General features: G+C 39.8%; 51 protein-coding genes, 1 pseudogene and 1 riboswitch. Of the genes and pseudogenes, 36 read left to right on the forward strand and 16 right to left on the reverse strand.

Features of this window, described 5'->3' with window-relative positions:
- Nucleotides 1-701 precede the first annotated feature (701 nt).
- Nucleotides 702-1,526 (reverse strand): DUF4352 domain-containing protein, encoded by an 825-nt coding sequence (locus AC0KTX_RS08365; RefSeq protein ID WP_474251765.1) that lies wholly within the window; start codon nt 1,524-1,526, stop codon nt 702-704.
- Between the two features lie 699 nt (nt 1,527-2,225).
- On the opposite strand from AC0KTX_RS08365, the gene AC0KTX_RS08370 reads away from it, so the two are divergent.
- Nucleotides 2,226-2,870: a ThuA domain-containing protein gene (locus AC0KTX_RS08370; RefSeq protein WP_474251766.1), complete on the forward strand. Its 645-nt coding sequence runs from the start codon at nt 2,226-2,228 to the stop codon at nt 2,868-2,870.
- 477 nt (nt 2,871-3,347) lie between these two features.
- Here the strand turns inward: AC0KTX_RS08370 and AC0KTX_RS08375 are convergent, their stop codons facing one another.
- The 4 genes from AC0KTX_RS08375 to AC0KTX_RS08390 form a co-directional block, all read right to left on the reverse strand.
- On the reverse strand, nt 3,348-3,794 hold the full coding sequence (locus tag AC0KTX_RS08375; RefSeq protein WP_474251767.1) for a universal stress protein: 447 nt from the start codon (nt 3,792-3,794) through the stop codon (nt 3,348-3,350).
- Between the two features lie 580 nt (nt 3,795-4,374).
- The gene (locus AC0KTX_RS08380; protein ID WP_474251768.1) at nt 4,375-5,502 is read right to left on the reverse strand and encodes a glycerate kinase; all 1,128 of its coding nucleotides are present in this window, start codon (nt 5,500-5,502) and stop codon (nt 4,375-4,377) included.
- Nucleotides 5,503-5,539: 37 nt separating this feature from the next.
- Complete coding sequence (locus AC0KTX_RS08385) at nt 5,540-5,944, reverse strand: SIS domain-containing protein (protein WP_474251769.1); 405 nt, start codon at nt 5,942-5,944, stop codon at nt 5,540-5,542.
- A gap of 62 nt (nt 5,945-6,006) precedes the next feature.
- The gene (locus tag AC0KTX_RS08390) at nt 6,007-6,306 is read right to left on the reverse strand and encodes a MurR/RpiR family transcriptional regulator (RefSeq protein WP_474251770.1); all 300 of its coding nucleotides are present in this window, start codon (nt 6,304-6,306) and stop codon (nt 6,007-6,009) included.
- Nucleotides 6,307-6,463: 157 nt separating this feature from the next.
- Here AC0KTX_RS08390 and AC0KTX_RS08395 point away from each other — a divergent pair, with 157 nt between their 5' ends.
- The 7 genes from AC0KTX_RS08395 to AC0KTX_RS08425 all read left to right on the forward strand — a co-directional run bounded on the left by AC0KTX_RS08395 (nt 6,464) and on the right by AC0KTX_RS08425 (nt 15,923).
- Nucleotides 6,464-7,264, forward strand: coding sequence for a family 4 glycosyl hydrolase (locus AC0KTX_RS08395; protein ID WP_474251771.1), 801 nt, complete (start codon nt 6,464-6,466; stop codon nt 7,262-7,264).
- Between the two features lie 161 nt (nt 7,265-7,425).
- Nucleotides 7,426-8,070 (forward strand): LytTR family DNA-binding domain-containing protein, encoded by a 645-nt coding sequence (locus tag AC0KTX_RS08400; RefSeq protein WP_474251772.1) that lies wholly within the window; start codon nt 7,426-7,428, stop codon nt 8,068-8,070.
- A gap of 133 nt (nt 8,071-8,203) precedes the next feature.
- On the forward strand, nt 8,204-9,718 hold the full coding sequence (locus AC0KTX_RS08405) for an acetyl-CoA hydrolase/transferase family protein (RefSeq protein ID WP_474251773.1): 1,515 nt from the start codon (nt 8,204-8,206) through the stop codon (nt 9,716-9,718).
- An 886-nt stretch (nt 9,719-10,604) separates the two neighbouring features.
- Nucleotides 10,605-11,981, forward strand: a complete 1,377-nt coding sequence (locus AC0KTX_RS08410; protein ID WP_474251774.1) for an alkaline phosphatase — start codon at nt 10,605-10,607, stop codon at nt 11,979-11,981.
- A gap of 81 nt (nt 11,982-12,062) precedes the next feature.
- On the forward strand, nt 12,063-12,704 hold the full coding sequence (locus tag AC0KTX_RS08415) for a hypothetical protein (RefSeq protein WP_474251775.1): 642 nt from the start codon (nt 12,063-12,065) through the stop codon (nt 12,702-12,704).
- Nucleotides 12,705-13,900: 1,196 nt separating this feature from the next.
- Entirely contained in the window at nt 13,901-15,292 is a 1,392-nt protein-coding gene (locus tag AC0KTX_RS08420) for a processed acidic surface protein (protein ID WP_474251776.1), read from the forward strand.
- Nucleotide 15,293: 1 nt separating this feature from the next.
- Nucleotides 15,294-15,923: a class D sortase gene (locus tag AC0KTX_RS08425; protein ID WP_474251777.1), complete on the forward strand. Its 630-nt coding sequence runs from the start codon at nt 15,294-15,296 to the stop codon at nt 15,921-15,923.
- A gap of 177 nt (nt 15,924-16,100) precedes the next feature.
- Here the strand turns inward: AC0KTX_RS08425 and AC0KTX_RS08430 are convergent, their stop codons facing one another.
- Both AC0KTX_RS08430 and AC0KTX_RS08435 read right to left on the reverse strand, forming a co-directional pair.
- Nucleotides 16,101-16,430, reverse strand: a complete 330-nt coding sequence (locus AC0KTX_RS08430; RefSeq protein ID WP_474251778.1) for a CHY zinc finger protein — start codon at nt 16,428-16,430, stop codon at nt 16,101-16,103.
- A gap of 138 nt (nt 16,431-16,568) precedes the next feature.
- Nucleotides 16,569-16,919: a hypothetical protein gene (locus tag AC0KTX_RS08435; RefSeq protein ID WP_474251779.1), complete on the reverse strand. Its 351-nt coding sequence runs from the start codon at nt 16,917-16,919 to the stop codon at nt 16,569-16,571.
- 150 nt (nt 16,920-17,069) lie between these two features.
- Nucleotides 17,070-17,157, reverse strand: a riboswitch (cyclic di-GMP riboswitch).
- 881 nt (nt 17,158-18,038) lie between these two features.
- Between AC0KTX_RS08435 and AC0KTX_RS08440 the strand changes: the two genes are divergently transcribed.
- Together AC0KTX_RS08440 and AC0KTX_RS08445 are read left to right on the forward strand one after the other, a co-directional pair.
- Nucleotides 18,039-18,398: a phage holin family protein gene (locus tag AC0KTX_RS08440; protein WP_474251780.1), complete on the forward strand. Its 360-nt coding sequence runs from the start codon at nt 18,039-18,041 to the stop codon at nt 18,396-18,398.
- A gap of 28 nt (nt 18,399-18,426) precedes the next feature.
- A complete protein-coding gene (locus tag AC0KTX_RS08445) occupies nt 18,427-19,266 on the forward strand; it encodes an MBL fold metallo-hydrolase (protein ID WP_474251781.1) in 840 nt (279 codons plus the stop codon).
- Between the two features lie 135 nt (nt 19,267-19,401).
- Here AC0KTX_RS08445 and AC0KTX_RS08450 read toward each other — a convergent pair whose 3' ends face one another.
- Nucleotides 19,402-20,838 (reverse strand): DHA2 family efflux MFS transporter permease subunit, encoded by a 1,437-nt coding sequence (locus AC0KTX_RS08450; RefSeq protein WP_474251831.1) that lies wholly within the window; start codon nt 20,836-20,838, stop codon nt 19,402-19,404.
- Nucleotides 20,839-21,007: 169 nt separating this feature from the next.
- Here AC0KTX_RS08450 and AC0KTX_RS08455 point away from each other — a divergent pair, with 169 nt between their 5' ends.
- From AC0KTX_RS08455 to AC0KTX_RS08465, 3 genes are all read left to right on the forward strand, one after another.
- Entirely contained in the window at nt 21,008-21,844 is an 837-nt protein-coding gene (locus AC0KTX_RS08455; RefSeq protein WP_474251782.1) for a TetR/AcrR family transcriptional regulator, read from the forward strand.
- Between the two features lie 135 nt (nt 21,845-21,979).
- Nucleotides 21,980-22,732 carry a threonine/serine exporter family protein gene (locus tag AC0KTX_RS08460; protein WP_474251783.1) on the forward strand — a complete coding sequence of 251 codons (753 nt, stop codon included), beginning with the start codon at nt 21,980-21,982 and terminating at the stop codon, nt 22,730-22,732.
- Between the two features lie 53 nt (nt 22,733-22,785).
- Nucleotides 22,786-23,229 (forward strand): threonine/serine exporter family protein, encoded by a 444-nt coding sequence (locus AC0KTX_RS08465; protein WP_474251784.1) that lies wholly within the window; start codon nt 22,786-22,788, stop codon nt 23,227-23,229.
- A gap of 304 nt (nt 23,230-23,533) precedes the next feature.
- Here the strand turns inward: AC0KTX_RS08465 and AC0KTX_RS08470 are convergent, their stop codons facing one another.
- Nucleotides 23,534-23,707, reverse strand: a complete 174-nt coding sequence (locus AC0KTX_RS08470; RefSeq protein ID WP_474251785.1) for a hypothetical protein — start codon at nt 23,705-23,707, stop codon at nt 23,534-23,536.
- A gap of 117 nt (nt 23,708-23,824) precedes the next feature.
- Between AC0KTX_RS08470 and AC0KTX_RS08475 the strand changes: the two genes are divergently transcribed.
- Nucleotides 23,825-24,223, forward strand: a complete 399-nt coding sequence (locus AC0KTX_RS08475) for a gamma-glutamylcyclotransferase family protein (RefSeq protein ID WP_474251786.1) — start codon at nt 23,825-23,827, stop codon at nt 24,221-24,223.
- A gap of 106 nt (nt 24,224-24,329) precedes the next feature.
- Here AC0KTX_RS08475 and AC0KTX_RS08480 read toward each other — a convergent pair whose 3' ends face one another.
- From AC0KTX_RS08480 to AC0KTX_RS08495, 4 genes are read right to left on the reverse strand one after another with little or no spacing between them, the layout of a single operon-like run.
- Nucleotides 24,330-25,487 (reverse strand): mannitol-1-phosphate 5-dehydrogenase, encoded by a 1,158-nt coding sequence (locus AC0KTX_RS08480; protein ID WP_474251787.1) that lies wholly within the window; start codon nt 25,485-25,487, stop codon nt 24,330-24,332.
- A 1-nt stretch (nt 25,488) separates the two neighbouring features.
- Nucleotides 25,489-25,923, reverse strand: a complete 435-nt coding sequence (locus AC0KTX_RS08485) for a PTS mannitol transporter subunit IIA (RefSeq protein ID WP_474251788.1) — start codon at nt 25,921-25,923, stop codon at nt 25,489-25,491.
- Between the two features lie 15 nt (nt 25,924-25,938).
- A complete protein-coding gene (locus AC0KTX_RS08490; RefSeq protein ID WP_474251789.1) occupies nt 25,939-28,011 on the reverse strand; it encodes a BglG family transcription antiterminator in 2,073 nt (690 codons plus the stop codon).
- Between the two features lie 45 nt (nt 28,012-28,056).
- Complete coding sequence (locus AC0KTX_RS08495) at nt 28,057-29,493, reverse strand: PTS mannitol transporter subunit IIBC (protein WP_474251790.1); 1,437 nt, start codon at nt 29,491-29,493, stop codon at nt 28,057-28,059.
- A gap of 378 nt (nt 29,494-29,871) precedes the next feature.
- On the opposite strand from AC0KTX_RS08495, the gene AC0KTX_RS08500 reads away from it, so the two are divergent.
- From AC0KTX_RS08500 to AC0KTX_RS08535, 8 genes and pseudogenes are all read left to right on the forward strand, one after another.
- A complete protein-coding gene (locus AC0KTX_RS08500) occupies nt 29,872-30,192 on the forward strand; it encodes a DUF3870 domain-containing protein (protein ID WP_474251791.1) in 321 nt (106 codons plus the stop codon).
- Nucleotides 30,193-30,385: 193 nt separating this feature from the next.
- Nucleotides 30,386-31,549 (forward strand): DUF819 family protein, encoded by a 1,164-nt coding sequence (locus AC0KTX_RS08505; RefSeq protein WP_474251792.1) that lies wholly within the window; start codon nt 30,386-30,388, stop codon nt 31,547-31,549.
- A 15-nt stretch (nt 31,550-31,564) separates the two neighbouring features.
- On the forward strand, nt 31,565-32,644 hold the full coding sequence (locus AC0KTX_RS08510) for a dipeptide epimerase (RefSeq protein WP_474251793.1): 1,080 nt from the start codon (nt 31,565-31,567) through the stop codon (nt 32,642-32,644).
- Nucleotides 32,645-32,657: 13 nt separating this feature from the next.
- Entirely contained in the window at nt 32,658-33,662 is a 1,005-nt protein-coding gene (locus AC0KTX_RS08515) for a C40 family peptidase (protein ID WP_474251794.1), read from the forward strand.
- Nucleotides 33,663-34,482: 820 nt separating this feature from the next.
- Entirely contained in the window at nt 34,483-34,632 is a 150-nt protein-coding gene (locus tag AC0KTX_RS08520; RefSeq protein WP_474251795.1) for a substrate-binding domain-containing protein, read from the forward strand.
- A 185-nt stretch (nt 34,633-34,817) separates the two neighbouring features.
- Nucleotides 34,818-35,381 carry a shikimate kinase gene (locus AC0KTX_RS08525; RefSeq protein ID WP_474251796.1) on the forward strand — a complete coding sequence of 188 codons (564 nt, stop codon included), beginning with the start codon at nt 34,818-34,820 and terminating at the stop codon, nt 35,379-35,381.
- Between the two features lie 67 nt (nt 35,382-35,448).
- Complete coding sequence (locus AC0KTX_RS08530) at nt 35,449-36,432, forward strand: HD-GYP domain-containing protein (RefSeq protein ID WP_474251797.1); 984 nt, start codon at nt 35,449-35,451, stop codon at nt 36,430-36,432.
- Between the two features lie 379 nt (nt 36,433-36,811).
- Nucleotides 36,812-37,517 (forward strand): annotated as a pseudogene (locus AC0KTX_RS08535) (DUF421 domain-containing protein).
- A gap of 271 nt (nt 37,518-37,788) precedes the next feature.
- Here AC0KTX_RS08535 and AC0KTX_RS08540 read toward each other — a convergent pair.
- Nucleotides 37,789-38,199, reverse strand: a complete 411-nt coding sequence (locus AC0KTX_RS08540; RefSeq protein WP_474251798.1) for a hypothetical protein — start codon at nt 38,197-38,199, stop codon at nt 37,789-37,791.
- 459 nt (nt 38,200-38,658) lie between these two features.
- Between AC0KTX_RS08540 and AC0KTX_RS08545 the strand changes: the two genes are divergently transcribed.
- The 4 genes from AC0KTX_RS08545 to AC0KTX_RS08560 are packed head-to-tail and all read left to right on the forward strand — an operon-like array spanning nt 38,659 to nt 42,418.
- Nucleotides 38,659-39,753 (forward strand): ABC transporter ATP-binding protein, encoded by a 1,095-nt coding sequence (locus AC0KTX_RS08545; protein ID WP_474251799.1) that lies wholly within the window; start codon nt 38,659-38,661, stop codon nt 39,751-39,753.
- Nucleotides 39,743-40,534: an ABC transporter permease gene (locus AC0KTX_RS08550; protein WP_474251800.1), complete on the forward strand. Its 792-nt coding sequence runs from the start codon at nt 39,743-39,745 to the stop codon at nt 40,532-40,534. The genes AC0KTX_RS08545 and AC0KTX_RS08550 overlap by 11 nt, the downstream gene beginning before the upstream one ends.
- Nucleotides 40,535-40,544: 10 nt before the next feature.
- A complete protein-coding gene (locus AC0KTX_RS08555; RefSeq protein ID WP_474251801.1) occupies nt 40,545-41,348 on the forward strand; it encodes an ABC transporter permease in 804 nt (267 codons plus the stop codon).
- Nucleotides 41,345-42,418, forward strand: coding sequence for an ABC transporter substrate-binding protein (locus tag AC0KTX_RS08560; RefSeq protein WP_474251802.1), 1,074 nt, complete (start codon nt 41,345-41,347; stop codon nt 42,416-42,418). The genes AC0KTX_RS08555 and AC0KTX_RS08560 overlap by 4 nt, the downstream gene beginning before the upstream one ends.
- An 83-nt stretch (nt 42,419-42,501) precedes the next feature.
- On the opposite strand, the gene AC0KTX_RS08565 is transcribed toward AC0KTX_RS08560, so the two are convergent.
- A complete protein-coding gene (locus tag AC0KTX_RS08565) occupies nt 42,502-43,470 on the reverse strand; it encodes a glycine-rich domain-containing protein (RefSeq protein WP_474251803.1) in 969 nt (322 codons plus the stop codon).
- 202 nt (nt 43,471-43,672) lie between these two features.
- Between AC0KTX_RS08565 and AC0KTX_RS08570 the strand changes: the two genes are divergently transcribed.
- The 6 genes from AC0KTX_RS08570 (at nt 43,673) to AC0KTX_RS08595 (ending at nt 53,045) form a co-directional block, all read left to right on the forward strand.
- Complete coding sequence (locus AC0KTX_RS08570; RefSeq protein ID WP_474251804.1) at nt 43,673-44,860, forward strand: MFS transporter; 1,188 nt, start codon at nt 43,673-43,675, stop codon at nt 44,858-44,860.
- Between the two features lie 889 nt (nt 44,861-45,749).
- Nucleotides 45,750-47,213, forward strand: a complete 1,464-nt coding sequence (gene katA, locus AC0KTX_RS08575; protein ID WP_474251805.1) for a catalase KatA — start codon at nt 45,750-45,752, stop codon at nt 47,211-47,213.
- A 171-nt stretch (nt 47,214-47,384) separates the two neighbouring features.
- Nucleotides 47,385-48,299 carry an AEC family transporter gene (locus AC0KTX_RS08580; protein ID WP_474251806.1) on the forward strand — a complete coding sequence of 305 codons (915 nt, stop codon included), beginning with the start codon at nt 47,385-47,387 and terminating at the stop codon, nt 48,297-48,299.
- Between the two features lie 244 nt (nt 48,300-48,543).
- The gene (locus AC0KTX_RS08585) at nt 48,544-50,283 is read left to right on the forward strand and encodes an ABC transporter ATP-binding protein (RefSeq protein ID WP_474251807.1); all 1,740 of its coding nucleotides are present in this window, start codon (nt 48,544-48,546) and stop codon (nt 50,281-50,283) included.
- On the forward strand, nt 50,261-52,090 hold the full coding sequence (locus AC0KTX_RS08590) for an ABC transporter ATP-binding protein (protein WP_474251808.1): 1,830 nt from the start codon (nt 50,261-50,263) through the stop codon (nt 52,088-52,090). Before AC0KTX_RS08585 ends, AC0KTX_RS08590 begins: the two co-directional genes overlap by 23 nt.
- 91 nt (nt 52,091-52,181) lie before the next feature.
- Nucleotides 52,182-53,045: a Cof-type HAD-IIB family hydrolase gene (locus AC0KTX_RS08595; protein ID WP_474251832.1), complete on the forward strand. Its 864-nt coding sequence runs from the start codon at nt 52,182-52,184 to the stop codon at nt 53,043-53,045.
- A gap of 19 nt (nt 53,046-53,064) precedes the next feature.
- On the opposite strand, the gene AC0KTX_RS08600 is transcribed toward AC0KTX_RS08595, so the two are convergent.
- Complete coding sequence (locus tag AC0KTX_RS08600; RefSeq protein ID WP_474251809.1) at nt 53,065-53,541, reverse strand: N-acetyltransferase; 477 nt, start codon at nt 53,539-53,541, stop codon at nt 53,065-53,067.
- A gap of 240 nt (nt 53,542-53,781) precedes the next feature.
- Between AC0KTX_RS08600 and AC0KTX_RS08605 the strand changes: the two genes are divergently transcribed.
- The 4 genes from AC0KTX_RS08605 to AC0KTX_RS08620 all read left to right on the forward strand — a co-directional run bounded on the left by AC0KTX_RS08605 (nt 53,782) and on the right by AC0KTX_RS08620 (nt 57,553).
- Entirely contained in the window at nt 53,782-54,735 is a 954-nt protein-coding gene (locus AC0KTX_RS08605; protein ID WP_474251810.1) for an ABC transporter permease, read from the forward strand.
- Nucleotides 54,725-55,675 (forward strand): iron chelate uptake ABC transporter family permease subunit, encoded by a 951-nt coding sequence (locus AC0KTX_RS08610; RefSeq protein ID WP_474251811.1) that lies wholly within the window; start codon nt 54,725-54,727, stop codon nt 55,673-55,675. Before AC0KTX_RS08605 ends, AC0KTX_RS08610 begins: the two co-directional genes overlap by 11 nt.
- The gene (locus AC0KTX_RS08615) at nt 55,669-56,427 is read left to right on the forward strand and encodes an iron ABC transporter ATP-binding protein (protein ID WP_474251812.1); all 759 of its coding nucleotides are present in this window, start codon (nt 55,669-55,671) and stop codon (nt 56,425-56,427) included. The genes AC0KTX_RS08610 and AC0KTX_RS08615 overlap by 7 nt, the downstream gene beginning before the upstream one ends.
- A gap of 172 nt (nt 56,428-56,599) precedes the next feature.
- Complete coding sequence (locus tag AC0KTX_RS08620; RefSeq protein WP_474251813.1) at nt 56,600-57,553, forward strand: siderophore ABC transporter substrate-binding protein; 954 nt, start codon at nt 56,600-56,602, stop codon at nt 57,551-57,553.
- The last annotated feature ends 118 nt before the right edge of the window (nt 57,554-57,671 follow it).

Raw genomic sequence — 57,671 nt, forward strand, 5'->3', positions numbered from 1 at the left:
CTCTTTGATGACTTGTAATTTAAACTCCTTGGAGTGTTTGGTTCGTGTCATGTTGTTTAGCCTCCTTGGTACATTAAGCAGTATATTATTTTTTACTCTTATTGTCCAAGTTCATTTAGGGGCTAAATAGCAATTGGGTAGAAAAATGCAACCTTTGTGTTCAAAAAGGGGAGAAATATGTATCAAAATTTAAAAAAAGATGGGTACAATCCCAGTTTATCAACCCACCAACTTTATTTTAACCAAAGGTGGGGAGAATTATTAGAGAACACTCATATACATTATAGAAAATTAATCAAACCGTCACTACGCTCGGTATTACGAGAAAATCTCTGTTAGTGTAATTGATTTTTTTATTAGAGATCGTGAACTGTAACACAAGTAAGCACATAGTTACTTGTGATGCGCCTATCGAAATTCCTCAGCGCCGTCCGCTTTGCGCATTTGGAAGATGACACAGAACGGGGCTTAAAAACCGGTTTCAAAATTTAGTTATGAAATTAAATAAAATAAAAGTTCATTCATGAGTGTTGTTTGTGTGTTATAATTTTCATTAGTATCCTTTAATTGCTATAAAAAATCGTCCTTTCCGAAATGTAGTGGTGGTTACTTTATTTTACAGGATAGGACGATTTTTTTGTGAAAAATTGAAAAAAAGAGGTTCCAAAAAGTCAGTTACCCTGACTTTTTGGACAGCCCCATCATTTTAAGGAAACTTCATACACAAAAGGCTCGAAGGTTATATCATAGTTGTCAGAGCTTCCTTCGAAGTGTAGTTTAAAAGAAGCAGCATCATTTTTTATTGGCGGGAATACAATGATGCCTTCTGTTGATGCACCAGGGAAAATGTCCGATTGTATTTCTGGGTAGTTGGCTTCATAGTTAAAGGTTTCTTCAAGTTGTTGGTTGTTTGCGATTAATTTTGCATCGTAGGAATAAAAATAAATTTTTTCCTTTGATTCGTTTGTTATTTTTACATAAACGCGCGTTTCTGAATCGGCCAACTCGACTTTTTGCACATTTAATTTAAAACCGTGTTGGTTTTGGACTTTATTCAAATTAATCGTTTTCTTGGAAGGTGCAAACGCAGTTTGATAGTCTGTTTTTTCAATTTTATCCGCCTTAATAAGTGGAGCTGTGACGGTTCCGCCAAAAGCGTTCTCCCCTTCAAAAGCATCTTCGATTGTTCCTGTTACATGAATGATGTCATCAGTTGCAACATCAAGATTCGGATTTTCTATTCCAACGATAACGTTTTGTTCGCTATTGTTATTTGCAAATGCTTGTATATAAGTTCCATCTTGATCTTTTTCAGGTTCAACGAAAATTTTCGCATAAAAATCCACTTTGGATCCTTTATATTTCTTTGGATCTGAAAATATTCGATCGAATTCTTCTTTCGTCAACACTTTTGCTTCCGGTTCCTTGGATTCGCCACTTCTCTCCGTTTTGCCGGCTTCTTCTCCACAAGCTGTCAGCAAGAAGACGAAAATTGATAAGAAAAGCAATAAAAAACTTTTTTTCATGATCAACAACCTCCCCAAAATTCATTTCTTCTTTATTGTATAAAAACAGGTGCACCAAAAATGGTACACCTAAGCGAGCCATATTTTGCAAAATGCCGTATCCTTTAAGATTCGTTGGGTGCGTGTAGTGCATTTAAAAATGATAACAACTATCAATAGAAAAATTTGAATATTTTATATTTTCTGTTGACGTTGCATCTTTTACAATAAAGTTAAAGCTATGAATGCACGTTCATGAACGAAGGGTTCAAAGCGAAAAAATAACGCGACTGATATCAATTTGTTCGGCTCGATTTGAGTGTTCAAACATCTTTTGCCTTTATTGTATTGCGGCTGCAATCTGGGACATTATGAAAGTTTCTTCAGAAGCGGGCGGTTTTCACAATGCTTATTGCGGGGATTATCCGTATGCCCTGTCGAAGTCAGGAATGAATATGTTTTCCGAACAATTAAGGAACTATTTGAAGAAAAAAGCATCATTGTGTATGGTGTCCATCCGGGATGGATCCGGACGGACATGGGAGGGACGGAAGCACCGTGGTCTCCTTGAAGTCGGCTATTAGAATTTTGAATATTGTGAAGGGGAACATCAAGGTGTTCTGCAGAACGGTGTTTATTGATTTTCTAGGAAAGCCGTTGCCGCTTTGAATATGGCTGGCAGTGTGAACTTTGCTTTAAATGGGGAAAGGGAGAGGGGACATGGAAAAAATATGGGCTGTTATCGGTGATTACTATCATCCTGCCGAATGGATCAGGCAGCCTTTGCAGAGGGCGATCGATGCGGCGGGAGAAATCGAGGTGTTGGAATGTTCGGAGAAAGAACTGCAGCATCTGTTGTCGCAGCGTCCGAAAGCGGTCATCTTATTCAAAGAAAACAGAATCAATCCGGCTGATTCCGCCATCGATCATTGGATGGACGAAGACCTGGAACAGACGATCAGCAACTATGTGCAAAGCGGGGGAGGATGGCTCGCCTGGCATTCGGGGCTCGCTTCTTATCCGGTAGAAGGAATGTATGTCAATATGTTAAAAGGGTATTTTCAGTATCATCCAGATCCGCATCGGCTTGTTCATTATCAGATCAATCCGAAGCCCGACTTGAGAATGGACTCGGTGTCGTTTGACATCGTAGATGAACATTATTTTGTTCATTGCGAGGAAACGGAAACAAACGTGTTTCTCCGCTCCCGATCCGCAGATGGTGATTCTGTTGCCGGGTGGTATCACCAGTTTGGTAATGGAAAAGTGTGCTGCTTGACTCCTGCACACAGAAAGGAAGGTCTGCTTCATCCACAGCTCATTGATGTGCTCGGAAAATGCATACAGTGGGTATCTTCTTTGTGAAACAGTCTGTCAACGGCGGATCGCTGTAAGGGCTTAAAGTTGTTCCTCTTATGAAAAAGGTGGAACGTCCCAAAAATGGGGCGTTTGTTTTATGTGCATTCGGCAGTTAGGGAAGCTGCTAAAGGAATGTTTGGATATCGCTTTCTCCATTATCAATCGTTTAATCTTTTCAAAATCCAATTGAGAAAGGGATGGAAAGGCTCAGCTCTATTCCAAGTTGAAAGCTTTCTAATAATTGTATGAAATAGATAATAGTTAAAAATTAGCTCAAATTGGATTCTATATTTGGACAAGGAAATTGCCATCGTCAAGCCTATAAACCGATTAAAGAAGCAATCTGTCATGAGTTTAGAAATAAAGAAAATTTGCATGGAAAACGAAAATAACCTGAGTCCTTCTTCATACAGAACTCAGGTTCATGAGGATGATATCTGATTTTTCTTGGCTTAGCCATTAAATAAGGGGGGTTTCTCGATGTTATTCCTCGTCGGTAGATCGAACGACGAGCACGTCACATTTGGCATAGCGTGTAATGTGTTCAGACACACTTCCCATAAGGAGGCGTTCAATAGCATTTAAACCTGTCGCCCCACATAAAATCAGATCGGCGTCAAATTTTGGAGCGATATATTTGGCGATTTTTACTTTTGGAGATCCATGCTCGAGATGTGTTTTAACATTTGCAACCCCGGCTTCTTTTGCTTGTTTTTCATAACTTTGCAACAATTCTTTTCCTTTTGCTTCTATTTCATGAATAATGCCTGGAGAATATACTACGGCTGATCCGTAGCGATCATCGATAACATGCGCAATAATTAAAGTCGCATCATAACTTTTAGCCAATGAGATTGCTTTTTTAAACGCTTTTTCCGCTTCTTTTGATCCATCAACGGCAACCAAAATATTTTTGTACTGGAGACTCATGACCATCACCCCAAAAATTAGAATGGTTTCTATATATTTATAATAACAGAAAGAAGATTTTTTGAAATGTCGAAATTTTGTATTTTTTAGGAAAAATCCGTGAGCATTTTGTGAACTGAACGGAGTTAACAGATCAATCGTTTGCAGGAAGAACCGTTTCAAAGCGCCGGCAGCAACGCAAACTTTTTTCAAGGCAATATGGATCACGTAAAGAAATGATCAGCGACATTGATGAAATTAACAAAAATTGCAAGGAATATAGTCGAGGCCTAGTGATATAAATTCATTCATTACTATCACCTTTCATTTATGAAAGGCATAGATTTTTTGTACCAGATCTTAGCTGCTTTTTTAACGAAATGGGAAGGGAAAAAGTATGAAAACGGGATTTTGATATGATTTAAGATTTACTCGTCAATTAAAAGAAAGTTGAAATTTAAGAAAGGGGTAAAGTGTTTTTTTGAAATTCAAAATAGTGGAATCATCCGTGTCTGGCTTTTTCGATGGTCTGATAAAGGAAAACAAATTACCCCTGTTTGGCATAGTAAGTCGGAAAACAACGAAAAGGCTTGATTTCGTTTTATATTTTCAAAGAGTGTATAAGATGCATAACTTGTTTCGTTTGGTTGTACAAAAATGTTTCTGCTTGTTCCATACATTCTTCTATTGTTGACGGACGTGTAATAATCGAAAAACAACCTTGGAATTTGCTGCGGAGCACATCCAAATTGCCTGCAAGTGAACCGGATATTAATATGGTTGGAATTCCGTATGTTTGAGCAAGACCAGCAATATAGCCGGGTGCTTTTCCATATAATGTTTGTTCATCGCTTTGTCCTTCCCCGGTTATGACAAGATCCGCCTGCTTGATTGCGTCCTCCATGGCCGAAGCTTTTGCAACAAGTTCCGCACCGGATACAAGGTTGGCACCTAGCGCAAGAAATGCAAAACCCAAACCTCCTGCAGCACCTGCACCCTCCAAGTTATGCAAGACTTTCCCCTGTTGCTTTTCAATAAGTGCAGCAAATCGGGACAATGCTCTGTCATAAATAGGTATTTGTTTGCTGCTGGCGCCTTTTTGCGGCCCGTAAACTGCGCTGGCACCTTTTTCGCCGCATAACGGATTGTCCACATCACAAGCAACATTTATCGTAATATGTTTCAACCTCTGGTCAAAACAGTCGAAATCAACTTTGCTAACCGATAATAAATCTTTACCGAATATCCCCGCTTGTTTTCCCTCTTGATCCCAAGCTCTCATGCCCAACGCCTGTAAAAAGCCAAGACCTCCATCATTTGTAGCACTGCCGCCGAGACCGATAATAAACGATTTACAGCCTTTATCCATTGCATCTTTCATGGCCTCGCCGAGCCCGAAAGTAGTGGTCGCATCCGGGTTTCGTTTTGACAAAGGCACTTGAACAAGTCCTGCGATATTGGCAACTTCAATAACGGCGGTATTGTTTTGCAAGATCGCATAATACGTTTTTATTTTGTCGCCCAAAGGACCTGTGCAGGTTACCTCAATCCGATCACCAGTTGAAGATGCTAACAATGCGTCGACAGTTCCTTCCCCGCCATCAGCCATTGGCTTGGCAATAACTGTATCACCGTAAGGAAGGTCAAGTATAGCTTGTTTCATAACATTTGCTGCTTGAGGGGAGGTCAGGCTCCCTTTAAAAGAATCCGGCGCAACGACAATATTCATTTGGCAGCCTCCTTCATTTGTTTTACATCCTTCCGCATTATCTAAAAACTATTGAATAAACAAGGTAAATGGAATGAATAACACTCAACATATTGATTTCTTCCAAAATGGGTGATTTAAAGGATTCAAGTTTGCGGTTGCTGACTTTGATGATTTGTTTGGCATTTTGTGCTAAATAGCTTTTTTCATTGCCCGTAATGGCAATAAGAGGAATACCTCTTTTCTTTAATATCTTTACGAGCTGAACGATAAATCTTGTCTCGCCCGAAAAAGAAATGACAAAGGCCAAATCCCTTGGCGTAAGTGATTCTGCTTCGGAGATTTGATTTTCGTGGTTGCTGTAAGCAGAAGCATACTTTTTAATTGTGCATTTCTTGCATTTAGGTGAGAAAATGTTACTCCAAAAAAAGCAACTTTTTTGAGTGATGGATCGCGTTGACAACTTGAATAATTTCCTTTGAATGGAGCAATTGCTCTGTTTGCTTCAGAGAGGCATGCAATTCGTCATAATACGCGTATATTGAATTTCGTTTCAAGATTTTGATAGTCCACTTCAGTATCATTAAATTCGATAAATGATCTGGCATATTCCTTTAATTCTTTAAATGTAATATTTTCAAAGCGCTGACAAAATCGAGTGATCGTGGCAGGTGATGTATGACATTCTTCAGCTAATTCGTAAATTGACATTTTTGGGATTTTTTCCACATTCCTTAAAATATATTCGGCAATAATGATTTCAGATTTTGTTTGGTCAGTGGATGATTCGATAAAGTTGAATAATTTAGCCATAAAGTTATACATCTAAATCACTCCGCATTTCATAATAATTGTACGTGCCATGATAGATGGTCGTGTCAAAAGTTTCATAAAATGAAATTTTTCCTGTCTTTGTCTTTTTGTTCGTTAAGATATCGATGAAACGTTTACATGAAAAAATACTACTAGGAGCTGAAACTCGATGAAAAAATTTAATGTACTCATTGTGAGCGGAGGAAGTACTTGGACGCCAGGCCTTTTAAAAGCAATGTGTTCCAGACAAGATACTTTCCCGATTAATCGATTGGTCATGTACGATATTAATCATGACCGTCAAAAAGTAATCGGCGAATTTGCGAAAGTGCTCTTTAGAGAAGAATACCCTAATATTAATTTTAGTTATACAACAAATAAAGAGGAAGCCTTTACGGAAGATATCGATTTTGTTTTTGTGCAAATACGTACAGGCGGATATAAAATGCATGAAAAAGACGAAAAGATCCCATTGAAACTAGGTGTTATTGGGCAGGAAACATGCGGGCCGGGCGGTTTTGCCTATGGCATGAGATCGATCAGAGATATGGTTCAATTAATAAAAGATGTCAGAAGCAAAACGAAAGACGCATGGATTTTAAACTACACAAATCCTGCCGCTATCGTTGCAATTGCATTACAGGAACTGTTTCCAGAAGACAAAAGAATCCTTAATATCTGTGACCAACCGGAAAATTTGCTTCGTTCGTACGGCCGTTTGTTGAATATGAATGAACGTGATTTTGATCCTGTATACTTCGGATTAAACCATTTTGGCTGGTTTACTCATTTATACGACCCGCAAGGACATGACGAATTGCCAGAGTTAAGGGAAATGATTCTGAAAAATGGATTCCGTCCTGCTGACTACGAGCAACGGGATCAATCATGGCTGGAAACGTATGTGATGGTAGATCAAATGGTGAGGGACTTCCCGGATTATTTACCAAATACGTATTTACAATATTAATTATATCCCGATAAAGTGTTGAAAAAATTGAATCCCGATTTTACACGAGCAAATGAAGTACAAGCCGGAAGAGAGAAACGTGTATTTGAAGAAAAGAGAAAAAAGGATGTAAAATAAATAATATCTTGCAAGATTTTTAGATGATGAAAGGTGTTGAAAAGATGGAACGAATGACAATCGTTTCCCTTTTAGACGTTATAGGTGAATTGTTTTCTGATGAAGTTTCAATTGCTGTTTCCAATACAAAGGAATATATCTATTACCGCCCGAGTAAGCGGATTGATCTAAAAATCAGGCCGGGAGACTTGGTAAAAGAAGGAACGATTGCCCATAAAGCCTTGCACAGCAAACAAAAAGTCTCTGAGTTTATTAACCGCGATGTGTTTGGCGTTCCTTATCACGGGATGGCCGTGCCGTTTTTTGATGAAGGAAAGCTTGAAGGATGCGTCACTGCGATTTTTCCCGCTTTGACAGACGGAAAATCTGTCGTAACCGTTAAAACCGAAGACGGATGGATTCCCATTCCTTTTTCGCAAGTTGCCTATTTAGAAGCAAAAGATAAAAAAACCTATGTGTACGCCGAAGGATGCTCAGGCACGCATAAATACTCACTCCAGGAATTTGAATATTTGCTTCCGAAAGATTATTTTATACGTTGCCATCGGGCTTTTATCGTGAATGTCAATCATATTAAGGAAATTTACCCTGATACGCATTCAACTTTTTTGCTGTTGATGAATAATGGCGACAAAATACCTGTCAGCCAATCCTACTCCAGCTATTTCCGGAAATTGCTTGGGTTTTAAAAATGATTCTGTTTTAGTATGGAAATTCGCTTGTTTATCTGAATTTTCGGTAATTTATTCCCAAAACCTTGCCTCATCCGCTTTAATCAGTAAAATAGATTTTAAATTCATTTTGGGAGAGGTGATGGGGATAATGGACAATAAGCTGAACAGGATTCAAGATCCGCGTCTGCGCGATCGAGTGGTGACAGCTGATGAAGCCGCATCATGGATTAAAGACGGAATGACATTGGGGTTAAGCGGATTTACACGTGCGGGCGATGTGAAAGCGGTTCCGTATTCGTTGGTGAAACGCGCAGAGACGGAATCTTTTAAAGTGAATGTGTATACAGGAGCCTCTTTAGGTTCTGATGTTGATAAACTATTTGCAGAAGCGGGCATTTTGGGCAAAAGGCTTCCGTTTCAGGCTGATCCCACTATGCGAAAAGGAATCAACCAAGGGGATATATTATTTGTCGATCAGCATTTATCCCATACTGCTGAATTAGTGCGTTCAAATGTTATGGATCCTATCGATTTTGCAATTTTGGAAGCGGTTTCTATCACGGAAGATGGAATGGTCATTCCGACAACCTCCATCGGAAACTCGTTGTCATTTGCCCAGCACGCAAAATCGATCATAATAGAGATTAATATGGCGCAACCAGTTGACTTAGTGGGAGTGCATGATTTGTATGAACCGGGAAAACAAGGGGAAAGAAAACCGATTCCGCTGACAAAACCGGATGACCGAATCGGCACAATCGGAATACCGATTGATATTGACAAGGTAAAAGGAATTGTATTTACCGACCAGCACGATTCACCGTCGACAATTGTCCCTCCGGATGCAGAAACGGTCATTATGGCGCAGCATTTAATTGATTTTTTGCGCAAAGAAATTAAAGCCGGCCGGCTGACAAAACGCCTTGCTCCGCTGCAGTCAGGCATCGGTTCCGTCGCCAATGCAGTACTTCACGGCTTGCTGGAATCAGAATTTGAGGATTTAGAGGTATATTCCGAAGTATTGCAGGATGCAGTCTTCGATTTGATGGATGCGGGTAAAGTCCGTTTTGCCTCTTGCTGTTCGATTACCCTTTCAGAGCCGAAAATGAAGGAGGTTTTCGCGAATTTTAAAAAATACCGCAGCCGTTTAATCATGAGGCCGCAGGAAATTTCCAACCATCCTGAAATTATCCGCCGTCTCGGATTGATTTCTATTAATACCGCATTAGAAGTGGACATTTACGGCAATGTAAACTCCACCCACGTACTTGGAACGAAAATGATGAACGGCATTGGCGGATCCGGTGATTTTGCTAGGAATGCCCGCCTGGCGATTTTTGTGACAAAATCTATTGCGAAAGACGGGAAAATATCAAGCATTGTACCTTTTGTCTCCCATGTTGATCATACAGAACATGACGTAGATGTCATTGTCACAGAACAAGGGTATGCGGATCTGCGGGGATTGGCGCCAAGAGAGCGAGTGGAACTGATTATCGAACGATGCGCCCATCCTATGTATCGCGACCAGCTTCGCGAATATTATCAGGAAGCTCTTGCAAGAGGAGGACATACTCCACATGTCTTAGAAAAAGCTCTCTCATGGCATATCAATTATGCGAAGAACGGAACGATGCTTGAAGCAGTTGCACAAAGAGTTTAATCGTACAATTGATCCATTTAATTTTTCACTCGGATCAAGCAGCAAGCTAGTAGAAAAAGTTCGAATCGAAATCAATTCGTTCTGCTTTTCATCTTCTCTAGTAAAACCCCATTATAAAGTTGTGCAAAAAGCTGGGTAAAAAGGGAAACCTCCCTCCATTCTTTTATTTGCGGTCTGCCGCCTGTCAAACATGGCGGAAAAAATGGAGTGAAAATGGTGAACAGCTTTCCGGGAGAGAGAAATAAGGGTTAAGGGAGAGAAAAAGCGCCAAAAAATGCTTAAAAGGTCTAAAGCCCTTGACAATTTGCAAAATAGGTAGAACATTCCTGTTGATAAGAAGTTGGGAAAAAATGGAGATATCATCTTTTGAGCGATTTTTTGTGATCGCTTTCTCTTCCTGCAGCCTTTTGGAAGGTATTTGTAAAACGATCATGATCCCCCCGCAAATGAATTTCCGTTGTACATTCCGATTTCCTACCATGAGAAACTCTGTTTTGATGTCTGTTGCGTGCAGACGAGCTCCATTCTTTTTTACCACCGTTTTGGCCGCTTTTTACAATTCATGACTGCTCGCCTCTGAAACAACGTTCTTCCAAACTCGTATGTTGAAAAAATATAAACATTATGTAAAAAACATAACATTGTAAATAAAATGTAAATAAAACAAATCCGGAAAATCCCTCAATAGAACTGCAACCATAGGTTTATAAAAACTCCCCGTTTGAAAATTGTTAAGCCAAACATGACTGTAAGCCTAATGATTTTTAGGAGAAAAGCAGGAAATGATGGGTTTTTGCCAATTTTACCGAATAGAAAACTTCCCTTCACTTTTCCTTAATGATAGAGAAATATAATAAGCTGGAAAACGATAAATGGGAGGGCTAATATGTTTCGGAAAAGGATCAAACAGAATTTCATATCGTTTGCAATCATTTCTTTAGTCGCTCTCGTTAGTTTAACGGGGTCTTTTTCAACAGTCACCGAGGCAAAAAGCCACGGGAGCGGCAAAGTGAAAAACATTATCTTCCTGATTGGAGACGGTATGGGAGTCTCTTATACTTCTGCGTACCGCTACTTAAAAGATGACCCGTCGACAAAATTTGTCGAAGAAACTGCATTTGACCGGTTTTTGGTCGGCCAGCAAATGACATATCCGGAAGACCCTGCGCAAAACGTCACCGATTCCGCATCAGCTGCAACAGCGATGGCAGCGGGAGTGAAAACTTATAACAATGCCATTGCTGTTGACAATGACGAATCCGAAGTAAAGACGGTTTTAGAAGCGGCAAAAGAAAAGGGAAAAGCTACAGGTCTCGTTGCCACCTCAGAAATTACCCATGCAACGCCGGCCTCATTCGGAGCCCATGATATAAGCCGGAAAAATATGAATGCCATTGCCGATGATTATTATGATGAGTTAGTGAACGGGAAACATAAAATCGATGTTTTGCTAGGCGGGGGCAAAGATCTTTTTTTGCGCCAAGACCGCAATCTTGTTGAGGAGTTTCAAAAGGACGGATACAGCTATGTTTCCAATCGGAAGGAACTGTTGAAAGATAAAAATAAACAAGTCATAGGCTTGTTTGCACCGGCCGGAATGCCAAAGATGATTGATCGTGATCAAAATACGCCTTCTTTGGAAGAAATGACAAAATCGGCGATTGAACGGTTAAACAAAAATAAAAATGGCTTTTTCCTGATGGTTGAAGGAAGCCAAATTGATTGGGCCGGACACGACAACGATATCGTCGCTGCGATGAGCGAAATGGAAGACTTTGAAAGGGCGTTTCAAGCAGCCGTTGAATTTGCGAAAAAAGACAAGCAAACGTTGGTTGTTGCAACAGCCGACCATTCCACGGGAGGATTTTCAATAGGAGCAGACGGAATTTATAATTGGTTCGGCGAACCGATTAAAGCGGCTGAACGAACCCCTGATTTTATCGCTGACCAAATATTAAAAGGAGCAAATGCGGAACAAACATTAAAACAATATATCAATCTTGATTTAACGAATGAAGAAATCCAATCTGTAAAAGATGCAGCTAAAACGAAAAATTACACGAAAATAGACGATGCGATAGAAAATATTTTTAATCAACGTTCCCACACCGGCTGGACAACCGGCGGGCATACAGGCGAAGATGTACAGGTGTACGCTTTTGGGCCGTCAAGCGCCCGGTTTGCCGGAAATCTCGACAATACCGATCATGCCAAAATCATTTTTGACTTATTAAAAGCGAAAGTAAAAATTGATGATAAATAATTGGAAAAAAACTTAAGGTAAAGGTTCCCATTGTTTTTGGATTCAATGGGAACTTTTTGTAAAAATGTTGGGGGTTCTAACATGAAAACAGCAATGGCTATATTTTGTTTATTATCATTTTTGTTAATGGGCTGTTCTTATCAAACGAATAAGGAACATGCCGGTTCAAAAACACATTCCGACAATGTTATTCCAAGCTATTACGATCAGTATATTTTGAATCCTCAAGTGACGGATGACAGGGCGCTGCAAAAAGTCGGGGAAAGATTACGGGATCGCAAAGGGGAAGCAACGTTAAAGGCTGTCAATCTTCCTCACCAAACTTATCAAATAGGCCCTATTCAATTAACGATAAGGGAAGCGAAAATCCTTCACTACAAACCGGATTACAGCCTGATTGATTTTTATCATTCTTACACGCATGAAGAGGAGTTTGATTTTGTGAAACTTTTCGTGGAAATTCAGAATACGGCCGACCAGCCTCTCCAATTTGCTCCTGTCGCCATTATGCGAACAAACTCCGGCGAACAAAAAATATGGGAAGACGATATTTACTTGGAGGAATTAAATGGAAAAATAGAAGCGAACGGAACGAAAAAAGGGAATCTAGGCTTTATCCTTGAAAATTCACAAATCGAATCAATCACGATCAAAACGAGCGATGTTTTTAATGAAAAAGACGAAAAAATCCACAATGCCAAAGAGATTAAAGTGGACTTATAATGCCGGCGCTTTATAAACATTTAATAAAAGGAAAAAACATGCCGGCATATTCAAAAAAGCCGTCGGTCCCAAACTGCGCACAAATATCTTGGGATTGCCGGCTTTTTCATTCGGGACGAAAAGCAAAATCAAAGATATTCTTGAAGACAAGAATTAAGAGCTATTGTACGTGGAAAGGTAGTTTTTTATGTGGTCTTTGAACATGATTAAAGCGGCTCCATATGTCGTAACATATTGAGGCTTATTCTAAATTTTTAAAACTTGGTTTATAAAAATTGATAAAAATTCTAATACTTGTTAATTATTGACAAATACATCCGATAAATAATAATGAATTTGAGAAGAGTGTGTTTTATGAAAAAGATTTACATTGCATTATCAAGTTTAGGCTTTGTCTTTTTATTTTCTACTTCAACTTTTGCTAATAATCAGGCCCTCCTATATAAAATCTAAAGTCTCCGCCATTCAATGGAGAAAATGCTTTAAATAGTAATACTTATACTGCTCCAGCTCATCTTACTTTAACACCAACAATAACATCTGTAACAGCTTCTTATGACCTCGGTAAAATACCTTCAATTCCTGATGTTTTGGCATTATAAACAGGAGATTTCCGAAGGGAAGACGATTTTCACAACCATTAAACAATCGTTTGAGGAATTTTTTGAACATGAAATATTTGATTTGCAAAGATAAAGAAGGATGTTCTGAATGGAGAAATTGACTATATTCTATCATTTTGATGTTGAGCAGGGTTTCATGTATAAGGCGAAGACTTTTATTCAGTTATTAAAGCGAATGAATGAACTGGATGCGGAACTGGTGCATTTGATTCGTCACGTCAGGAAATGAGAAATAGCGGAGGGAAAATTGTTGATAAAATCGGCGAAGCAATGGAGCAGTATCAAAAAACGAATCAATCCCACAGTGACATATATAAAAACTCCATGAACAGCGCTGCACGAAAATACACAAACTTGATCAATGAGATGAGAGGGTAGCATATTACCTTGTATTATGATATTGTTATCCGGGAACAGAAATAGGGGAATGCTCTTTTTCATCCCTGTTTCTCCTCAACATTTCTTTTCATCCCATATTATTCAAATTTTGTTATAAAACCAGTTGCTAGCACTATTTTCAATATTTTATAATTATTTAGGAAAATAGAACGATAATGTAAAGGAGAGAATCGTTTGAAAAAACTGGGGGTTGTTTTATTCGTTTTCTCATTATTTATTTGGGCTTTGCCTAGTTTATCGTACGCGGCGCAAAATGCTAGTTTTGAGGAAGATTTAGCTAAATATCTAGGAGAGGTCAGCAATAAAAGAGGTTTCAATGTTACGAGAGAAAACATAGAATTTGCTCTTTCTGACTATGGTGAAAATATCGAAAATTTCGACACTGTGGCAGAGCTGAGCGATTTTTTGGGAGAAGTGATTTCTGCGGATTTAAGCAATTTGGACGAGATTTATAGAAACTATGGTCTTGATGAAACGAGTCTAAGACAATTGCTTGAAGAAAACGGCGAAAAATTAGAGGATTATGTATTTTTGGATAATCTTGCAATGGCTTTGGACGTTTATACTGAGGATGGCTCTGTTGAGCAAGAGCCGGATTTTAACGAAAATCTCACGGAGTATTTAAAACAAATTAGCGCTATCAGAGGGTTTCCTGTAACGATTGATCATATTAAAAACTCTCTTGCCAACTATGATTCAAGACTGGAAGATTTTTCGACTGTTGCAGAACTGCAAGATTTCTTGGGTGAAGTGATTAAATCGGATTTAAGCAATTTGCAGCCGATTTATGATGATTATGGCCTTGATGAAGAAAGTTTGCACAAATTGTTAAAAGAGAATGGAAAAGACCTCGATGACTATGTTTTCATTGATGATCTTGATGTAGATGTTTTTGCCTTTACGTTCCCAATAGACGAAGAGATGTTGGATGGGATTTTATCTTTTGTTCAAGAAGAGTTTGGTCTGACAGATGAAGAGTTGGATCGTTTGTATAACCATTTTCAATCGATAGAGGGCTCTCTTGCAAATCCTCAAACGCTGGAAAGATTAGAACAATTGGCTGACAGAATGATGGCTATTCCCGATTTTGAAACCGCTTCGGAACTTTCCGAGGAGCAAATTGCGGAGCTTTTGGATATTTTTCAAGATTTGTTGGACCTTCTCCAATTAAAAGTTGAATTCAGTCTGGTGAAAAATGGTTCCGAAGAGCCAGTTCAACTCCGCGACCTGATGTTGTTAGATCATTTGACAAATGCCAATCTGAAAATTAAATTATTCAGCCTGATAGACGGCAAGTTTTTAGCAGACCTTCTCATCACGGGAGAAATGGTAGATTCTGAACATGTCGTTGATACCGGCAAAGCGATCAATAATGCCGTTCAAAACGTTGCGGAAGCCCCTGTCAAAATGAAAAAACAATTAAAAGCCGGCAATCATACCATGCATAAAACCGTCAAAGGAGCAAAGCTTCCGAAAACTGCTTCTGACTACGGCATAAATGCCATGTTAGGATTCTTCATTCTTGCTTCAGGGATTGTGATCTATCGCAAGGTAAGGAAGGCATAATATGGGGTTAAGAATCAATAAGAGAAGAAGCAAACGCCCTAAACGATTGCTTCTTCTTTCATTGGCTGTTGTTGCGGTTTTATTCGGATTATGGTTTTCGACCACTAATATTTATAAATTTGCAAAAGGCTATTTTCTTTTTCAAGTTCATTCGGCTGCCGAAGAAAAGACAGAAGCTGTCAAAACGGATAAAAACGAAAAAGAGTTATACCCGACTAGACCTAAAATAGGCGATTATATTGGGGATCTATACATTCCGAAATTAAAGGCGACACTACCGATTTATCACGGAACAAATGAAGACGAGCTTGAAAAAGGGGTCGGCCACTTTGCCGGCAGTGTTTTGCCGGGGGAAAAAGACAATTCTGTTCTTTCGGGACATCGGGATACAGTATTTCGGAGACTTGGAGAAGTAGGTGCAGGAGATCTGTTGATCGTGAAAACCACTGCCGGAGAATTTACGTACAAAGTCTATAAAGTGCGGATTGTTGATGCGAATGACCGAACCGTTATTGTTCCGAAACCGCGGGCAACTTTAACTGTCAGCACATGCTACCCGTTTCATTTTATCGGTTCTGCGCCGGAACGGTACGTTCTTGTAGCGTATCTTTTGTCGAAAAAAACAACATAGTTATTGGGTGAAAATTCGCCCTTCGTTGAAGGCGATGCAGACGGAAGAACTGGAAAGCGTCGGAACGGAGCCTCTAACGGATATGTATCATGAAAAAAGGCGAGGGTCTGCAATGTTGGTTTCTCGTAGTGAAGGCGTTAACTATTCCATTGCGTTCTCGTCTCTGGCCAAATTTATTTATGTCTCGAAATAATAATGCCGATGAAGAGCGCAGCGCGGATTAAACTGAATGCCGCAAACAGGACAGATATACGAACCGTGCAAATATTCTTCAATTGTTAATTCATATCCGCAATTCCCGCACAAAACAGCTTTTTCATGAAAAAGATTCTTCGGCCAAACTTTATGATCTCCGCATCCCCCTTCTTCATGGCACTCATAGCATGGAAAATACGTTCCACAGCAATAAAACTTGATGGCAATTACATCTTCCTCTTTATGATAGTGCTCACAGCGGGTTTTTTGATCCACTACCTTTCCTTTTACCTCAATACCATGAATAATCACGTTGGTTTGCCTCCTTTCAATAGCAAAGTGTCACTGTTTGCAATGCAATAGATGTTTCATTAAGCCCTTCCCATGCGCTTCCTGATATTTCTGTATTTTGAAGGCTCTGCTGACGTACGGCAGAGCCTCCGTTTCTTTTTATACTTCTTCTACTTCGCTATTAAACAACCCGGCGTTTTTGGCAACTGTGTTCAGCCGCATTTTTATGATTGGGCTTTTCTTGATGACAAAAACAATTTTTTTAAATCCGGATTCTTTATACAATTTAAAAGATCTTTCTAGTTTAGGCAACGCATCCTCTGTAATCGCATCCAATTCCGTAAAATCAACTCTTAAATTGAAACTTTCAACATCAATGTTGGAAATTTTATTGTGGTAATCATGGATGAAGTCTTCTGTTTGTTGGGGATTGAAAGCGCCGGCAATTACCAAGTTGACGATTTTCATCGTTTGATTTACGGTAATGATAAAATATCCCCTTTTAGTCATTTTTGGAAAATTCTCCTTCCATTTTTCAAAACTGCATTGCAGCGCCAAATGAAAAAAGTTTCTTTCGAAAAAAAATGTCCTCTACTAAAGAGGACAGTAATAGAGCATTTGTGAAAAATCTTCTTTAAGAACCGGTACGATTCTTAAGAGAAGAGCAACTGGCTGGCATATCTTTTAACAAGATTTAGCCCCTTTAGTTTTGCGCCCTACCCTTTCGAGTAGTTTGCCGAATATTTATTAAATTTGTAGAAATATGCTGTTATTTGTCTAAAGATCAATATAACAAATATCACGGAAAAATTAAAATAGTATTTTTGGTCTATTTTTTATATATTTTGCCAATAATAAGGACAATTTAACTATTTATTAATAGGTAATAAGACTTATATTCTTCTTTTTCGATTTTATTATTTGAATCGAGGATCCAATCGTCTTTCAGCTTTAACTTGAGAAAGAATAGGCAACATCGCGAAGTGAAACCATTCTTTTTTTCTGCTGTTTCGTGGCAGCTATCTGTAAAATGGCAAAAGCTTAATGTCTTTCACAATGCAACTGTTTGCAGCGGTGCATTTTATCGTTCAAAATTCCTTGGTCGTTTGCTTCTGACGAAACTGCTGCCTCCCGATTTTATACAGTACTATTGAAAGAATTTGCTCTACATGAATCTCTTCTCCCTCTGCTTTCCATCTTTTACTTCGCAAGTTTATGATAATGAATAAAATCCATTTTTGACGGCCGAGTCCTAATTATTGTGTAAAATCACACTCCCAGACCAGTAAACCTAAATTCTCGGCCAATCAAACCGCTTCCTTTTTAAACAAAATTCAGGACTTAATCTTTTTGACCATTTATTACGGCGAAATAATAATTTTTCCTAATTAGGAAAATATGTGCTGCATTTTTTCAGCAAATGAACTAGTAGAACTACATTTAGGATCCTTAGGGAAAAATTTTATTTACATAAAAAAATTTGTAAATCAAAAAATAACTATTGCTGTTACCTGTCCTATCAGATCTGACGCCGGAGTCTCGCACGCAGCAAATTTTAACATATGCAATTGCCGTAAAAAGCGGCATTTGTTTTCATTCTTCCATGGAAAAGGAAAGGAGGTCATTCATATGAACAGCTTTTTGTTGAAAGTGATTGCATCCCCGATAGCTGTGATTCTTTCGGGATGGTTATTTCCCAATGTGTATTATCAAAATTATTATCAAGCAATGGTTGTAGGTTTTATAATAGCCGCAGTAGGCGTCGCAATGGAGTACATCTTGCTCAAAAAGGGAACATTATGGATGAGTACCATCGCTGATTTTGCCGTATCCGTGCTGATGGTCTATATCATTTCAAATATGTTTGAAGGGGCGGAGGTCACGTTTTTTGGGGCGATTTTGACGGGAGCGATTTTGGCGATTATTGAATACTTCGTACATTTGTGGCTCATCCGAAGCGGGAAAACACAAAAGTCGCCGGCTTCATGAACAAAGAGAAATGATAGGATGTGAAAACATGGAGATAACGTATGGAAGCGATTATCATTTTATCCCTGTTACTTCGCTTGAAAGCGGAACAGGACGTGAATTGGCTTCCGATGTATATTGCCAAACTGTGCAAATTGTGAATGTTTGCTTCGTCGGCAGACCGGAAAAAGAGTGGATATTAGTTGATGCAGGAATGCCGAAATCCGCTGACGCCATAGTGTCTGTTTGCGAAAAGCACTTTGGAGCCAATAGCAAACCGAAAGGAATTGTTCTAACCCATGGCCATTTTGACCACGTTGGGGCGGTTGTTGAATTGGTAAAATATTGGAATGTCAAAGTGTATGCTCATGAATTGGAAATCCCTTTTTTAACAGGTAAACAAAGCTATCCAGAACCGGATTTTTCCGTTGAAGGCGGATTGGTTGCGAAAATGTCCCCGACGTTTCCAACTGAGCCAATAAACCTTGGAAAGCATGTCGAAAAGCTTCCTTCCGATGGGACGATCCCAGTGTTGTCCGAATGGCGCTGGATTCATACGCCAGGACATACACCCGGGCATATTTCCTTATTCAGGGAAAAAGACCGGTTCCTCATTGCAGGGGATGCCTTTGTTACGGTGAAACAGGAATATCTTTATAAAGTTTTTACACAAGAACAAGAAATCAGCGGTCCGCCAAGATATTTGACGACTGACTGGGATTTGGCATGGGCATCAGTGAAAAAATTGGAAGCATTAAAGCCCTCCGTTGCTGTGACAGGACATGGATTGCCGATGAGCGGCGAGAGGTTGGCAGCCAGTTTAAAAAAATTGGTGCAAGAATTTGACCGCATAGCCATTCCGGAAAGAGGCAAGTATGTCAAACACTAATGCAGAAAAATGTACCTCCCGTTCCCAAAGCAAATTAGGGGGCGGGAGGTTTTTGATTCCTTCTTATCGAAACCGGTCTCCTTGTTGTCGGATGCTTTTTCTAAAGGTTTATCATTGCAGCCAACACCAAATTATTTAAGAAGCTGATTGTTTCAATAAAGGCTCTTTTTCATCTTTTTCAGGCTTCACCCGTTTAATAAAGAACGTGAGAACAAGAGCAACGAGCGCAATGAAGACGGATACTTTAAAAGAAAAGTTGATGCCGTGAAGCATAGCCTCTTTCATAATATCCGCCATTTTGGCAGGATCGCCGGCTGCTGCCTGTGCCAGCTCTTTCGCTTCCGCTTCCGTTTTATTTTGCATTAATGTCACGAGAAGCGCTGAACCGACTGCACCGGATACTTGCTGCAATGTGTTGTTCATCGCTGTAGCATGGGGATTCATGCTTTGCGGCAGCTGATTGATTCCGTTTGTCATAACCGGCATCATAACCATCGACATGCCAAACATTCGTAACGCATAGATGAACATTAAATAGCCGTATGAAGTGTCCATCGTTAAGTTGCTGAATACATAAGTTGTATAAATGGTAATGGACAATCCGATAATGGCAAGTGCTTTTGCGCCAAATTTATCAAATAACCGACCCGTGATCGGCGACATGATTCCCATGACGATGGCTCCTGGGAGCAATAAAAGCCCTGAATCAAACGGCGAAATGCCGCGGATTGTTTGGATATAAATGGGCATGAGGAGCATTGCCGAGAACATTGCCATAGAGATAACGATCGAAATAGCCGATGACAGAGCAAACATCGGATATTTATAAATACGGAATTCCAATAGAGGCTCCTGCAATTTCAACTGACGCAAAATAAAGAAAATGAGACTGATTGCACCGATTAGAATAGTTCCGTAAACATAAACGGAATCCCAGCCTTTTTCACCGGCGGAGCTGAATCCGTATAAGATGCCGCCAAATCCAATGCTTGATAATATAAGCGACCAAATATCCAATGAGATTTGCTTTTGCGGCAAAATGTTTTTTAATTTAAAAATGGCTAATAAAAGTGTGATGGCGGAAATTGGTATAACTAGATCAAACAATGTGCGCCATGAATAATGTTCAACAATCCAGCCGGATAATGTCGGTCCGATGGCCGGAGCGGTAATCATAACAAGCCCGAAAATCCCCATTGCCGTTCCGCGCCGTTCGATAGGGAAAGCCACAAGCATTACGTTCATTAAAAGCGGAGCCATAATGGCTGAACCCGCTGCTTGGAGCATCCTTGCCAAAAGCAAAACAGCAAATGTCGGTGAAAGGGAAGCCAAGATCGTTCCGGCTGTAAAAAACGACATCGCTGTAATATACAATTGCCGATTTGTGAACTTTTGTAATAAAAATGCGCTGGCGGGAATTAAAATACCGTTAATCAGCATGTAGCCTGTTGACAGCCATTGAACAGTCGAAGGGGACACTTCAAAATCCTTCATGATCGATGGAAGGGCAACGTTTAAAAACGTTTCATTTATGAACGATACAAAGGCTCCAATAAACAAAATCGCAATCATCGCATAAGGCGGTTTCTCCAAAAATCCCTGATTGTTCAATTTCCGCAACCTCCTATACTAAAGGTATATTTTTTTATACTGTTGTTCTAAACACTATCATAATATATACTGTTAGTAGAAAAAAATCAATAAATATTTCTCAGTTGCGTTTTGGAGGAAGTGCAGCAAATTGAATGATCGAAAAAAACAAGTAATGGAGGCAGCACAGCATCTTTTTGTTGAAAAAGGTTTTGTGGCGACATCCGTGCAAGATATTTTGGAAAAAAGCGGCATATCGAAAGGAACCTTTTATAATTATTTTCCGTCTAAAAAAGAGCTTTTATTGGGCATTTTTGAAAAAATTCATATGGAAACAGAAAAGCGGAGAATGGAAGTATTGGCAGGCAGGAAAAGAAATGATAAAAAGGGTTTTGTTGAACAAATTCGAGTCAAGATGGAAGTCGCCAAGGAAAATAATCTGTTCGCTTTATTTTACGGCGTCCTTGTTTCGGAGGATCGAGAACTCAAGAGAATGGTGCAGCAGCATTATTTTGATGAACTGTGCTGGTTGCAAAAACGTCTGATCGAAGTTTTGGGCGAACAAATAAAGGATTATTCATTGGATTTGGCTGTTTTATTGCATGGCATGGTGCAAAATATGATCCATTTTGCCGTGAATGCAGAAATAGAGATCGAAATCAGCGATATCATTTCTTACGCGATGAGAAGAATTGAGATGATTTCTTCCAACGTTGTTCAGGGCGACGATCAATTATTTGAGATTAGCCTTGTAAAAAGATTGGAACCGAAGTCGCAGCTGAAACGGAAACAAAAAAAGGAAATACTTATGAAAAAAATCGATTTACTCGAGCAAACCGCCAGCGACAGCCAAAAGGAATTGCTGTTATTTTTGAAAGAAGAATTGCAATCAGCCGTTCCGCGTCGGACTCTTATTCATGCAGTCGTGGCGCAAATCGATAAGAAAAAGGAACTTGAGAAATTCATCGATGATGTTTTGAAAGATTGACTTTGCTTCTTCATTATGAAAAATTATTACAGTATGAAAGAAAATACAGTCTTGCAGGACTGTTTTCTTTTTGTCATTCAAATTTCTGCAACTGGGATATAATAGAAAAAACGGTGTTGATCGGGGAGATTTTCAATGCTGGCACAAACAAAAGAAATCTTTGAAGCATGCTTATTGGCGGGAAAAATCATGCTTGAAAACGGGGCGGAAACATACCGTGTTGAGGATACGATGCTAAGGATGGCGAAAGCACTCGGAGTTGAACGGTCTCATTGTTTTGCCATGCCGACAGGGATCATTTTTTCGTTTGACGACATTGAGCAAACAAAGCTAGTTCGTGTTTCGGATCGTACGATTGATTTAAATAAAGTGGCTTTGGTCAACAGCATATCCAGACAAATTGCCAGCGGCGGGATTTCCGTCCGTGAAGCCGTCATCAAGCTGAAGCAAATTGACAAGTCAAAGCCTCTCTATCCAATTTGGCTGCAATTGCTGTCCGCATCGATAGCAAGCGGATGGTTTGTCATTATGTTCAGGGGAATGTGGACGGATTTTATACCGGCCATGTTGTCGGGAGGATTAGGATTTGCTTCTTTAGTCTATATTCATCGTTTTGTGAAAATTAGATTCTTTGCCGAATTTTTTTCTTCGTTGATTATAGGATTTACTGCTTTTTGGCAAGTCCGGCTTGGATTCGGGACAGATTTAGATAAAATTATTATCGGCTCCGTTATGCCACTTGTTCCTGGTTTGCAGATTACTAATGCAGTACGCGACTTGATGGCCGGACATTTAGTGGCGGGATTATCGAAAGGAGCAGAAGCTTTTCTTACCGCTTTTGCCATTGGGTCGGGAATTGCGGTCGTTATATCACTTTTGCTAAACTAGCCGACGGCTCTTAAAGAATATTTTTCCAAAACGGAATTGAGAGGAATGTTGAAATGCTGGCACAACTCGCAGCTAGTTTTATTTCTGCCATAGCTTTTGGAATGATTTTTAATGTACCAAAAAAAACATTGCTGCCATGCGGCATTGCGGGAGTCGTCGGATGGATTCCTTATTTATATTTAGTCTATTTACGGTTTGATCAAATTCTCGCTACATTTATCACATCGCTCCTTGTTGCCTTTTTAAGCCATTTTTTCTCCAAAACGTATAAAGCGCCGATCATAATATTTACGGTTCCGGGAATCATCCCGCTTGTCCCAGGGGGATTGGCTTACGATGCGATGCGCCACGTTGTGCAGCAACATTATTTTGCAGCCATCGAATATGCGGCCAAAGCTTTTATGATCTCTGGCGCTATTGCAATTGGATTGGTCTTTTCGGAAGTAGTAACTAAAATGATGGTAAAAATTCACAAAAGAATATCGCAACGGATGTAAGCCGCCTGAATCCGTTTCAACAACCTGATAGTATTTTTGGCGAATTTGCATAAACGGTGCCGGAACAAAAAAATGTTTCCGAGAATGGATGGTTTTTTTATTTGGACGGAAAGGGAAAATTTGATGCTCCTAGGCCTTATCTTTAGAAACAATGCTGGCTTCCGTTATGGATGGGTCGATCGATAAAGCAGCCTGCGCATTTTGGAAGCTCAATGATCGAAGCGGAAATTATTTGCCGCATGCGTCCATATTATGGCGGATGAAATGGCCCCTCCTTCAGGGTTTGGTGCTTGTTGCCATGTTGTTACAAAAAAAGAGCGTGAAGCGGAGAAAACATGTTATATGATGGGAGGGCATTTATTCCATAAGGCGCCATTTGCGGCCTCTGATCCGTTTCATCATTCACCCCCATTATTGTCGGTTCTGCAGTTGCCGGAGAGATCACCATGATTTCCAAATCAGTTTGCTGGCTCCGCATGGTGGTTCATTCATTAGGGGAAAAAATTTGCTCTGTTTTTCACTTGTAACAGTGATCATGGTTAGATTGTTGAAAAAGCCTGTAAATAAAAAAAATAACTTGCCTAGGTGATGAAAGTTGCTATATCAAGTGTTTGTCTATGGAACATTGCTTGTCGGCGAATCGAACCATCACGTCGCTTCACCTTATTTAATATCTGTCCGCAGCGGGCATGTGAAAGGATATTTATATGATGTCGGCGCTTATCCTGCCCTTGTCCTTGATGATGAGGGGAATGAAATCCCGGGTGAATGGTTTACGGTAACCGAAGAAGGGCTGAAGCAAATGGATTGGCTGGAGGATTATGAGGAAGGCAGAGCCGACAACGAGTATGAACGCGTGTTGGTGAAGGATTGCCGGCAGGATATGGAAGGATATGTTTACGTATATTCTTTAGAAAAAGCGAAGCATTTGCCTATCATTCCTTCTCAATCTTGGAGAAAACACCGGGGGAAAGAACACCACTTAAAGGATTGAATGAGGCGCTAAAAAAATCAAAGATCACAGAATTTATTTTCTGCGGTCTTTGATTCATTTTTGTTTTTGTCACAAATCCGCCCTTTTGATCGGGCGGATTTGTGATTTACACCGTTTCTTTTTGTAGTTGCTCATATTTTTCCACAATCAATTTTGCCAAAGGATCGTTTTCGTCAAGATGGCTGTATTGTTTTAAAGCCGATTGAACACCTTTTTCCCTGATCGTTTCCTGCAACTGAACGGCTTCTTGATCACCTTTAAAGTCATATAATAATGCTGCTGCAATGACCGTTGCGAGGTTTTCGGGCGTTTGGCCGATTTGCATTAATTTTTTGGCAGGAGCCACCAGACGGTCATTTTCACCTAGTTTGCGAATGGGAGCTCTTGCGACTCTTGTTACATCATCGGAAATTTGCTTGTTTTCAAATCTAGCAAAAATCTTGTCAATGTATTTTTGATGTTCTGATCGGTCAAAATGATGGGTTTTGGCTAAAAGGTCACCCGTTTCGGCTAAGGCTCCTTCTAAAATGGGACGGATAAACGGATCGGCCACCGCTTTGTCAATCGTTTCAATGTTTTTAAAGTATCCTAAATAGGCTGTTGCTGCATGGCCGGTATTAACGGTGAAAAGTTTCCGCTCAATGTATGGGTTCAGGTCGTCGACATAGGTGATCCCTTTAATATCTGGAATTTCGCCTTTAAAAATTGGTTTTTCCACCACCCATTCAAAAAACGGCTCGACGGATACTTTTAATGGATCTTCATGATGTTGCAGCGGAACAATACGGTCAACAGCTGCATTTGGAAAACCGACAAATTGCTCTAATTTTTTCTTTTCTTCGTCATTCAACCATTTGCAAACTTCTTCTTTTAAAAAACGGCTGCCGCCGATCATGTTTTCGCAGGCAATAATGTTCAACGGTTTGTCCGTTTGCTTGAATCGAAGCTTGATTCCTTCCGCAATGGTCGGAGCGATGAGTTTCAATACATTTGGGCCGACGGCTGTTGTAATTAAGTCAGCCTCGGTGATGAGTCGGACGGCTTTTTCCGCTTCTTTTCCGCTGTTAATTCCTTTTACGCCTGAAATTGTGATGATTTGTTTATCTTCACCGGCAAGTTCAATCGTGTAGCTTCCCCTTTTATTTAATTCATCGATTAACGCATCATTGACATCAAGGAAATACACTTCGTAGTCGGATTGTCTTAGAAGGGCGCCGATAAATCCTCTTCCGATGTTCCCGGCACCAAATTGCAATGCAATCATGCTACTCCACCTCGTTGAATAAGTTGATTAATTCTTCTGCGCTTGTTGCTTCGATGATGCGGTCGACATTTTCTTGCTCTGAACAGAGAATGGCGATTTTTGATAAGATCTCCAAGTGCTCATTATCTTTCCCGGCAATTCCAAACACCACTTTTGCGATATTTCCTTCGCCATATTCTACGCCTTCAGGAATTTGGATGATGGAAATTCCCGATGAAATCACTTCTCTTTTGCCGTCTTCTGTTCCATGGGGAATAGCAATATTGTTTCCCATATAGGTGGATGTAACTTCTTCTCTCTCAAGCATTTTTTCGATGTATTGTTCGTTAACGTAGCCATTTTCTACAAGCACCTTGCCGGCTAATCGAATTGCTTCCTCTTTGTTGGCAGCTTTTGCATTTAAAACGATATTCTCAGGGGTTAACACTTGTTTCATGTCGGTCACTCCTATCTAAAATTTTTCTTTCATAAAATGATGGAAAATGGAATTTAATTTGTTGTAGACCTCTTTTTCATTGCCTTGCTCAAACAATTCCAAACTTTCGTCGTTTTCGACAATGGAAGAACTTATCAGGCTGAGAATTTCAAGGCCGTAATGAGATAATTGTTCAGGAGCCAGAAGTAAAAGGATTCGCTTTACGGCCATTTTCTCTCCGTCCATCCCAAGGACGCTGTCCTCTTTGTCCAATTCGTAAATGCGGAATAAAGGGACAGAAACATTTCTATCTTTCAAATGAAATAAAGCGATTTTTGATTTAGGGATTCCTAATCCGCCTTTCTGTTCCCTTAACAGCAGTTTGGCTGCGATTTTGTTTTCGTCTGCTATCAGTTTTTCTTCTTTTAATTGATGGCAAATTTCCATAATATTTCGTTTATGGCTTTCTGACCCTTTCAGTTTGATGACTTGAAAATAGTGCAATACTTTTTTGACGGTATCCCCGAACTTATTAAACCGATTGATTAAGTTGATCAAATCGTCAGTTTCTTTGTTCGAGTTAACATCTTTGCTTTTCACAATAGCCGGAAGCCGTTCATTAATATAAGCTTTTACCTTTAAAATGTCGTTTTGATCCAACAGCGGATTGACGAAGATATATGGAATATGGTCATACGGAAGATCGACCGTCGAAATAATTATATCGTATTGGCTGATATCTAAATTTTTTAACTCAATCAGCGAAGAATTGCGGATCGTTTTTATTTCCGGAAATTCTTTCAGAAGCCTGCTCGCCAACATTTTCGATGAACCGATGCCGCTGGAACAAACGACCAGCGCTTTAAGCGGGATTTCTTTCATTTTTTGTTCCAATGCCGAGCCGAAATGCAAAACGAGGTAGCCGATGGCATCCTCAGAAAAATGTTGATCGACAAAAACTTTTTTTACCCCTTCTTTCACAATGTTAAAAAGCGACGGAAAAGTTGTTTTGATTTGGCTTAATAATGGATTGTACGTGTACATTTTTTCTTTCATTCGATTTAAGGCTGGGACAAGATGCGCCAATAACCCGTGATATAAGGAATGATCTTCTGTCAACGAATAGCCGGTTTTTTTTGAAACAAAATTGATGAGCGCTCGTACTTTTCTGGAAATGTCGACGTCTACATCGAATAATGGAAAATCTTTATCCGCCTTTCTTCTGGCACCAAGCAAAAGAATGGTGACGTAGGCGATTTCCGTTTCCGGAATCTTGATATGAAACACTTTTTCCAATTCCTGAACAATTATTGAGGCTGAAGCAAATTCTGGCGTTTCTTTTAATTCATTGTAAACATCTTGTTCATTTTCGATTGTTTCGCCTTTTTGGATTCTCTCGACGGCCAGCCATAAGTGGACGGCGAGAGCGATATAGGCGCTGTCTGCGATGGAAGTAAGGATGGTTTGCTGGAATTTTTCGAGCACGCATTCGACAATTTTGATTTTTTCTTCATCAAGAATGCCGAACAGTTTTGTTTTTTTGTCCAGATTTTGTTGATTCAATTGATTTTCGATGGTGTCGAGAAATCTTTTTTCGTCAATCTTTTCCAAAATCATATTGCCAAACATTGCTCTTTTTCCGTATTCCGATCCTGCCAGTTCTACCCCATATCCTCTTTTTCGAATCAATTTCAAATCAAAGTGACCAATCGAATGTTCAATCTGATCCAAATCGTTGCTGAGAGTTGCGGTCGTTACGTTTAACTTGTCCGCCAACGTAAACAGCTTTAGAGGCTCATTGGCCTCTAAAAGCGAACGGAAAATCAGCAGTTTTCTTTCCTCTTGGCTAAATTCCCTATATTCTTTTGACAGTAGATCGTTTAGTAATGCTTGTTTTTGCCGTTTGGATCCAGTTATCCGAATGCCTTTTCTCGGTTTGCGATCAAAGCCAAGCGCATAGTTTTTGAGAATGGCTTCCATATCTTTTAGTTCGCGGAGAATGGTTCTGGAACTCACATTAAATTGTTTGGCCATTTCTTTCGTTGTAATAAAACGATCTTCACGGAGCAATTTTTCCAGTATCTCTCGCTCTCTTGCCCGCAAGTACATAGGACTCACCACCTGTCCAATTCGCAAACGAGCGATTCTTTAATTTTATTGCTCTTTTAATTTTTCGACAAGTTCATCGTATTTCGGGCTGTTTAAGAAATTTTCAACAGATATATGCAGTGCTTGTGGAAGTTTTGCTTTTGCTCTTTCTGTTAAATCTTTATGGGTGATGACGATATCTGCATCATCCGGCAAATTGTTGATGGCAGTATTTGTTACTTCAATGTTTAATCCTGCTTTTTTGACTTTGTTTCGCAAAATAGATGCTCCCATTGCACTTGAACCCATTCCGGCATCACAGGCAAAAACAATTTTTTCGACATTGCCTAATTCATTTTCTTGCAATTTTGCACTTTCTCTTTCTTCTTGCACTTGATTTGTGATGATCGCCGCTGCTTTGCTTTCTTTGCCTTTTAATTGTTGCATTTTTTCTGTTGCCGCTGATAAGTCTCCATCACTGTCATTTTTCGACGTTTTTAAGATGATGCTGGAAACGAGAAATGAAATAACGGTTGCAACAAGAACCCCAGCCAACACGCCGATATAATGTCCCTTTGGAGTCATGGCCATTAGCGCAATGATGCTTCCCGGAGAAGGAACGGCCACAAGTCCGGCATCAAAAAGCAAAAATGTTAATACACCGCTAGCACCGCCGGCAATGACTGCTAAGATCAATAACGGTTTCATCAAAATATAAGGGAAGTAAATTTCGTGAATACCGCCTAAAAAATGGATGATGGCTGCACCAGGAGCGGATTGTTTTGAATTTCCTTTTCCAAACAACATGTACGCAAGTAATACCCCGAGGCCTGGACCCGGATTAGGTTCAAGCAAAAACAGAATCGATTTTCCTGTTTCCGCTGCTTGTTCAATTCCGAGCGGACTTAAAATGCCGTGATTGATGGCGTTGTTTAAAAACAGCACTTTTCCCGGTTCGACAAAAATGCTTGCGAGCGGAAGGAGGTTGGCGTCGACAATCAGTTCAACACCGCTTGCCAAAATGTTGCTTAAAGCTAAGACAACCGGGCCGATTCCTAAAAAAGCAATAATCGTTAAAATACCGCCGACAATTCCGGCTGAAAAATTGTTGACAAGCATCTCAAAACCGGATTTAATCTTGCCTTGGAACAACTTATCGACTTGTTTGATCACATACCCTCCAAGAGGACCCATGATCATAGCGCCTAAAAACATTGGAATATCCGATCCAATGATGACCCCCATCGTCGCGGTTGCACCTACAACCCCTCCGCGAAGATCATAAACGATGCGCCCTCCGGTAAAACCGATTAAAAGCGGCAGCAAATAAGTAATCATTGGATTAACAAGCTTTGCTAAAGCTTCATTTGGTATCCAACCAGTAGGTATAAATAATGCAGTTATGAGACCCCATGCAATAAATGCGCCAATATTGGGCATAATCATTCCGCTTAAATAACTGCCGAATCTTTGGATTTTCACTTTTACATTTGATTCCGCCATATTGTTACCCCTTTCATTTTATTTTAAAATAAACCTTAATTATCTTAAAACGCATTTGTTCCTAAACTCAATGAAAAGAAAAGATAAGTTTGTCACAATAGATGGTGACAAAAGTTTAATATTTGCGGTAATACGCGAAAGGATGGCAAAAGAGAAATTTTACGAAGCTTTATGCGAGTAAAATAATGAATGTGTCAAAATATTTGACAAATTTATTTTTTTATACAGATAATTCTGATATATTTTAAATATCGATATTGTGTGAAGTTATTTGTTATATTACAATGATGTTAAGAAACCGCTCACATTGCGCTGAATATTTACGGCAGCCCCTAAATACCTCCCGCAATGTCTGAACGGTTTTCAGGAGGTTCAATCGTGTTTCATCGCAGTACAGTTTATATTATTGGAGATTCAAAGACCGCCTCCAACAATCCGATTATGCAGCAGTTCAATGCTTTTTTCATTGCACTTGTCATCGATACAAATACGCATGAAATCATGGAAGCGGAATGTTCAGCAACCATTTCGTTAACGCAAAAATTTGTACGGTCTCTTTTTGTAGGAAAGAAAATGACCGAGCATGATGAAATTATGAATGAAATTGAAAACCGATATTTTGGCTCATCGCAAAAGGCATTAATGGTTGCTTTTAAAAATGCCTATATAAAATATCAACAAATCATTTGCAAGGAGTAGCTGCTTCGTTTGCTTTTCACAGATGAAATCCAGCTGCTTAGAGACAATGTCATCGTCCCTAAGCAGCTGGATTTTTTATATGTTCAATGAAAGGGGGGATTGAGCATTCAATTTTGTGATTTCATTTCAGATTCGTTTCACGGCATATGATTCATTATGAATTTTCTTTTTATTGAAAAAAGGAGGAATGCCCATGATCCAAGACGGCGTGTTTTACGTGAGTTTCCTGCTGGCATTTACGGCGATCATTGCTCTTGCAGAAAACAAAATCGGCGGTAAATTTTTTCAATATGTGCCGGGGATTGTCCTTATTTATATCGGCTGTGCATTTATGAAAACATTTGGTGTCTTTTCGTCCAGCGAATCTTTGGAAAATGTGTATGGAACGTTGCGGGAATTATTGTTGCCTGCACTGTTAATGCTTATGTTGATCCAATGTGATTTGCGAAAAATTATCAAGCTTGGGCCGAAAATATTGCTGACATTTTTTGCAGCCTCATTCAGTATCATTGCCGGATTTGCCATAACTTATGCGCTCTTGCAAAACTTTTATGCTGAAGATACATGGAAAGCATTTGCCGCTTTAAGCGCAAGCTGGACGGGCGGTTCAGCCAACATGGTCATTCTTCAAGGAATATTGGAAGTGCCTGAGAATATATTTGGGTACGCCCTCATAATGGATACGGTCAACTATTCATTTTGGGTTATGTTCATGTTTTGGCTTGTTCCGTTTGCTGACAAATTTAACAAATGGACAAAGGCAAATACAGCATATACGGATCAGATGGCTGCAAATGAAATCGCTGCCACAAGTGAACAGTCCAAAAATATTGGATTTGTCGAATTGCTGGGATTTTTAGCATTAAGTTTGTTTGTGTCGGTGGTTGCTGCGAAAATCGGCAATCGCTTGCCGGAACTTGGAGCTGCCGTGAATTCGACTACGTGGACGATTATGATTGCCTCCGCTGCAGGGTTGTTGTTGGCTATGACAAAGATATCTCAAGTCCCCGGATCAATGGAAATTTCCAAAGTAATGCTTTACATTGTTATCGCATTAATTGCGTCGCACGCCGACTTTTCGCAATTATTTCAGGCGCCGATATATATTGTCTCAGGATTTTTGATTTTACTTTTTCATGGATTGATCATGGTCGGGATAGCCAAAGCATTTAAGCTTGATTTATTTTCAATGGGTGTGGCTTCTTTGGCCAATGTCGGCGGAATTGCTTCTGCGCCGATATTAGCGGGCGCTTTTAATCGTCAGCTCATACCAGTCGGCATTTTAATGGCAATTTTAGGGAACTTGTTAGGAACTTATTTCGGCATTTTAACCTCTTATATTTTGTCAGCATTATAAAGAAAGGATGACAACATGAAAATCCAGTCAATAGCGATACAGACGACAGTGATTCCTCTGAAAAAACCGTTTAAAACTGCTTTAAGAACGGCGACGGAAATTGAGAACATCCTTGTGAAGGTTACTCTCGAAAATGGCTTAGCAGGGCTGGGAGGAGCATCTCCAACTTTAGCCATTACAGGAGATTCTAAGGAAGGAATAGTAGGAGTGATCAAAAATATTTTGGCTCCGCAGCTGATTGGCCAAGATATAAGGCGGATAAACAGTCTTTCACGGCTTATCCAGTCAAGTTGTGCAAGGAATTCGAGCGCAAAGGCTGCCATGGAAATTGCTCTTTATGATGCCTTTTGTAAATTGATTCATATTCCTCTTTATTTATATTTAGGAGGGAAATCAAATGAATTGAAAAATGATATGACGGTTAGTGTCGGCAGTACAACAGAAATGGTTGAGGAAGCAAGAGAAATTGTCAAAAATGGGTTTCATACATTAAAAATTAAAGCAGGGAAGGATTGGACCCATGATTTTGAGCGTATTTGCGCAATTTACGAATCTGTCGGTCCGCAAATTAGGATAAGAATTGATGCCAACCAAGGCTGGAGCCCTAAACAAGCAATTGAAATTATTCGGCGCTTGGAAAAGGAAAACATACAAATCGAAGCAGTCGAACAACCAGTAAAAGCCCATGATATAGAGGGATTAAAATTAGTGAAAAATTCGGTTAACACCCCAATCATGGCTGATGAAAGTGTTTTTTCTCCAGCAGATGCATTAAAACTGATTTATGAAAAAGCAGTTGATTTTCTTAATATTAAACTAATGAAAACAGGAGGGATTCGCAGAGCGGCGCAAATTGCAGACATAGCCGAAGCCGCCGGAATCGAATGTATGATCGGAAGTATGATGGAATCGCCTGTTAGTTTAGCGGCGGCAGCGCATCTTGCAGCAGCACACCCAAATATTACAAAAATGGATCTGGATGCGCCGTTATGGCTGGAAGAACATGAATTTGCCGGAATTCAATACGATCGTGAATTTGTTAAATTATCTGATCTGCCGGGTTTAGGCATTATCGAAAAACAACTAAATAAATAAAGGGGATGAACGGATGAATGTAAAGAAATGGGCAAGCGGCTTGTTGACTTTGTTAGTCCTTTTCAGTTTTTCGCTGCCTTTAGCGGAAGCAAAAACAGAGGAAAATAATACGGCTTTTATTGATGTAGCGGTGGCTACACAATGGGCAGAACCAAATATTTTAAGAGAGATAGATGTTCCATCAGCGTCGAATCCGGTTGATATGCGGAAGTGGACGGAAAATTTAACGTATGAAGACAAACTTTGGCTAGTCGGAAAGCTTGAAACACAAGCTCTTTACGGCTCGAAGGTAACGATTTTAGAAGAGAAAGGCAACTGGGTAAAAGTGGCTGTCCAAGGGCAGCCGACACCACGGAATCCGCTAGGTTATCCGGGATGGATTCCGAAGAAGCAAATTGTCCAAAACAAAACATTTGCTAAAATGCAAAAAAAACCGTTTGCCTTAATAACTGCTCCGACCGCTTGGCTTTATGAAGATAAAAAACGAAAGAAAAAATTTATGGAAATCAGTTTTAACACCCGTTTGCCAGTTATAAAAGAAACAAAAAATGCATTGCTTGTTTTGACACCAAGTGACGGGGCGAAATGGCTTGACCAAAAGGCTGCCAGCATTTATAAAAGTGAAAAGGATATCCCAACGCCAACAGGTCAAGATCTTTATAAAACGGCAAAACAGTTTTTAGGTTTGCCATACCTTTGGGCGGGAATGTCGGGATTCGGCTTTGATTGCTCCGGCTTTACCCACTCTATTTATAAAGCCCACGGAATAACGATTCCCCGTGATTCATCTGTCCAAGCAACACACGGGCTTCCTGTTGAAAGAGAAAATTTATCAGTTGGGGATCTTGTATTTTTTGCCTATAATGAAGGGAAAGGAAGAGTTCATCATGTCGGGATGTACATTGGGGATGGAAAAATGATTCATTCTCCAAACAGTTCGACCCATGTAAGAATAGACGACATTGAAACGTCCGGATATGGTCATGAATATGCGGGTGCGAGGAGATATTTAGACTAAAATAAATATCCAAATATATCGCCTTAGGGAAATTCTTAAGGCTTTTTTATTATTTCCTTTTCCGTATTCCTTTAGAGTGGGTATTTCGTCAATCCCGACATCTTCGGGGGAATTATGCATGTTCTTCTTAGACATTGCTTTTCCTCTTTGTATTTCTGTTGCATATCTAATCAATCATAAGCTCTTTTAGCAGCTTGTTTTATTTGGCAACCAACTCTTTTAAGGTTTTTATGCCATCGTTATGACGATTAGATTCCGTATTTTCACCATAACGATTGTTGACAACAAGCCATTACTGCTTCCGCGCTTGTTTTGATCGTCATATTGCTGCTTTGTTTTTATCTCCATGAACCCCTTTTAGGACGATAACGTCGTTTTGAAAATATCCCTTGTGGTTGACGCGGAACAAGCACCCCGCATCTTGAAGGATGAGATCATACTTTCTTAAAGCGGATTCCTTTTTACCCGGCAACGTACACACATCACTTGTGGCCCTATTAATATATTTTCTTCTTTATGTCAGCGTGTGCATGATTAGGTTAGTTGTCCTCGGCCAATCGGGGGAGTTTTTCTTTTTGTCAAAAGACTGATTTTGCTTTTAAAGTGAAATTGACAATTTTTTTGAATGGGAAGATATCCTTTTCTCAACTGATTTGTTGGTGAATATTGATAGCAGATGTCAGAAGAATGGGACGAAAAAAGAGACTCGCATGACGCTGCAGGAATTTGCAAAACACGAAGGTGTGTTGCCTTGTTGTCTGCGACGTCCGAATGTAAAAGAATCTAGAGAAAAAAAATTAATACACAGTCAAACGGGGTTATGCAAAATTCTTATCCTCCAACTGGTTTTTTCTGTTATAATGATGTTGTTGCGTTTGGTGTAATGCTTGGATTAAAAGAAACCGGTTTGATGCCTAGCCGTGATGCCGCAGTAGTTGGTTTTGACAATATTCCGGAAATCGGTATTTAGTCCTTCTTTAACGACCGTTTCCGCTTTTCCTGATCGGATCGGGGCAATGCGTCTGACCTTTTGCATAAGCGGATGAAAGGCGAGGCGGGACAGGCGAAAAAACTTATTTTGCAGCCTGAGCTTGTTGTACGCGAGTCAAACTCTTAAAGGTTATGATAATTACGTTTCAGGGAAGTGGATTGCAAATGAAAGAGAAAACGGAAATTCCTCTTCGCGAAAAGAATATTATTTTAATTGGTTTTATGGGAGTAGGGAAAACAACTATCGGCCGTCTTGTCGGCAAAAAACTGTACCGGGATTTCATTGATGTGGATGAGGAAATTGAGAAAAAGTATAGTATGGCGATTCCGGCTATTTTTCAACAATTTGGCGAAGAATATTTTCGGAAAGTTGAGAAAGAAATGATTATTGATCTGCTGGAAAATACTCGGCTAAAAATTGTTTCCCTTGGCGGAGGGGCATATTTGGATGAGGAAGTCCGCGATGCCTGTTTATCCAGCGGCCTTGTGTTTTTGCTCGATTTGTCATGGGATTCTTGGAAAGACAGAATACCTCTTCTTATCGAGAACCGTCCTCTTTTGCAAAAAAAATCGTTGGAAGAAATTGAAGCATTATTTTTGAAACGACGAGATGCGTATTCTCTTCATCACTCTAAAATTTCAACGAACAACCTTGATCCTGAAGCAGTTGCGGATGAAATCGTCAATTCCGTAAAATTGTCTTGGAGCCTTTATGAGCCGAATAAGTAATGAATCCCAATATTCAGGCGGGGATTCCATGGTTGTTTCCAGTTATTGATGAAAGGGTTTCGTTGCGATGAGCGTTCATCCACAATTATCGGCATATTTATTGTTGGCAGATGCAGTCATTATAACCGACCGTCATCATATCATTTTGGACGTTAATGAAACGTATGAAAAAGTAACGGGATATCAAAAACATGAAATGATTGGAAAAAAGGCCGGAGAAATTAAATCGAATTTAACGCCGAAATCGACATATGTTTCGATGTCCAAATCTTTAATGGAAAGAAAGCCATGGTCGGGCGTCTTTATTAATAGAAAAAAATCCGGGGAATTGTGGCATTCTTCAATCACAATTACGCCCATCCTTATTGAAGACGAAGTGTATTATGTAGGGGTTTTTCGTGAATTGGAGCAGCTTGACAGCGGTACGTTCATTCCACAGGAACAATTAGAGAAAACGAAAAAATCGATTCTTGAAGTGCTGGCGATTTCCTGCGAAATACAGGATCCAAGCATTGAAGATCATTTAGTCAATGTCAGGCAGCTTACGGAAAAATTGATTTATACATACAATGATTATTATCAGCTTCAACTTTCTGAGGATTATATGAAAAATGTCATCTATTCGAGCATACTGCATGATATTGGAAAAGCCGGCATTCCTGAGGGTATTTTATATAAACCGGGCCCGCTCACATCGTATGAAAGACTCATCATGGAAACTCATCCGCTAATCGGATATGACATTTTGCAAAAAATTACAAGCAAACTGCAAGACAATTTTTTAAAAGAAAGCTATAAAGTTGCCGAAAACATTATCCTGTACCATCACGAAAAATGGGATGGCACGGGATATCCGAAAAAATTGAAGGGCAAAGAGATTCCGCTCGAAGCACGAATTGTAACCGTTGTTGATGTGTTTGAAGCTTTGAACAGCGCTCGGCCTTATAAAGTCGCTTGGCCTCTTGATCAAGCGCTGGATTTTTTAACAGAACGTAAAAGTGTCCATTTTGATCCCGATATTGTCGATGCTTTTGTATCTATGTACAAATAGCCTATTATTCCTCCTAAGCTCCATTCATTTGGCTAATCACTTTGGTAAACTTTCTTATCAGGTAAAATGAGGAAGTTCCCAATCGTGATTAGCTTTTATTTATTTCCTTCATGGTTTTCAACTTTTTAATGGATTTCCTCCACAAGCCTTAAAAAGGTCAAGTCCCAATTATTGTGCAAAATCTTACTCCTAGCACAGCGAACCCAGACTTCGGTGATTGATACCGCTCTCTCAGGACTTAACCCTTAAAAGAACTATCACAAAAAGCTTAAACATAATTCCTTAGTTTAACCGCAAGGGATTTGACATATAAGACAGGAATGTACAGGCAATAATAAGGATATATCCCTATATCATCAATGCGAGGACGTGAATGTAGATGGAATTTTTTCATGGCCAAGAATCGCTGGCTGCCATTCAATGGGGATTAAGGGCAATTGTTTCCTTTTTCTTTTTGCTCTTTGCGGTGAAAGTCATGGGGCAGCGGTCTATTTCTCAGCTAAGACTGCTTGATTTTATAATGGCTTTATTACTTGGGAACATTATTTCCCATCCGTTGTCCGACGAGCAATTAGACCTGAAGGGATCAATGATCACAATAACTGTATTGGTTGTTTTGTATACTGCTTGTGTATTTTTAAGTCTAAAATGGGGAAAATTTAGAAGCTGGCTTGAGCCTTCCCCCTTTCTCATAATAAAAAATGGAAAAATCATTTATAAAAGTTTGGCCAAAGCAAGAATATCCATCGATTTTTTATTATCGCAGTTAAGAAAAGAAAAAATTACAGATATCCCGAAGGTTTCTCTTGCCCTAATGGGAACCGGATGGCACCATTTCGTTTTTTTTAAATCCTCAGCATCAAGCACTGACACCGGCGGATATGAAATTGTTGGCAAAACCATTTTCATTTCCCCGAACGATTATAAAAGAAGGAAAGATTGATTTCGGCGAATTGGCTCAAATCGGCAAAAATGAAATGTGGCTGAAAAACATAATCAAAATCACATATAATGTGGACGTAAACGACATTTTGTTAGCGACGATTGATGATCACGATAACATCAACATCTTTTTGTACAACTAAACTGGAATAAAGCTCCTTTCATGCAAACTCCCTCTCATCCGGCATCTGGAGTAATGCGGCCTAAATCGTTTTTTACATAATGGTAAATAATATAAGGAAAAAAGCCTGGATTTGAAAAAATGATTAAGTTGGAAAACCTAACGGATGAATGAACATACTGTACCGGAAGCTGCCATCTAGGGATCACATATTATCGGTTCAATATCATGACGTTTTTTTCGGGCAAAAAAAGCGGCAACTTCGTTACGAAGTTGCCGGTCTCTTAGATTTGTTAATAAGGGAACGGGAATGAAAACCGGCGAATTCTAAAAAACGGAAATCGGAATCTTCTAAATCTGCGAAAACGAAACGGAATACGGTGCCCGTAGCCATAACCGGGGCCATAGCCGCCATAAGGATAACCGTAGCCGCCGTAACCATACTGTCTATCCTCTTCTATATTTTCCTCGCGTTGGTCGCCAATCGGCATTAATACATAGGCATGATCGTTATCGGCTTTTTCGATAATGCCGTCGTACATTTTTCCATCGTCCATTTCCATCATGACATAATAATGCTTATATTTTTTGCAGAAGTCATGCATATGGTGACCGTGGTAATCCCGATAATGCATATGTTCTTCATAAGGCATTGCATATGGAATTTCTTGGTTTTGATTGAAGTCCGTGTTATGCTGATGCATGATATTTTCCCCTTTCCTAAAATTCGATTATATAATATTCACCATTTTTTTCTTTGTTACAAAAAATTCAATGGTGTCCGCCTAAGGGCAAAAATCCATCACTTTTACAAACTCTTACAGACTAATCCCTTTTTGAAATGGCAGCAATTTTAAAAGGTGCTTTTTCTCTTGGCACAGCATTTTTCATTTGTCAGAAATTGAACAGCGGAAACCGCTATGGACGGAGAACTAGGGGAAAAATGCAAGTATTAGGAAATACGGAAATTTCGATCATATTTTGCATTTTTATAGTTCATTTCCATTAATTTTTGTGTTATTCTTATTCTGTCAATCTCCTTATAATTAGGAATTGGGCGGGGATCCCAACCTAATTATAAGGATTTTTTTAATAGAATTTATATTATCCATTTTGTTGGAAATGGCCAAGCAAATGACTTGTATGCAATGGGGGAAACCGCTATGGACAAGCAGCCGATCATTCGGTTTGAGAACGTAACAAAACAATATGATGATGACTTGCCTGTGTTGGATAATGTCAGCTTTGAACTAGAACGGGGAAAATTTTATACATTGCTGGGCCCGTCTGGTTGCGGCAAAACGACGATTCTTCGTTTAATTGCCGGATTTATCCAACCGACGAAAGGAACGATTTATTTTAATGGAAAAAGCATTAATCATGTCACACCGAATAAACGGCAAGTTAATACCGTGTTCCAAGACTACGCTCTTTTTCCTCATCTTAATGTTTTTGAAAATGTCGCATTCGGTCTTCGGATCAAAAAAATGAAAAAAGATGTGATCGAGAAAAAGGTAAAAGATGCGCTTCGGTTCGTTAACTTGTCTGGCTATGAATATCGCAATATTCAAGAAATGTCGGGAGGACAGCGCCAGCGGGTGGCCATTGCAAGAGCAATCGTCAATGAACCCGAAGTGCTTCTCTTAGATGAACCGTTATCCGCACTCGATTTAAAGCTGCGCACTGAGATGCAGTACGAACTGAGGGAATTGCAGCGCCGGCTTGGCATCACTTTTGTGTTTGTCACACATGACCAAGAAGAAGCATTGGCAATGTCTGATGAAATATTTGTAATAAATAAAGGAAAAATTCAACAAAGCGGAACGCCAAAGGATATATATGATGAACCTGTGAACCGTTTTGTGGCGGATTTTATCGGTGAATCGAATATTGTCTTGGGAAAAATGATCCGAGATTACCTCGTTGAATTTGTTGGAAAACAGTTTGAATGCGTCGATAAAGGTTTTCAACAAAACGAGGAGGTTGAGGTGGTCATTCGCCCGGAAGACTTGGAAATTACCGCTCCCGAGAAGGGAAAATTAAAGGCTCGCGTCGATTCCCAACTGTTTCGCGGGGTTCATTATGAAATTTGCTGTTATGATCAGGATGGCAATGAGTGGCTCGTCCATTCGACGAAACGTGCAGAAGTCGGGGAAGAAATCGGTCTTTATTTTGAACCGGAAGCAATTCACGTCATGCATCTTGAAGTGGAGTCAAAACAACAGCAATTAAATGATGGTGTTGGCGATGAAACATAATATCCGCCCGCTCTATTTTCTTCCATACGTTTTATGGATCGTGTTGTTTGTTATCTTACCGATTCTGCTCATAGTTTATTATTCATTTTTTAATATTGAAGGGGAATTTTCGTTTGAAAACTACAGAAAGTTTTTTACGCCTGTTTATTTGAAAATGGCGTTAAGCTCTTTCTGGTACGCCTTTTTGATCACCGTTTTTTCGTTGGTGATTGCCTATCCGACTGCCTTTTTATTAACGAAAACAAAGCATAAGCAGTTATGGCTGCTTTTGATCATTTTGCCTATGTGGATTAATTTGCTGTTAAAAGCATACGCATTCCTTGGGATTTTTGGAACGTATGGTACAGCCAATCGTTTGTTGGAAGCCATTGGTGTTGGTGCGACACAAATTTTATTTACAGATTTTAGTTTTGTGTTTGTATCGGTTTATATTTTTATCCCATTCATGATTTTGCCTATTTTTAATGCTTTGGAAAAGCTAAATCCGACTTTTGTGGATGCGGCGAGGGATCTTGGTGCTTCTTCATGGGTTACGTTCCGTAGAGTTATCTTTCCGCTGACCATTGGCGGGGTAAAATCAGGCTGTCAAGCAGTGTTCATTCCGGCTTTGTCGCTCTTTATGATTACCCGCTTAATTGCAGGAAATCGGGTGATCACGCTGGGAACGGCAATTGAACAGCATTTCCTCGTCACGCAAAACTGGGGAATGGGAGCAACCATTGCTGTCTTTTTAATTATTGCAATGGCCATCATCATGTTTGTAACAGGAAATCGGAAGTGAGGGATGAAAAATGAAGAAAAAATGGAAGCTGTCCAATATTTATTTAGTCGCTGTTTTTTTCATCTTGTACTCGCCGATTTTCTATCTTGTCTATTATTCGTTTAACAGCGGCGGAACGATGCACCATTTTGAAGGTTTTACGTTGGAGTGGTATAAAGAAGTTTTCCAAGATGTCCGCTTGCTGATCATTGTATTGAATACGGTTGTGATTGCTTTGCTGTCCGCTGCCATTTCAACCGTTATCGGTGTATTCGGTGCACTGGCCATTTATTTTGTCAAAACGCGGCGGTGGAAAAACACATTGCTGTCGCTCAACAATGTTCTTTTAGTTAGTCCGGATGTGATCATCGGAGCCTCTTTGTTAATATTGTTTACCATTGTTGGCATTAAGCTCGGTTTTGTTTCTGTTTTGCTTTCGCATATTGCCTTCAGCGTCCCGATCGTCGTCTTGATGGTGCTGCCGAAGCTCCAGGAAATGAGCCCAACGCTGATTGATGCGGCAAGGGATCTGGGGGCAAGCCAGTGGAATGTGCTTTCGAAAGTCGTCATTCCGTATATTACACCCGGTATTTTTGCAGGATTTTTTATGGCTCTGACTTATTCGTTGGACGATTTTGCTGTTACATTTTTTGTTACGGGCAATGGTTTTACAACTTTATCGGTTGAAATATATTCCATGGCGCGCCAAGGCATTTCTTTATCGATCAATGCTCTATCGACACTTATTTTTCTATTCACCATTCTTCTTGTTATCGGCTATTATTTCGTCACTTTAAAAAATAATCGTCCTGGCAGATTGGGGGGACGGAGATGAAAAAAGTGGTGCAAATGTTCGCGGTTGTTTTTGCCGTTTCCTTTGCCATTTTGTTTTTTATTGCCCGTTTGAACGCATCCGAAGGGTATTCAGAGAAAAATACACTTACGATTTACAACTGGGGGGACTATATCGATCCGGAATTGATTGATCGGTTTGAAGAGGAAACAGGGATAAAAGTGATTTATCAAACATTTGATTCAAACGAAGCGATGATGACAAAAATTGCTCAAGGCGGAACAACGTTTGATATTGCCGTCCCCTCTGAGTACGCCGTCAGCAAAATGAAGGAGGAAGGCCTCCTTTTTCCTATAGATCATGACAAAATTCCCAATTTAAAATATATCAACCCCCGCTTTCTTGATTTGTCATTTGATCCGGGAAACAAATATTCAATTCCTTATTTTTGGGGGACGGTTGGAATCGTGTACAATCCGGAAAAGCTCAACGGCAAAAAAATCGACAGCTGGAACGATTTATGGGATAAAGATATGAAAAATGAAATTCTGCTTGTTGACGGAGCCCGTGAAGTAATCGGCATGGGATTAAATAGCCTCGGATACTCATTAAATGATACAAACAAACAGCATCTGCTGGAGGCAAAGGAAAAGCTTGATCAATTAACTCCGAATGTGAAAGCGATTGTTGGCGATGAAATTAAAATGTTGATGGCCAACGAGGAAGCCGGAGCAGCTCTTGTATGGTCGGGAGATGCAGCAGAAATCATGTGGGAAAATGAGAAGCTCGACTATGTTGTTCCAAAAGAAGGATCAAATCTTTGGTTTGACAACATGGTCATCCCGAAAACGGCGAAAAATATTGAAGGAGCCCATCAATTTATGAATTTCATCCTCGATCCGAAAATTGCGGCGCAAAATGCGGAATATGTCGGCTATTCTACTCCTAACGAAAAGGCGCTCGAATATTTGCCGAAAGAAATTTCCGGGGATAAGAGGTTTTATCCGGATCCGCAATTAACGAGCAAATTAGAAGTTTATGAAAATCTCGGAAAGCGGATGCTTGCTTACTATAATGATTTGTTTCTTGAGTTTAAAATGCATCCTAAATAATTGAAAAAAATCCCGTTCCGTGTTGGAGGCGGGATTTTTAAAGTATCTTCACGAGAAAGGCTGTTTTTTAAAGGAATGTTTCATCAGCTGCTTCCGCATCCTCCTCCGCAGCTTGATCCGCAGCTGGAGCCCGAGCATCCTGAAGAAGAACAGCCGGAATGCCCTGAATGGTCATTCGAGTCGGTGTAGGCGGCTCCGCACGCATAAACGGAGCTTGCGCCGCCAGTAGTCGAATCTTTATGCAAAAGTTTCGACATTTCAGTATCGAAGTTGTCTGCATCGTACATTGAGAAATAAACCATGGCCGGCAGCAAATACATAAAATCATCATTTTGCGCCGCCTTGCTGAAAGGTTTGTTTTGCTGTTTCATCTCTTCCGCTTTTTCGATGTCGTTTTGAAGCCATTCGATCAGCTTCATTTGCAATGGCTGTGCAAGGTCAAACGGCCGGAAATATTTTTCCCGTATTTGGTCGTTTGTTGAAAATCGAACTTCATTTAATAATGTGCGGCTGAGCGGGTTTTGAAAAAAGCTTCCCCACAACTTCGTGCTGTTTGGATATATTTCGAAAAGGCGGATATACATCCAGTCAAACAGCGCCCGTTCGTCAGGGACTGGAACCCGCTCCATGTTTGGGCTGTGATGGAGAAAGGAACCGAAAAATTTTTTGGAGAAGCTTTCATATTCCTTTGTAAACATAATCATTTCATGCCAGATTTCATCCACTTCATCGCTGAACATTGGAACGGACTTGAGGATTCCGGCCAACAGAAAATATCTTTTCAGCTCAAATAAGCGCCATTCATAATCTATTTCAGACCAATCCGCGTGTTTTTGAAGAACCCTTCTCTTAACGTTTTCCATATATTCTGAATGAAGTGCTTCTTCTAACTTAGCGGCAACCGGAATTGCTTCCTCCATATGACAGCCTAAATCATTCGGAACGTTTTCCTGAACAAGTTTGGACTTTTTCTTCGGCTTTTGCTTTTTTATTGCGGTGGCGATTAACAATATAACAAGCCCGGCAATAAATCCAACAAGAAAATTTGCCATACAGATTCTCCTTCTATCTTTGTTTGAAAAAGGCTGATGATGAAAACACTCTTTATTTAAATGATAACATAAAAAATACAATGATTGGTAGAAATGTAAAGAAATCTTCAAGAAAAACAATGATTCTATTTATTGGCAAAAAACGATATGATATGATGTAGAGTACTAGACGGCAAATGACAATTGAGAAAGGTATTTTGCGATGAAAGTTCATGAAAGCTTAATTTTGAAAAAAGACCATTTCCTCTTTTTGACGGTTATCTTTTGTTTTTGGTTTTCGATTTATGTTTATATCCCCATTTTTGGAGTGTATTTGGAATATTTGCGGTTTGATTATTCGCTTGTCGGCATCATTTTGGGAAGCTATGGGATTACGCAAATACTTATTCGTTTTCCGCTTGGGATCTTGTCCGACTTTTTAGGGAAGATGAGGAAAGGAATGCTGATTGCCGGATTTTTCATGGCTTTTGCCAGCGGCGTCATGTTCCTTATGTTTACTTCTTTTATCCCTGTATTCATTGCCAGGCTGCTTTCGGGAATTACAGCTTCGATGTGGGTCATGGCTACAACATTATATGCGCAATATTTTGAGGAAAGCCAGTCAGCCAAAGCGATGGGAACGCTGCAGTTTATGACAGTCGTGACACAATTTTTAAGCATGGCTGTCAGCGGAAAAATTGTTGAACGCTTCGGCTGGGAAATGCCGTTTTTGATCGGGACGATAACGGCATTGATCGGTTTTGTCTTATCATTTTGGATAAAGGAAATAAAAGAAACGGAAGCAAAAGAAGGGGCGGCGCGTTATGTTGACCAGTTAACATATGTTTTTCGCATAAAAGCTTTATGGGTCATCTCAATCTTGTCGCTTGCTGCACATTCCATTTTGTTTATGACGATGTTTGGCTTTACACCTATTTATGTTGCACAAAAAGGTTTCAGTGAGTCGACGTTTTTTTGGATCGTTGCTTCCTTTTTTATACCGCATGCGGCTGCATCATTGCTGCTTGCCTATTTGCCTGTCCGAAAGCCGAAACTATTGCTATTCCTATCTTTTCTTCTGACAGGAGTGTTTCATTTGTTGCTGCCGCTTTCAGATTCATTATGGTGGATTTGTTTTCTTCATGTTTTGATCGGTTTTTGGCTCGGATTAATTTTTCCGCAATTATTGGCAATGGTCATTCCCGTATGCGAAGAATCTTATCGGACGACGGCAATGGGCTTTTACCAGTCGGTTTATGCAATCGGCATTTTTATCGGACCGATGTTAGCGGGGTTCCTTGCAGATCATGTTGGCTTTTATGAGGTGTTTATAGCAACAGGAATCATCGCTTTTGCTTCCGCGCTGGTTAGCACAATGATTCCTGCTGTTCAAAGAGAAAAAGACAATTGATTTTTTATTCAAAAGTTGGCTAAAAAATTGCCGCTTTTTTGGTGGTGCGCCCGGCATGGGTGCAGTCTATAAGGTGAAAGTCTCGAGCCATGAAGGCGGTAGTAATGGTTAGCTTAACACAAGGATGTCCATGGGAATCTGAAGGAAGTGGGCGGCAAACCTAAGGTCTCTCGGAACACGAACTTCATATGAGGCTAGGTACCATTGGATGAGCCTGTCAAACAAGGCAAAGTCCTTACTGCCAAAGGTGGTACAGAGTAAATGAAACAGATAGATGGAGGGAATGATTGTACTCTTACCACGGGAGATCTGACTGATACGCCGAGCACACTTGGTAAGCTACCTAGTGATATCTAGTTGAACAGTCAGAAATCAGCAGAAGCCATAGTATTGGATGTTTCTAGAACATCCAAGAAGGGCTGAATCATATAAGGAGAATTTCCTCTTATAGGAAGTTTGGATTTGAACATAACCGTTCCATTTTGCACCAAGCAATGTTTCCCTGCTCTGGCATAGTTTTGACTACCTGCACACAGAGATGCTTAAGGCAACCAAAAGTCCGATGGCGATCAATGCCAATCTAATACCGACATGGCGACTGATTTTGACACTTACGCTCATTTTTCACCAATAAAATTCCTTCTTCTCCTTCAAAATATTAGCTGTTTTGTATATATTAGACATTATAAATATCCTCTTTTTTTGATAATGGAGGATCTTTCTCGGTTGTATAAATGATAAAATAATTGCTTAATTGATTAAAAAATGCTAGATTTCGCCTTTTAATTTATAATAATTTTAAATTACTATTGATTTTTAATTGAAATATGTTATTATATTATTGTGATAATTATAGAAATATCATTTTAATTTATGAGGTGATTTATAAATGGGAGAGAATAAAAAGCTGACGACTAGCTGGGGTGCTCCTGTAGGGGACAATCAAAATTCGATTACAGCTGGCCATCGCGGTCCGACATTAATTCAAGATGTCCATCTATTAGAAAAGCTCGCTCATTTTAATAGAGAGCGTGTTCCTGAACGTGTTGTTCATGCGAAAGGCGCAGGTGCTCACGGTTATTTTGAAGTGACAAACGATATGTCCAAGTACACAAAGGCAAAAGTATTTAATGGTGTTGGAAAACGCACACCTGTTTTTGTAAGATTCTCAACGGTTGCAGGAGAATTGGGATCTGCTGATACTGTTCGCGACCCGCGCGGCTTTGCCGTGAAGTTTTACACTGAAGAAGGAAACTATGATATCGTAGGGAACAATACACCGATCTTTTTCATTCGCGATGCCATTAAATTCCCTGACTTCATTCATACACAAAAACGCGATCCGAAAACGCACTTGAAAAATCCTACGGCGGTATGGGATTTCTGGTCGCTGTCCCCTGAATCTTTGCATCAAGTTACTTACTTAATGGGTGACCGCGGAATTCCGGCAACTTTCCGCCATATGAACGGCTACGGCAGCCACACGTTTAAATGGACAAACGCAGAAGGTGAAAGCGTCTGGATCAAATACCATTTCAAAACAGACCAAGGCATTAAAAACCTTGATTCAAAAACTGCTGCAAAAATAGCCGGCGAAAACCCTGATTATCATATCGAAGATTTATTTAATGCCATTGAAAAAGGCGATTATCCTTCTTGGACGCTTTATGTGCAAATCATGCCGCTTGAAGATGCCAACACATACAAATGGGATCCGTTTGATGTGACAAAAGTATGGTCACACAAAGACTATCCATTAATTGAAGTAGGAAAATTAGTATTGAATAAAAATCCGGAAAACTATTTTGCGGAAGTTGAACAAGCTGCATTTTCGCCTGGAAATCTTGTTCCTGGTGTAGATGTATCACCTGATAAAATGCTGCAAGGCCGTTTGTTTGCATACCATGATGCCCACCGCTACCGCATTGGGGCGAACTATAACGCTCTTCCGATCAACCGTCCGAAAGTGGAAGTAAACAATTATCAACGGGATGGATTTATGCGGTTCGACGGCAATGGCGGCGGTTCTGTCTACTATGAACCAAACAGTTTTGGCGGACCAAAAGAAGTACCGGAAGCAAAACAAGCTGCATACCCGGTTTCGGGAATTGCTGAAAGCACCAGATATGATCACGATGACCACTACACACAAGCTGGCGACTTGTACCGCCTTATGAGCGAAGAAGAAAGAGCGCGCCTTGTTGAAAACATCGTCAATGCAATGAAACCTGTTGAATTGGAAGAAATTAAGCTTCGACAAATCGGCCATTTCTATAAAGCAGATCCTGAATACGGAACACGAGTTGCAGAAGGGCTCGGCTTAAAAGTTCCTGAAGAAGTAAGAAAAGGCTAATCGAATGGAGATCCCGGAAATTTCGTCGAAATTTCCGGGATCTTTTGTTTTTCTGCGTGAATTTTGAATTTATTTTGTGTATAATTTTGTTTAGCTCCTTTGGGTGAAATCCAAGGAGCGTTTTCTTTTCGGTTTTCATTTGCCATTTTTTAAATTATAGGGGAATGTTCAATGGACGGTTTCCATCAACAGTTTCTATATTCACTTTGCATCATAGCACTAGGATATTTTATGAAAAGACGGGGAATTATACAGGAATCGGACGGCGAAAGCGTTGCAAGAATCGTTTTCAACATCACGCTCCCAAGTCTGATCATTGTAACATTTAACCAAATGAATTTTGACTACTCACTGGTTTTGCTTGTACTCATTTCTTTTATATACGGGGTATTTTCTGCGTTCTTAGGCTGGCTCTTGTTTAAAAATGAACAAAGAAATACAAAAGGCCTGCTGATGATGATTGTTCCCGGGTTTAATATCGGCCTTTTTGCTTATCCGCTGATCGAAGGGTTATGGGGGAAAGAAGGTTTAACCTATTTCGGAATGTTTGATGTCGGCAATGCCTTTATCGTTTTCGGGCTGAGCTATTTGCTTGGAAGCTATTACTCATCGGCAGAAAATGCGAAAGCCAATGTAAAAGCGATCGCAATCAAAATCTCAAAATCGATTCCACTGCTTTCTTATACCATGGTTTGCACCTTAAATATTGTCGGTTGGCATTTGCCAAGTGCTGTAATCGACGTTGCCGATATTTTGTCCCGCGCAAACACCCCGCTATCTTTGCTTTTGCTCGGGATCTATTTAAATTTTTCATTTGAAGGAACCTATTGGAAAAATATTTTCAAGCTGCTGGCCATCCGTTATGTTGTTGGTTTGGCAGCAGGCATTTTCCTGTTTTTATTGCTGCCGTTTGGGGAAATGTTTAAGTATACGCTGCTGATCGGTTTTATACTTCCTTTATCAACGGCCGTTCTGCCTTATTCTGTTGAATTTGGCTATAATGCCAGATTTACCGGAATCGCCTCGAGTATGACCATCTTGCTTAGTTTCGCGATCATATGGATCATCGCCGTTATCACCGGTTAAGGAAGAGCGTTGTTTGTGAAATCAAACCTGCAGCGATTAAGTCCTGAACTTTGTATAAAAAGGAAGCGGTTTTTTTGTCGTGAATCTAGATCCGTTAGGCTGGAAATGAGATTTTACAGAGTAATTAGGACTTGGCTCCTGCAGCTCTTCTCTTCATTTCCCGGACTTTTATGTTACAAAATTTTCAGAAAAGTTGTATGATGACAATATAACCGTATTTGTTTGTTGCTGTGGAGGCTTTCAAATGAAAAAAATCCTGTCCTTTTTGAACCCTTACCGAGTGGCAATCGCTATCGCTCTTTTCCTTATGCTGATCGAGCTGGCAGTTGAACTAATCCAGCCTTTGTTAATGGCAAAAATCATTGATGACGGCATTTTACAAAAAGATTTGGATGCTGTAGCCCGATGGGGAATGGTCATGCTCAGCATCACGCTTATTGCCTTTTTTGCCGGAATTGCCAACTCGTTTTACGCAGCGCATGTTAGTCAAAGCTTCGGTTTTGATGTGAGAAAAGCGTTGTTTGTGAAAATTCAGTACTTTTCTTTTTCAAATTTCAACAGATTTCCCGGCTCATCATTAATGACAAGGTTGACCAATGATTTAACGCAAATTCAAAATACTGTTTTTATGGGGCTGCGCATTATGCTCCGTGCACCTCTTTTAGTCATTGGCGGAACCGTCATGGCTTTTGCCGTCAATGTCAAATTAGCTTCGATCCTCATCTGTTCTCTCCCTTTGCTCATCCTCTTTCTTCTGTGGATGATGAGAAAAGCGGGAAATCTGTTCCGGATCGTGCAGGAAAAGCTGGATGCCGTCAATAGAATAGTACAGGAAAATTTAGCAGGGATGCGCCTTATCAAAGCGTTTTTGCGGCATGATTACGAATTGAGCCGCTTTCAAAAGGCGAACCAAGACTTAAAGAACCAAACCGTTTCCGTGCTCCGATTTTTGGAAATGATCCAGCCTGTTTTGCTGTTTGTGTTGAATGCCAGTATTTTAATTATATTATGGGTGGCGCACGCAGATGTCGTGGAGGGAGAGGTAAAAGTCGGTGAAGTAGTTGCTGTTGTGAACTATGCGACAAGAATCATGTCCGTTTTGTCCATGTTGTCATTTATTATTTCAGCCTTTTCCCGTGCCAAAGCTTCAAGCTTAAGAATTGCCGAGGTTCTTGAAACTAAGATTGATATAACAGACGATTTGGCGCAATCGGCGAATGAAATAAAAGAAGGAAAGATTGAATTTCGAGATGTTTCTTTTACCTACCCGGATTCTTCTTCTCAAGTGCTGGATCATGTATCATTTATAGTAAATCCCGGGGAAACTTTGGCGCTGCTCGGGGCAACTGGATCGGGCAAGTCGACTATTTTTCACTTAATCATGCGTTTATATGATCCGACGAACGGCCGTGTTTTGATAGATGAAATGGATATACATACCATCAAGCTGGAGAATTTAAGAAAGTCGATTGGTCTCGTCCCGCAAGAATCATTATTATTTACTGGAACGGTCAAAGAGAATATTGCATGGGGAAAAGAAGATGCCGAACTTGATGAAATTGCAGCGGCAGCTAAATCAGCGCAAATTCACGAAACGATTTTAAAACTTCCGCAAGGATACGATACCATGATCAGCCAAAAAGGAGCCAATCTTTCAGGTGGGCAGAAGCAGCGGATTTCGATAGCACGGGCGCTTGTGAGGAAGCCGAAAATCTTGCTGCTTGACGACAGCACGAGTGCGCTTGATTTAAAAACGGAAGAAAAGCTGTTGAATGCTCTAATGCAATACAAATGTACAACATTGATTATTACCCAAAAAATTGCAACCGCCATAGCAGCTGATCACATTTTGCTCTTGGAAGATGGAAAAGTGCTTGCAACAGGAACACATGAAGAATTGCTTCAACGTGTTCCGCTATACCGAAAGATTTATGAATCGCAATATGGAAAGGATGGGCTGTATGGCGCTCAAACATCTTATTGAACCTTTCCGGCATCCAAAAATGGAAATGAAAGATGGTGCTGCCGCTAAAGGCAAAAAGCCGAAAGTGAAAGACTGGCCCGGAACGTTGAAACGGATTTGGAAGTATATGTCTGATCAAAAAGGTTGGGTATTTCTCGTTTTTCTAATGGTTTTCGCAAGCACTGTTTTGGGGATATTAGGTCCGTTTTTGATTGGAAAAGCCATTGATGTCCATATCGTTGAGAAAAGCGGTGAAAATTTTGGCTTTTTGCTGGCGGCTCTTGTTTTGATCTACGCTTTTCATTCATTGTCCATTTGGTTTCAAAATATTTGGATGATCAAAGTAGCGCAAAATACCGTTTATAAAATGAGATCGGATTTGTTTCAGCAATATCATCGTCTGTCTATTTCTTTTTTTGATGAACGAAAAGCGGGAGATTTAATGAGCCGGATGACGAATGACATTGAAAATGTCAGTTCTACATTAAACAGCTCGGTCATTCAAATATCCTTCAGTGTATTGACTTTAATCGGAACGATCGCGGTCATGTTATGGATGAGCCCGCTTTTAACGGTGATCACGTTAATTGTCATCCCTATGATGGTCATGGGAATGAAGTGGATTACACGGAGGACGGGGCTGTTATTTAAAGAACAACAGCAAAATTTAGGAGAGCTGAACGGCTATGTGGAAGAAATGATCACAGGGCAGCGGATTGTGAAAGCTTTTTCCCAAGAGCAGCGGGTGATCAGTGAATTTTTAGCGAAAAACGAAAGGCTTAAACAATCGGCATTTTGGGCGCAAACCATTTCAGGTTTTATTCCAAAATTAATGAACGCTTTAAACAATGCAAGTTTTACATTGATTGCCGGAATCGGCGGAATGTTTGCATTAAAAGGATGGATCACAATTGGAACGATTGTCGCTTTCGCAGAATATGCCAGGCAATTCACCCGTCCATTAAACGATCTTGCTAACCAGTTCAATACTCTCTTGTCAGCGGTTGCCGGCGCCGAACGTGTTTTTGCTTTGCTTGATGAACCGGAAGAAGAACGTGATAACGGAAAACAAATCGATTTTGAACATGTAAAAGGAGAAGTCATCTTTGACCACGTCAGTTTTTCTTATGAAGAAAGCAGCCAAACGATTCAAGATGTCAGCTTTCATGTTTCGCCTGGAGAAACGGTTGCTCTTGTGGGGCCGACTGGTGCAGGAAAAACGACGATTATCAATTTGCTCGCTCGTTTTTATGAAGCAGATAATGGGAAAATTTTGATTGACGGCCATGATATTTCGAAATTGAAGCGGAGCGCCCTTCGCAAAACGATGGGATTTGTTTTGCAAGATCCGTTTTTGTTCCAAGGAACGATCAGGGAAAATATTCGCTACGGCAGACTTGACGCAACTGATAAAGAGGTGGAGGAGGCTGCCAAGTTATCCAATGCCCACTCTTTCATTATGAAGCTGCCCAACCAATATGATACGGTCATCAGCCAAAACGGGAGCGGCATCAGCCAAGGGCAAAAACAGCTTCTTTCGATTGCAAGAGCGATTTTAAAAAATCCTTCGATTTTACTATTGGATGAGGCCACTAGCAGCATTGACACTGTAACAGAATTGAAAATCCAAGAGGCGCTGGAGCGGCTGATGAAGGGGAGAACGAGTTTTGTCATTGCCCATCGTCTCAATACCATTAGAAAAGCGGATCAAATTTTGGTCATCAAAGACGGACGAATTTTAGAAAAAGGATCCCATCAGCAATTGCTTGATAGAAAAGGATTTTATTATGAATTGGCGAGCAGCCGATTTAAAAAAGAAACCATTTAAGTTTCGTTTGAATAATGGCAAATGTGCGGCCGAATCAATGTTGAGATATAATGTCAAATATGAACTTAAATAAAGGGAGTCGAGAGGTTTGATGAAATTAATCGCAATTGACATGGATGGAACACTCTTATCTTCTAACTTAACGATCTCATCGGAAAATTTGCAAGCGATCCGAGAAGCGCAAAATCAAGGGAATGTGGTCATGATTTGTTCAGGGCGGGCTCCTGAAAATATTTTGGAGCTGCTGGATGAATACCGTCTTTCATGTCCGGTCGGCGCCAGCAACGGAACAGTCGTAATGATTGAGGGAAAAGAGCCGCAAATGATTTCGCTGACTAATGAAGAAGTGCAAGAAACAGCCAAAATATTGGAAACATACAGAGCGCCTTATAAGCTTTATACGAACAAAGGCATTTGGGTGCCGGAACATTGGATGGATCATGTTCAAGAAGCATTAAATGCGAATCAAGAACTGAAAAACCGGTTAACGGATCTTGAATATCGTCAGTTAACCGAGCAGCCGAAGGAAACCGTCAACATTCGTTTATTCCGGAATGTTCAAGATGTCATTAACCGCAGCGATTTATTTGTACAAAAGTTTTTTATTTTACAGTTTCAACCGCAAATGAGAGAGAAGATGATGAAAGATTTACAAAATCTTTGCGGGGTTGCGGTCACAACTTCTGGAATATACAACATTGAAGTGATGAATAAGAATGGAAATAAAGGCTTCGGGTTGAAAACAGTAGCTCGGCATTTTAACATTCCGATCGAGAATACGATTGCCATTGGCGATAATTTCAATGATGTGCCGATGATGGAGGCAGCCGGCTTGTCTGTAGCAATGGGAAATGCGGAGCCTGAGGTCAAAGAAATATGCGACGTTGTTACAAAAACAAATGATGAACATGGTGTAGCTTATGCCATTCAGCAATATGTGCTTCAATCAAAATAAGAAGCGGACCAACCCGCTTCTAATTTTTTGCCAATTCTTTTTGCCAAACCTTTTTTAACATGGCGATTTCATCACATGACGGCAGTTTTGGACAATTAATGCAATCTTTCCACATTTTTTGCGGCAGCGATTGTTTATCGACAATCTCAAACCCTAGTTTTGAAAAAAACTCGATTTGATAGGTCAAAGCAATCAAGTTTTCTATTTCTAATCTGTTTGCTTCCGCCATTACTTGCTTCACGAGTTGTTTGCCGATGCCCTTTCCGATATGTTCCGGGTGAACGGCAAGCGAGCGGATTTCCGCCAAATCTTTGTCCAATATATGCAAGCTGGCAACGCCGGCCACTTTTCCGCTATCTTCCGCAACAAAAAAGTTTTGCAGATTTTCATAAATGGATGAATACGTTCTGCTTAACAATATTCCTTCCAATGCATAGTGCTTGATTAACTGATAAATCGCCTCTGTATCGCTCATAACAGCTTTTCGAATGAACATACATAATCCCTCGTTTTGATTGATTGAATATTTATTAAAAAAAAATAATATTTATTCATATATAATATCGGTATGGAAGCAGAAATGTCAATAAGAAATCCGAAGATGATTCCTTTTCATTTAATTCAATCAACAGGGCGATGTCTATTTTTAGTGAATTAGCTATTGAAAATATATTTTTTTTCTATTATAATTGATAACGAATTTCATTATTAATTACGTTTAGGAAAGAGTACAGAAATGAAAAAAAGGTATTTGCTCTTGGCACTCGTCATTCTTTCAATTGCCTCGCTGTTTATTGGAGTAAAAGAGATTCATCCGATCGATTTATTTTATTTTAAGGATGAAGAAACGCAAATTTTGCTTATCAGCCGAATTCCTCGGGTGATCAGCATTATTATAGCGGGAACAAGCTTCAGCATTGCCGGTCTTATTATGCAGCAGTTGAGCAGAAATAAATTTGTATCTCCGACAACTGCTGGAACGATGGATTCCGCCAGATTAGGGATCTTGGTTGCCATGATGGTGTTTGCTAACGCAAGCCCGCTTCAAAAAATGATGGTTGCGTTTCTATTTGCCCTTCTTGGAACTTTTATCTTTATGAATATATTAAACAAAATCAAGTATAAAGATGCCGTTTTCGTTCCGTTAGTCGGTTTAATGTTTGGCAACATTATCGGATCCATTACAACTTTTTTTGCCTATAAAAATAATTTGATCCAAAATGTTGCTTCATGGCTGGAAGGGGATTTTTCGCTGATCATGAAGGGGCAATACGAGCTCCTGTACATTAGTATTCCTTTTATATTCATCGCCTATTTTTATGCGAATAAATTTACGGTTGCCGGAATGGGCGAGGAATTTTCAAAAAATTTAGGCTTAAATTACAAACAGGTGATGAATATTGGACTTATCATTGTCGCATTCATCACTTCATCCGTTGTGTTAACCGTTGGCACCATTCCCTTTCTGGGGCTTGTTGTTCCGAATATCGTTTCCATTTATAACGGGGATCACCTGAAAAAAAATCTGCCTCACACTGCATTGCTTGGTGCTGTTTTTGTCATGGCTTGCGATATTTTAGGAAGGGTGATCATATATCCGTATGAAATTTCCATCAGCTTAACCGTCGGCGTTATTGGAAGTGCTCTTTTTGTCTACTTACTGATGAGGAGAAAAGCATATGGGTTATAGAGCAAAACTTTCCATTCTATCGGCATTTGCAGTTCTTTTAATAGGTATTTTCCTTTTTATGGGACTTGGGAGCAATTGGGATTATGCATTGCCGCGCCGGACGGTTAAAATATTGGCGATTATCATCACGAGCATCGCCATCGGTTTTTCAACATTGGTATTTCAAACGATCACAAACAATAGAATTTTGACTCCAAACATACTCGGTTTAGACTCTTTATATTTGCTTATACAGACATTTCTTGTCTTTCTATTCGGTTCTACCCATGTTACCATGCTGAATAAAAATGTGAATTTTGCGATCTCTCTTTGCTTTATGATGTTGTTTGCGCTCATTTTTTATCAGCTGCTTTTTAAAAGGGCAGGGAAGGATATTTATCTTCTTCTTCTCATTGGATTAATATTGGGAACGTTTTTTGGGAGTTTAACTTCGTTTATGCAAGTGCTGATTGATCCTAACGAATTTTTAATTGTCCAAGACAGGATGTTTGCCAGCATCAATAACGTCAATACAGATCTACTCTACCTTTCCATAGCCGGTATTTTTCTGGTTGGCCTATATACTTTGAAATATGCCAAATACTTGGACGTCCTTGCACTTGGAAGAGAACATGCCGTTAACTTAGGAGTTGATTTTGATCTTGTTGTCAAAAGGCTGCTGATCATTGTAGCTGTTTTAGTATCCATTTCGACTGCTTTGACAGGGCCGATGACCTTTTTAGGACTGCTTGTCATTAATGTGGCCAGGGAGTTTTTCAAAACTTATAAACACAGTATTTTAACAGCTGGCACCTTTCTCTTTGCATTGATTGCTTTAGTCGGCGGGCAATTATTAATCGAAAAAGTATTTACCTTTTCGACAACATTAAGCGTTGTTATTAACTTTATTGGCGGTATTTATTTTATTTATCTTCTATTAAAGGAGAATCGATCATGGTAGAAGTGAAAAATGTTTCAAAAAAATACGGGGATAAGCTGGTAGTGGAAGATGTTACATTAAAAATACCGAAACAAAAAATTACGGCTTTTATTGGACCTAATGGAGCTGGGAAAAGCACGCTGCTTTCCATGATCAGCCGCTTAATTAAAAAAGATGCAGGCGAAATATATATTGACGGACAAGAAATTGGAAAATGCAAAAGCAATGATTTGGCGAAAAAAATATCCATTTTAAAACAATCGAACCATCTCAACCTTCGATTAACGGTAAGAGAACTCGTCTCATTCGGACGCTTCCCTTATTCTCAAGGAAGATTGACAAAAGAAGATGAGCGACATGTCGACGAAGCAATCCGCTATATGGGGCTGGAAGAAATTGAACATCAATTTCTTGATCAGTTAAGCGGAGGGCAAAAACAGCGGGCTTTCATCGCGATGGTGATCGCTCAAGATACCGATTACATTTTGCTGGATGAACCTTTGAACAATTTAGATATGAAACACTCAGTGCAAATTATGAAAATGTTAAGAAAACTTGTCGATGAATTGGGCAAAACGATTGTCATTGTCTTGCATGACATTAACTTTGCCTCAGTGTATGCCGATTATATTGTAGCGATGAAAAATGGAAAAATGGTTCATGTTGGCCAAACAGAGCAAGTGATCAATCATTCTACTTTGAAACATGTATATGACATGGATATTAATATACAAAATATTAATAATTGCAAAATATGTGTTTATTTCTCTTAATCGGTTATTCCGATGGATCGCAATTTCTGTTAAATGTCTTATTTACGGAAGAGCGTGGCGCTCTTTCTTTGCAGTAAATCGAAATGATTATGATTTTCTTATTCAATAGAGAAGATTTTTCTGGAAATTGCGATATCATCGATAAAATAAAATATACAGGGGTGATTTTTATATGAAAAAACTTTTCGTTTTTCTCATTGCTTCTTTAATGATTTTCATTCTTTCCGCATGCGGCTCCAACGGGTCGGCTGGCAGCGAAGGTGAAAAATCCGCAACGGAAAAAACAGAAGAACTGACGATTAAGCATCAGCTTGGCGAAACAAAAGTGAAGAAAAATCCGGAAAAAGTCGTTGTTTTTGACTTTGGGGTTCTTGACACATTGGATAAGCTGGGCGTTAAAGTGGCAGGCGTACCGAAAGACAATCTTCCCTCTTATTTAAAAGACAAATACAGCAGCGATCAATATGAAAATGTCGGCGGCTTAAAAGAACCGGATTTTGAAAAAATCAGTTCAATTGAGCCGGATTTGATCATTATTTCCGGTAGACAATCGGAGGTTTATGAAGAATTTGAGAACATTGCCCCAACCATTTTTATGGGTGTTGATACGACGAAATATTTAGAGTCATTCCATGAAAATGTGAAAACTCTTGGCAAAATTTTCGGAAAAGAAGAGGAAGCTGAAAAAGAACTGGCAGCAATCGATGATTCCATTAAACAGCTAAAAGAAAAAGCGGAAGCGACCGGCAAAAATGCATTGGTCATTTTAGCCAATGAAGGGAAAGTCAGCGCTTATGGACCGAAATCAAGATTTGGCATCATCCATGATGAATTTGGACTGAAAGCTGTAGATGAAAATATTGAAGTTTCCACTCACGGACAAAGCATTTCTTTTGAATATATTGTTGAAAAAAATCCTGATTACTTGTTTGTGATAGATCGCGGTAGTGTTGTAGGCGGCCAGTCATCCGCCAAACAAACAGTGGAAAATGAATTGGTGAAAAAGACTAAAGCGTACAAAGACGGCCATATTGTTTACTTGGATCCGAACTACTGGTATTTATCCGGCGGCGGCCTGATCTCTGTTTCTGAAATGGTAAAAGAAGTAGAGGAAGCCATCCAATAATGTTCATAGGGGCTGTCTGATTAGCCCATTTTAGTGTCGCAAGTTTCCAAATAAAAGACCAAAGAATGTTGATTTAACAGCATTTTTTGGTCTTACTTTTTTCATAATTGGGCTGACA

The organism is Aeribacillus sp. JST-2 (assembly GCF_056032925.1).

Bases quoted from the DNA above. Each gene is read 5' to 3' on its own strand.
- AC0KTX_RS08530 (WP_474251797.1), top strand. From the start codon at position 35,449: ATGAGCGTTCATCCACAATTATCGGCATATTTATTGTTGGCAGATGCA.
- AC0KTX_RS08460 (WP_474251783.1), top strand. From the start codon at position 21,980: ATGCTGGCACAAACAAAAGAAATCTTTGAAGCATGCTTATTGGCGGGA.
- AC0KTX_RS08490 (WP_474251789.1), bottom strand. From the start codon at position 28,011: ATGTACTTGCGGGCAAGAGAGCGAGAGATACTGGAAAAATTGCTCCGT.
- AC0KTX_RS08580 (WP_474251806.1), top strand. From the start codon at position 47,385: ATGGACGGTTTCCATCAACAGTTTCTATATTCACTTTGCATCATAGCA.
- AC0KTX_RS08605 (WP_474251810.1), top strand. From the start codon at position 53,782: ATGAAAAAAAGGTATTTGCTCTTGGCACTCGTCATTCTTTCAATTGCC.
- katA (WP_474251805.1), top strand. From the start codon at position 45,750: ATGGGAGAGAATAAAAAGCTGACGACTAGCTGGGGTGCTCCTGTAGGG.
- AC0KTX_RS08400 (WP_474251772.1), top strand. From the start codon at position 7,426: ATGGAACGAATGACAATCGTTTCCCTTTTAGACGTTATAGGTGAATTG.
- AC0KTX_RS08545 (WP_474251799.1), top strand. From the start codon at position 38,659: ATGGACAAGCAGCCGATCATTCGGTTTGAGAACGTAACAAAACAATAT.
- AC0KTX_RS08415 (WP_474251775.1), top strand. From the start codon at position 12,063: ATGAAAACAGCAATGGCTATATTTTGTTTATTATCATTTTTGTTAATG.
- AC0KTX_RS08365 (WP_474251765.1), bottom strand. From the start codon at position 1,526: ATGAAAAAAAGTTTTTTATTGCTTTTCTTATCAATTTTCGTCTTCTTG.
- AC0KTX_RS08520 (WP_474251795.1), top strand. From the start codon at position 34,483: ATGCAAAATTCTTATCCTCCAACTGGTTTTTTCTGTTATAATGATGTT.
- AC0KTX_RS08410 (WP_474251774.1), top strand. From the start codon at position 10,605: ATGTTTCGGAAAAGGATCAAACAGAATTTCATATCGTTTGCAATCATT.
- AC0KTX_RS08380 (WP_474251768.1), bottom strand. From the start codon at position 5,502: ATGAATATTGTCGTTGCGCCGGATTCTTTTAAAGGGAGCCTGACCTCC.
- AC0KTX_RS08485 (WP_474251788.1), bottom strand. From the start codon at position 25,923: ATGAAACAAGTGTTAACCCCTGAGAATATCGTTTTAAATGCAAAAGCT.
- AC0KTX_RS08570 (WP_474251804.1), top strand. From the start codon at position 43,673: ATGAAAGTTCATGAAAGCTTAATTTTGAAAAAAGACCATTTCCTCTTT.
- AC0KTX_RS08435 (WP_474251779.1), bottom strand. From the start codon at position 16,919: ATGACTAAAAGGGGATATTTTATCATTACCGTAAATCAAACGATGAAA.
- AC0KTX_RS08370 (WP_474251766.1), top strand. From the start codon at position 2,226: ATGGAAAAAATATGGGCTGTTATCGGTGATTACTATCATCCTGCCGAA.
- AC0KTX_RS08595 (WP_474251832.1), top strand. From the start codon at position 52,182: ATGAAATTAATCGCAATTGACATGGATGGAACACTCTTATCTTCTAAC.
- AC0KTX_RS08495 (WP_474251790.1), bottom strand. From the start codon at position 29,493: ATGGCGGAATCAAATGTAAAAGTGAAAATCCAAAGATTCGGCAGTTAT.
- AC0KTX_RS08425 (WP_474251777.1), top strand. From the start codon at position 15,294: ATGGGGTTAAGAATCAATAAGAGAAGAAGCAAACGCCCTAAACGATTG.
- AC0KTX_RS08600 (WP_474251809.1), bottom strand. From the start codon at position 53,541: ATGTTCATTCGAAAAGCTGTTATGAGCGATACAGAGGCGATTTATCAG.
- AC0KTX_RS08510 (WP_474251793.1), top strand. From the start codon at position 31,565: ATGAAAATCCAGTCAATAGCGATACAGACGACAGTGATTCCTCTGAAA.
- AC0KTX_RS08405 (WP_474251773.1), top strand. From the start codon at position 8,204: ATGGACAATAAGCTGAACAGGATTCAAGATCCGCGTCTGCGCGATCGA.
- AC0KTX_RS08555 (WP_474251801.1), top strand. From the start codon at position 40,545: ATGAAGAAAAAATGGAAGCTGTCCAATATTTATTTAGTCGCTGTTTTT.
- AC0KTX_RS08440 (WP_474251780.1), top strand. From the start codon at position 18,039: ATGAACAGCTTTTTGTTGAAAGTGATTGCATCCCCGATAGCTGTGATT.
- AC0KTX_RS08550 (WP_474251800.1), top strand. From the start codon at position 39,743: ATGAAACATAATATCCGCCCGCTCTATTTTCTTCCATACGTTTTATGG.
- AC0KTX_RS08610 (WP_474251811.1), top strand. From the start codon at position 54,725: ATGGGTTATAGAGCAAAACTTTCCATTCTATCGGCATTTGCAGTTCTT.
- AC0KTX_RS08615 (WP_474251812.1), top strand. From the start codon at position 55,669: ATGGTAGAAGTGAAAAATGTTTCAAAAAAATACGGGGATAAGCTGGTA.
- AC0KTX_RS08620 (WP_474251813.1), top strand. From the start codon at position 56,600: ATGAAAAAACTTTTCGTTTTTCTCATTGCTTCTTTAATGATTTTCATT.
- AC0KTX_RS08375 (WP_474251767.1), bottom strand. From the start codon at position 3,794: ATGAGTCTCCAGTACAAAAATATTTTGGTTGCCGTTGATGGATCAAAA.
- AC0KTX_RS08390 (WP_474251770.1), bottom strand. From the start codon at position 6,306: ATGTATAACTTTATGGCTAAATTATTCAACTTTATCGAATCATCCACT.
- AC0KTX_RS08480 (WP_474251787.1), bottom strand. From the start codon at position 25,487: ATGATTGCATTGCAATTTGGTGCCGGGAACATCGGAAGAGGATTTATC.
- AC0KTX_RS08445 (WP_474251781.1), top strand. From the start codon at position 18,427: ATGGAGATAACGTATGGAAGCGATTATCATTTTATCCCTGTTACTTCG.
- AC0KTX_RS08585 (WP_474251807.1), top strand. From the start codon at position 48,544: ATGAAAAAAATCCTGTCCTTTTTGAACCCTTACCGAGTGGCAATCGCT.
- AC0KTX_RS08450 (WP_474251831.1), bottom strand. From the start codon at position 20,838: ATGATTGCGATTTTGTTTATTGGAGCCTTTGTATCGTTCATAAATGAA.
- AC0KTX_RS08565 (WP_474251803.1), bottom strand. From the start codon at position 43,470: ATGGCAAATTTTCTTGTTGGATTTATTGCCGGGCTTGTTATATTGTTA.
- AC0KTX_RS08540 (WP_474251798.1), bottom strand. From the start codon at position 38,199: ATGCATCAGCATAACACGGACTTCAATCAAAACCAAGAAATTCCATAT.
- AC0KTX_RS08395 (WP_474251771.1), top strand. From the start codon at position 6,464: ATGAAAAAATTTAATGTACTCATTGTGAGCGGAGGAAGTACTTGGACG.
- AC0KTX_RS08560 (WP_474251802.1), top strand. From the start codon at position 41,345: ATGAAAAAAGTGGTGCAAATGTTCGCGGTTGTTTTTGCCGTTTCCTTT.
- AC0KTX_RS08590 (WP_474251808.1), top strand. From the start codon at position 50,261: ATGGCGCTCAAACATCTTATTGAACCTTTCCGGCATCCAAAAATGGAA.
- AC0KTX_RS08505 (WP_474251792.1), top strand. From the start codon at position 30,386: ATGATCCAAGACGGCGTGTTTTACGTGAGTTTCCTGCTGGCATTTACG.
- AC0KTX_RS08470 (WP_474251785.1), bottom strand. From the start codon at position 23,707: ATGCGGAGCCAGCAAACTGATTTGGAAATCATGGTGATCTCTCCGGCA.
- AC0KTX_RS08515 (WP_474251794.1), top strand. From the start codon at position 32,658: ATGAATGTAAAGAAATGGGCAAGCGGCTTGTTGACTTTGTTAGTCCTT.
- AC0KTX_RS08465 (WP_474251784.1), top strand. From the start codon at position 22,786: ATGCTGGCACAACTCGCAGCTAGTTTTATTTCTGCCATAGCTTTTGGA.
- AC0KTX_RS08525 (WP_474251796.1), top strand. From the start codon at position 34,818: ATGAAAGAGAAAACGGAAATTCCTCTTCGCGAAAAGAATATTATTTTA.